Raw genomic sequence first — 56442 nt, 5'->3', positions numbered from 1 at the left:
CGGCGTCACCTCCGCCGTGGCCACCTGCGGCACCGCCTTCGCCGAGGACCACATCAAGATCATCCGTCGGCTGCTGATGGACACCTCGCAGTACCGGGGCGAGACCGTCTTCACCTTCGACGGCGACGCGGCCGGCCAGAAGGCCGCACTGCGGGCCTTCGAGGACGACCAGAAGTTCGCCGCCAAGACCTCCATCGCGGTCAGCCCCGGCGGCATGGACCCGTGCGAGCTGCGCCTCGCCAAGGGCGACGACGCGGTCCGCGAACTGATCGACAACCCCGTCCCGCTCTTCGAGTTCGCGCTGGGCTCGGCCGTCGCCAAGCACCGGGTGGACACGCCCGAGGGCCGGTCGGCGGCGCTGGAGGAGGCGGCGCCGATCGTCGCCAGGATCAAGGACCGCTCGATCCAGCACGAGTACGCCGTCCGGCTGGCCGGCATGCTGGGCATCCTGGACGAGCCGTTCGTGGTCCGCCGGGTGGCCCAGCTGGCCCGCTGGGACCGCGAGCGCCAGCAGAACCCCCGGGGCAACGGCCAGCGCCGCCCCGAGCCGCCGCAGCCGGCCCGCCCGGCCCGGCCCGCCTTCGTGCTCAACCCGCGCGACCCGGCCCAGTTCGTCGAGCGCGAACTGCTCAAACTGGCCCTCCAGCACCCGGACCTGGTCGCGCCGGCCTTCGACAACTACGCCGAGGACGAGTTCCCCACCCCGCCCTACACCGCCGTGCGGCGGGCCATCGGCCAGGTCGGCGGCGCCGCGTACGGGGCCACTCTGGCCGACTTCACCAGTGTGGTGCGCGAGGGCTGCCCGGACGACCGGGTGCGCTCGCTGGTCACCGAGCTGACCGTGGAACCGGTGCGCTCGCGCCGCAAGGTGGACGCCGTCTACGCGGGGGAGTTCCTGGTCAAGCTGCGGCTGCTGGCCGTGGACCGGCGGGTCGACGAGGTCCGCGCCCACCTCCAGCGCCTCGGCAACCGCGCCGCCCCGGAGGACCTGCACGCGGTGCAGACCGAGCTGTGGCAGCTCCAGCAGTACGGGCAGTCCCTGCGCAGCGGCGGTTCCGCCGCGCTCTAGCGCGTGTCCTCCCGGCAAGGACACGGCCAGGACCCGTTCGCGCCCCCGTTCAGAAAGTCCGCGCACGAGTCTCGGCCACGGAGCGTGGCGTGCCGCACACTGGAGGGCGTCCTGCCTCCGTACAGCGCGGGTCCGCCAGAGTCGCGCCCGCCCAGAGGGGATGCCCGTGGACCGAGGCCCCGCCGCGACCGCCCAGCCGACCACCGATCCGCTCGCCCCGCCTCCGCCGTCCGACGACACCGCCGACCCGCCGGAGGACCACGGCCGGGCGGGGCCGCCGCCCGCGGACGGCGCGCGCGGGGCCGCCCAGGGCCGCCCGTCGGGGCACCCCGAGGCCGAGGGGGCGGGCGGCCCCGAGGAGACAGAGGGCAGAGAGGACACCGAGGACACCGAGGACACCGAGGACGGGGACGCCGAGGACTCCGAGAACGCCGAGGGTGCCGAGGGTGCCGGTCGGGAGGAGCCGGAGGACCCCGAGGAGACGGTCGGCCCGCGGCGCCCGGCGGCCACCGATCCGAGCGGGCCCGCCGCCGACCTGCTCCGCCAGTACCTCCGCGAGATCGGCCGGATCCGGCTGCTCACCGCCGCCGAGGAGGTCGACCTCGCCCGCCGGATCGAGGCCGGCCTGTTCGCGGAGGAGCGACTGCACCGCGAACCGCCGCCCGCCGACCGGCTGGCCGCCGAACTCGGCACCCTGGTGCTGATCGGCCGGCTCGCCAAGCGCCGGCTGATCGAGGCCAACCTGCGGCTGGTGGTCTCCGTCGCCAAGCGCTACATCGGCCGCGGCCTCACCCTGCTCGACCTGGTCCAGGAGGGGAACCTCGGGCTGATCCGGGCGGTCGAGAAGTTCGACTACGCCCGGGGCTACAAGTTCTCCACCTACGCGACCTGGTGGATCCGCCAGGCGATGAGCCGCGCCCTGGCCGACCAGGCCCGGACGATCAGGGTCCCGGTGCACGTCGTCGAACTGATCAACCGGGTGGTGCGGGTGCAGCGTTCGCTGCTCCAGGAGCGCGGGACCGAGCCCGGCCCGGCCGACATCGCGGCCGCCCTGGAGCTCACCGAGGAACGGGTGCGGGAACTGCTCCGGCTCGCCCAGGAGCCCATCTCCCTGCACACCCCGGTCGGCGAGGAGGACGACGTCGCGCTCGGCGACCTCATCGAGGACGCCGACGCGGCCTCACCCGCCGAGTCCGCCGCCTTCCTGCTGCTGCGCCAGCACCTGGAGGCGGTGCTGGCCACCCTCGGCGAGCGCGAGCGCCAGGTGGTCCAGCTCCGGTACGGCCTGGACGACGGGCGGGCCCGCACGCTGGAAGAGATCGGCGTGCTGTTCGGGGTGACCCGGGAGCGGATCCGCCAGATCGAGTCGAAGACCCTGGTCAAGCTCCGCGACCACGCCTTCGCCGCCCAGCTCCGCGGGTACCTCGAGTAGCGGACGGCCGCACGGCGCGCCCGGTGGCGCGTCGTGCGGCCGGTCGGTCCGTCAGCCGGGCAGCCGGTCAGCCGGTCAGCCGGTCAGCCGGTCAGCTGGACGGCGCCGGAGCCGGGTCGCCGGCGGCCGCCGGCGGGGAGGCCGGGCCGACCGGGATCGGGGTGTTGGCGACCACCCGGGCCAGGTCGGAGATGCTGGAGGTGCAGGAGGCGCCCTCCGGCTGGGCCTGCTTGCCGCAGACCTGGAGGACGGCCGAAGGGTCGCCCGCGTTCACCATCTGCGAGTAGTTGTCGTACCCCCAGTGGATCAGCGCCGTCTCCGACTCGCCGCCGCTGGTGGTGATGGTCGCCTGGTCGCCGGGCTGGCCCTCGGTGATGGCGGCCCAGGCCGCCTGGCACTTCTGGCTGTACCGGAGGTAGATGACGACCTTGCCGATGTTGGTGGTCAGCAGGGTGCGGGCGTCGCCGCCGCAGCCGGCCGCCTTGGGGTCCTTGTGCGCGCAGCCGAGCGCCTGGCAGGCCGGGACCGCCGGGGCGGGGTTGGCCGGCACGGCGGGTGCGGAGGTGCTCGGCGAGGCGGAGTCGACGGGCGTCACCGACGTGGAGGGCAGCACCGTGGCGGCGGTCGGTCCGACGTTGTCCTCGTCGGCGCCGGAGAAGTACCGCACCCCGGCGAGGGCCAGCAGCAGGACCGCGACCACCGAGGCGGCGACCAGGGCCACGGACCGGCCGCGCACCGGGCCGGTCGGCCCCTTGGTGGACCTGGCGCGGTCGGGAGCGGGAACGGCGGTGAGGTCGGGGGTGCCCCCGGTACCGGTGCCGTCGGCGCCCGGGTCCCGGTCGGGCCCGTCCGACTGCTCCGCTGTCCCAGTGGCCTCCGCGGCCTCCGCGGCCTCCGCGGTCTCCGCGGTCTCGGCAGCCTCGGCGCCCGCCGCCGTGTCACCCGACGTGGCCCCCTCGGCCGCCGTCAGCTCCCACAGCGCCCGCAGCTTCGGCCCGTCGCAGTCGACTGCTCCGACCAGCGCGTCCAGCGCCTGCTCGGTGATGACCCGCTTGCCGTTCAGCCAGCGCTCCCAGGAAGCCCGGCTGTAGTGGGTCCGGGCGGCCAGTTCGGAGAGCGAGAGCCCGGTCGCGTCCTTGACGGCTCGCAGCTCCTCCGTGAGGCGCCTGGCAGGGTCGGACAGGTCGTCGGGCAGCTGCTTCCAGGCGGAACCCATGCGGTCTCTTCCAAACGTGCGAGGCGGGCGGGGCGGGCGGTGCTGGAACCGGTCCGGGCCCCGGTGACGTGTCCGCGTCTCAAACCTCGACGGCCCGGTGTCCCAATACCCAGGTCCTGGCGCTGAGACGGACGGAAGTGTCTCACAACACCGGGAGACGCTCGAACATTCATATGGCGGTCGGGCATTGTTCTTCCCGACGGGGCAGTCCGCCGCCCCGGTCCCACCGCCCGGGTGCCGTCCCCTACGGCCCCGGTGCCGCCGTTCCCTGGCCCTCCACCGGTCCGAGACAGTCTCACGGGGGGATACTGCCCCGGACCGCAGGGAAGCACGGTGGGAAGGGTGTCCCAAGCCGTCTCAGGCAGCCCTTCCCACCGTGGTCACGACCCCGCGCGCCTGCTCGTGGCGACGCCCGCCCGCCTGCTCGCCCGTACGCCTGCCCGCCTGCCCGCCCTGCCGGGGACTCGCCCACCGGTGTCTCAGTGGTGGAAGGCCGTCCGGACCGGCACGCCGAGGTCCTTGAGCGGGACCGGCTGGCTGCGCAGCTCCGGCAGCAGCCGTTCCAGGTCCGTGAGCAGCAGATCGGCGAGGTCGCGCGAGAACCCGTTGCGGCAGACCACCCGCAGGACCGCGAGGTCCTCCCGGTTCGCCGGGAAGGTGTACGCGGGCACCTGCCAGCCGCGCTCGCGCAGCCGTCGCGACACGTCGAACACGTCGAACGGCACTTCGTCCGCGGTGGTGAACGCGAACACCGGCAGCTCGTCGCCCCGGGTGATCAGCCGGAAGCCGCCGAGGCCCTCGATCTCCCCGGCCAGATAGCCGGCCACCTCCCGGCAGACGCCCTGGACGGCCCGGAAGCCGGCCCGGCCCAGCCGCAGGAAGGTGTAGTACTGCGCGACCACCTCGGCGCCGGGCCGCGAGAAGTTCAGTGCGAAGGTCGGCATCTCGCCGCCCAGGTAGTTGACCCGGAACACCAGCTCCTCGGGCAGCGCCTCGTGGTCCCGCCAGAGCGCCCAGCCGACGCCCGGGTAGACCAGTCCGTACTTGTGGCCGGAGGTGTTGATGGAGGCGACCCGGGGCAGCCGGAAGTCCCAGGCCAGGTCCTCGTCCAGGAACGGCGCGACCATGGCGCCGGAGGCGCCGTCCACGTGCACCGGCACGTCCAGGCCGGTGCGCTGCTGGAGGTCGTCGAGCGCGGCGCAGATCGCCTCCACCGGCTCGTAGGAGCCGTCGAAGGTCGAGCCGAGCACTCCGACCACGCCGATGGTGTTCTCGTCGCAGAGCTCCACCGCCTGTTCGGGGCCGAGGTGGAAGCGCTCGCCGTCCATCGGCGCGGTGCGGGCCTCGACCTCCCAGAAGGCGCAGAACTTCTCCCAGCAGACCTGCACATTGACGCCCATCACCAGGTTGGGCCGGGCACCGGCGGCGTAGCGCTCGGCGTTGCGGGTCGTCCAGCGGCGCTTGAGCGCGAGTCCGGCCAGCATGCAGGCCTCGCTGGAGCCGGTGGTGGAACAGCCGATGGCGGCGTCCGGGTCCGGGGCGTGCCACAGGTGGGCGAGGATCGACACGCAGCGCCGCTCCAGTTCGGCGGTCTGCGGGTACTCGTCCTTGTCGATCATGTTCTTGTCGAGGCACTCGGTCATCAGCCGGGCGGCCTGGACCTCCATCGAGGTGGTGACGAAGGTCGCCAGGTTGAGCCGCGCGTTGCCGTCCAGCAGCAGCTCGTCGTGGATCAGCTGGTACGCCGTGTCGGCCGGGACCGGGCCGTCGGCGAGCCGGTGCAGCGGGGGCGACAGCTCCATCCCGCCGAGCGGGTCGGCGGCGGTGCCGACGAACGGTCCGACGGTCAGCCGGCGGTCGTCACCGGTGCCCTTGTGCAGTGCCATGGCGAATCCGCCGCCCTTCCGTCCGGTGGCCCGGGTCGCCTTCCACGCTGCCACCGGACGCCGGGTGGCGCATCCGCTGCGGCGGAGCGCCCACGACCCGGGGCACCCCGCCCCGGCGGTCTCAGCCCGCCGTCTCCGGGTGGATCTGCTCGCGGGCGGCCCGGTACTGCTGGCGGACCGCCGAACCGACCGCCGGGTCGTGCTCGGCGTCCGGGGCGACGGTGACGGCCCCCGGCAGCTCCCAGCGCGGCGGCTCGGGCGTTCCGGCCAGCGCCCAGGCCGCCTGCCGGGCCGCGCCGCGCGCCGCGTGCGCACCGGGGGGCGGGACGACCACGGGGACGCCGAACAGCTGCGGCGCGACGTGCCGCACCGCCGCCAGCCGTCCGGCGGCGCCCAGCAGGAAGACCCGCTTCACTTCGACGCCGCGGGCGCGCAGCACGTCCAGGGCGTCGGCGCTGTTGCAGAGCATGCCCTCGACGGCGGCCCGGGCCAGGTGCTGAGGGGACATCGACTCGGCCCGCAGGCCGGTCAGGGTGCCGGCCGCGTGCGGCAGCGCGGGCGTCCGCTCGCCGTCCAGGTAGGGGAGCAGCACCAGCCCGTACGCGCCGGGGGAGGACTGCATCGCGAGGTCGCTGAGGCCCTCCAGGTCGCGGCCGAGCACGGCGGCGGTGGAGCGCAGCACCTGGGCGGCGTTCAGGGTGGCGACCATCGGCAGGTGGCGGCCGGTGGCGTCGGCGAAGGAGGAGACCAGCCCGGTGGCGTCCACCACGGCCTGCTCGTGCACCGCGAAGATCGTCCCGGAGCTGCCGAGCGAGACCACCGCGTCCCCCGGGCCGAGGCCGAGGCCGAGCGCGGCGGCCATGTTGTCCCCGGTGCCGGCCGAGATCAGCAGGCCCTCGGGGGTGTGGCCGGCGGGTTCGGCGGGGCCGAGCACGTCCGGCAGCTTCAGCTGGTGGCCCAGGGCCAGTTCGACCAGGTCCTGGCGGTACTCGGCGGTGATCGGGGACCAGTAGCCGGTCCCGGAGGCGTCGCCCCGGTCGGTGGTGCGGCGCCTGGGGTGGCCGAGCAGCTGCCAGACCAGCCAGTCGTGCGGGAGCAGCACCTCGGCGACCCGCCGGGCGTTGGCCGGCTCGAACTCGGCGAGCCAGCGCAGTTTGGCGACGGTGTACGTGGGGCCGGGGACGGCGCCGATCGCCGCCGTCCAGGCCGCGGGGCCGCCCAGCTCGTCCACCAGGGCGGCGGCGGCGCCGCCGGCGCGCGGATCGTGCCACAGGATCGCCGGCCGGACCAGCACGCCGCCGGCGTCGAGGCCGATCATGCCGTGCTGCTGCGCGCTGACGCCGATCGCCCGGACGCTCTCCAGCAGGCCGCCGGCCGCCGCGTCGCCGAGGGAGTGCAGCCAGAGCTGCGGATCGGCCTCGCCGGGGCGGGTGTCCGGGTCCTCCGGAGCGGGGTGGTCGGCCTTGCCGGAACGCAGGACGGCGCCGGTTGCGGAGTCGCACGCGACGATCCTGGTGCGACCGGTGGAGCTGTCTATCCCCGCGACGATGGCCATAGTCGAGATCATGCCTCAGCGGGCGTCCGGACGCGGCCCGGCCGGGCAAGTTTTGCCCGTTCGGTACCGCGCCCGGGAGCCCTCGTCCGGCCGGGCGCCACCGAGGTGCCGACCGGCCTTCGGACCCGCCCCGGGCGCGGTGGCCCGGGGCGGCGGCCAGGCACGACGGTCAGGGGCGGAAGGTGCCCCAGGCGTCGTCCTCGGCCTTCGGCCGGTTGAAGTACGGCACCCGGTCGGTGACGGCGTTGGGCAGCCGGTCGCCGACCTTGTCGGCGACGGCTCCGGCGGCCTTCCCGGCGACCGCGCCGGCCTGCTGGCGGGCCTTGTCCGTCGCGCCCTGGACCTTGGGGTTCTGGGCGACCTGCCGGGTGACCCTGGCGATCTGCTCGTAGCGCTGGCGCCCGGCCCGCGTGCCGAGTACGTAGCCCGCTGCGAGTCCGACGCCGAACGACAGCTTCCACATGGTCGGATTCCACCCTCTCCTGGCGGCCATTGCCGCGTTGCCCTACCCGTCTGTCGGGACGGTGAACCGTCGGTGACCCCAGCATCCACGGACGGGGCCCCGGGCGCGCGGGGAGCGCACCCGGCGGGGCCGGTCGGCGGCGGCCGGGGAAAGCGATTGGCGGACCACCCCCCCGAGTGCGCTAATGTATGTCCCGCAGCGAGCGCCGAGGAGCCCGGGAGACCGGGGGCCGAAGCGGAAGCTCGATCCCCCATAGCTCAATTGGCAGAGCAGCCGACTGTTAATCGGCAGGTTATTGGTTCGAGTCCAATTGGGGGAGCCGAGGTGGTGGCCTTCGGGCCCATCACCCGTACGTGGTACGGCTGTTGTGTACCGCGATCCCGCATAGCTCAATTGGCAGAGCAGCCGACTGTTAATCGGCAGGTTATTGGTTCGAGTCCAATTGCGGGAGCTGCGCCGGGTCCGCCCGGTGACTGCTCAGAGCGAAGGCCCCTCGGTAGACCGGGGGGCCTTCGTGTTGCCCGGGCCCGACTCCGGGCCCCGGCGGGCCGGCTCAGGCGAGCGCCTGCTGGTACAGCTCGGCGACCCATTCGTCGAAGGCGACGCTGTACGAGGTCTCGGGTGTCGCGCCGCCCTCCTGGTAGCCGCCGATCACCCCGATCACCCGCCCGTTGGTGGTCAGCCACGGGCTCCCGCTGGTGCCGTCGGTGTAGCCGCCGCAGTCGAACCGTTCCTGGGTCGGGCTCTGCGAGGCGGTCAGGCCCGAGCAGGTGATCGGCTCGTCCCGCTCGTTGGGGTAGCCGGTGACCGAGACCGCCAGGCCGAAGCCCTGGTCGGTGCCGAGCGGGTTGCCGCCGACGGCGTCCTCGACCTGCTGCCCGTTCACCGGCCGCACGGTGACGAACGCCACATCGTACTCGGGGTCGTCGTCGGACTCCCAGTGCGGATCGACGGTGACCGACTCCACCGGCCAACTCCCGTACGGCGAGTACCCGTTGCGGTAGCCGGGAGTGAACACCAGACCGTCCAGCAGGCCGATCCGGCGGCTCTGCACGCAGTGCGCGGCGGTGACCAGCAGATTGCGCCGCGGGCTCCTCACCACGCTCGCCGTGCACGCCCTGGGGCCCTCCGAGGTGTGCACGGACAGGGTGCCGATCCGGTCCCAGGCGGGGTTCTGCGGCGCGACCGAGGCCGTCCGGCCCTCCTCGCCCCCGCCGCAGGCGATGGCGGCGGCCAGCAGCAGGGCCGCCAGGGCGAGCGTCCGGGCCGCGCGCGCGGGTCGAACCGGGCGGGAGGGCATCGGTGCTCCGTCTGGTCCTCGGGGGCGGTCGCCGCCGGTCATGCGTCCGCCGTTCGAGAGCAAGATCTATCAGGCCGGGCCCGGCCGCGCCACTGCCGCCGCCGACTCCCGACCCCCCGTCACCCGGCCCTGCCGGAGCGCCCGCCGCAGACCCGCCGCCGCCCGCCCGCCTACCCGCCGACTGTCCGTCGGCGGCCCGCCGGGGTCGGCCGCCCCCGGTGCGCACCCGTGTGCGCCCCCGGCGCGCACCACGGGTGATCGACCGGCTATGCTGCCCGGGACGGCCTTTCGGGGCCGTCTGCTGCTGCCGCGACCGGCTTGCCGTCGCGCGCTGCGAACCGGGGCGGTAGCTCAGCCGGTTAGAGCAGGGGACTCATAATCCCTTGGTCGTGGGTTCGAGTCCCACCCGCCCCACCTCTCACGCCCGCGCGGGCGGCCCCCCGGCTGGGAAAACCCTAGGGGATCAAGCCCGCCGCCACGCCACGACGCGCCGGAATTCACCCGCTCGTGGGCACCGCCCGGCCACCCCGCCACCCCCTCCGTCCGAGGCCCGTGCTCCCGGACGCCCCTCCCCGGTCCACCGATCGGTTGACCCCCTCCACCGCGCCCGCCGGCCGCCGGGACCCTTCGGTCGATCCGTCGGCGGGGCCCCGCGCGGGAGGCTCGTAGGCGTCAGGGAGGCCGCCCGCGGCGCCTCGGTGCTCGGCCAGGTCCGGGAGCCGGACCGGGAGCCGGACCGGGAGCCGCTGAGCCCGCGCGAGCCGGAGGTGCTGGAGCCGGTCGCCGCCGGATCCACCGACCGGGAGGCGGCGGCCCGGCTGTTCATCGGCGAGGCCACCGTGAAGACCCACCTGATCCACGTCTACGCCGAGCTCGGCGTCAAGGACCGCGCCTCGGCCGTCGCCGCCGGCTTCGACCTGGGCCTGCTCACCCCCACCGGTCGCCCGTAAGCTGGCCGGATGCTCGAATCCGCGCTGCTGCCGACCCCGCTGGCGGACTGCACCGACGAGGCGCTCGCCCGGGCCGGGGTGGAGCTGCGGCTCAAGCGGGACGACCTGGCGCACCCGCTGGTGCCGGGGAACAAGTGGCGCAAGCTCGCGCCGAACCTGGCGGCCGCCGTCGAGGGGGGCCACACCCGGCTGCTGACCTTCGGCGGGGCGTACTCCACCCATCTGCGGGCGGTCGCGGTGGCGGCCGCGGCGCTCGGGCTGGAGAGCGTCGGGCTGGTCCGCGGCGAGGAACTGGCCGACCGGCCGCGCAACTGGTCGCTGCGGGCCGCGGAGGCGGCCGGGATGGAGCTGGTGTTCCTGACCCGGGCCGAGTACCGGGAGGCCGCCGGCCGGGCCGGGGAGGGGGCGGGGTGGCGCTGGGGCCCTGGCCTGGTGCTGCCGGAGGGCGGCTCCAACGGCCTCGCGGTCACCGGCGCGGCGGAGATCGTGGCGGAGCTGGCCGACCTGGGCGAGCGCGACGTGGTCTGCTGCCCGGTCGGCACCGGCGGCACGCTGGCCGGGATCGCGGCCGGGCTGCCGCCGGGGGCGCGGGCGCTGGGCGTGGCGGTGCTGCGCGGCGGCGAGGGGTACCTGGAGGACGAGGTGACCCGGTTGCACCGGGAGGCGTACGGGCGGGAGTTCGACGGCTGGCGGATCGACCACGGGCACCACGGCGGCGGCTACGGCCGGGTGCCGGCCGCGCTGGAGGAGTTCGCGGCCGGCTTCGAGCGGCGGCACGGGATCGCCCTGGAGCGCCGCTATGTCGCGAAGACGCTGGCCGCCCTGTACGACCTCACGGCGGCCGGCGCCTTCCCGCCCGGCACCAGGCTCACCGCCGTGGTCACCGGGCTGCCCGACCCAGCCTGAGCCGGGCGCCGGGCGCCGGGCGCCGGACGGGAAGGGGCGGGAAAGGGCCGGAAGGCCGCGCCGGGCCTCAGCCGAAGGTGAGGTTGGCGCAGGGGTCGGCGTCGGCGCCGCGGCTGTTCTCGGCGATGCCGCTGGGGACGCTGCTGGGCAGCGGTCCGGTGGCGGCCGGCGGTGCGGCGGGGGCACCGGTGGGGGCGCCGGCAGGGGCACCGACGGCGGCTCCCACGGCAGCGGGCGCGCCGCCGGGCACGGGCCGGGCGGTCGGACCGGTGGTGGCCGCGGGCGCCGGGCGGTAGTCGCGCCCGAGGGTGACCGTGACGCCCTCGGAGCCCGGCTCCTCGGTCGTCCTGGCGCCGGGGAAGAGCGTGGCGAGCTGGTCGGCGACGGCCTTGAACGGCGGGTCGTAGGCGATCTCGGTGCGCAGCCGGCCGCCGGTGGTGGCGCCCAGCGAGACATTGGTGAAGCCCTGGGCGCGGATCGCCGCGGCGCCCCGGCCGGCGAGGCCGTCGGTGCCGACGCCGTTGACCACGGTGACCGTGGCGGCGAGCTGCTCGGAGCTCAGCGGGGTCGCGGCCGGCGCGGGGGTCGCGGCGCCGTCGGTGGCGGCGGGCGAGGGGGCGGCGGTGTCGGCGTCCGCGACCAGGCCGGTGCTCTGGCCGTCCAGGGTGCGGTCCTCGCGGAGCAGCCGCCACAGGGTGTCCACGTCGGGGTGGACCAGGTCGACCCGGCCCTTCTGCACGACCGAGAACCGCCAGGGGGTGGTGACGAAGGTGATGTCGGACAGCTTGATCTGCTGCAGCGACTGCGCGAAGTCGACCAGCTTCATCGCGGTGCCGAGGCCCTCGTCGACGGTCAGCGAGCGGGTGGCGGCGTCGGCGAGCGGGAGCAGGGTCGGCAGTGAGAAGCCCTGGGACTGGATCTTGCGGATCATCGAGGAGAGGAAGGCCTGCTGGCGCTTCATCCGGCCGATGTCGGAGTTGTCGCCGATGCCGTAGCGGGCGCGGAGGTAGTCGACGGCCGGCTGGCCGGCGATCTTCTGCAGGCCCTTGCGGAGCTTGATGTTGTGCGAGTTGACGTCGTTGGGGACGCAGACCTCGACGCCGTTGATGGCGTCGGTCATCGCGGCGACGCCCTTGAAGTCGACCACGATGGTGTGGTCGATCCGCAGCCCGGTGAGCGCCTCGACGGTGTTCTGGGTGCAGGCCGGGTTCCCCTTGGGGGACTCGCCGACGGTGAAGGCCTCGTTGAACATCTGGTTGGTGCGGGGCTTCGTCCAGTCGCCGCTGGGCAGCCGGCAGGACGGGACGGTGACCAGGGTGTCGCGGGGTATGGAGACGCCGACGGCGTGCTTCCGGTCGGCGTAGACGTGCAGCAGGATCGCGGTGTCCGAGTGGCCCACCCCCTCGTCGCCGCCGCCGAGGTCGGAGTTCCCGTCGTTGCGGGTGTCCGAGCCGAGCAGCAGGACGTTGACCGGGACCGAGGCCCCGGGAGCGGTGGGTACCGGCGCGGGCGGGCGCTCGGTGGCGACACCACCGGCGTCGAAGGTGCTGATGTTGGTGTCCAGCCGGTGGTAGAACCAGGCTCCGGCTCCGGCCACGGTCAGCACCAGGACGGCCGCGAGTCCTATGACGGTCCGTATGACACGCCGACGGCGCGAGCTGCCGCTCATCCTTCCCGTCCCCCCGTTTTCCGTTCTGGGATCCCACCCGGCCGCCGGTCGGCGGGCGGGTGCCTCGTCTTCGAACGTTAGACGTCTCGGGGGAGTGTTCGGTTACCTCCGATCGGCGGACAATTCGGAGGCCGGAGCTGTGATGCTGCTCACGCGCCGGGGCCGGTGGCGCCGGTGAGCATCCGGCGGAGCAGGTCGCGCAGCTGGGTCCGCTCCTCGGAGTCGAGCGCGGCGAGCGGCTCGCGGGCGAAGTTCAGCGACTCGCGGAGCTCCTCGGAGGCGCCCGCCCCGGTCTCGGTGGCGGCGACCAGCTTGACCCGGCGGTCCTGGAGGTCGGGCTGGCGGGTGACGAAGCCGCGGGTCTCCAGCCGGTCCACGATGCCGGTGATGTTGGAGGGCTCGCAGCTGAGCGTCTGGGCGATCTGGCGCATGGGCATCGGGCCGCGCCGCAGCAGCGCGAGGACCTTGGCCTGCGCTCCGGTGAGCGAGCGGGCGGCGGCGGCCTCCTCGTACTCGCGGTGGAAGAGTGCGACCAGGTTCGCCATGAGATCGACGACCTCGCGGGTGATCTCGTCGGTCTGCGGTGCGGTGGCCCGGGTCGGCTGGGTGTCCATGCTTCCCATCATACCTGAACAGTTGACAACGTGAACCTTTCATGCCCATTGTTACTTCACCGACTCAACCTTTTATGTGGGGAGATCATCATGACCGCCGAGCCGACCGCCGCTCCGGAAGCACCCGCCACCGCCCGCGAGTGGCACCTCGCCGCCCGCCCCGAGGGCTGGCCCGTCCCGACCGACTTCGCCCTGGTCGAGGCGCCGGTCCGGACCCCGGGCCCGGGCGAGATCCTGGTCCGCAACACGGACCTGTCGGTCGACCCCTACATGCGCGGCCGGATGAACGACGCCAAGTCCTACATTCCGCCGTTCCAGCTCGGCGCGGCCATGGACGGCGGCGCCGTCGGCTACGTCGTGGCCTCGGCGGCCGAGGGCTTCGCCCCGGGCGACGCGGTGCTGCACGGGCTCGGCTGGCGCGAGTACGCCACCCTGCCCGCCAAGCACGCGGTCAAGGTGCCGGAGATCGAGGGCGTCCCGCTCTCCGCCTACCTCGGCGTGCTCGGCATGCCCGGCCTGACCGCCTACGCGGGCCTGCTCGCCGTCGGCGCGCTCAAGGAGGGCGACCGGGTCTTCGTCTCCGGCGCGGCCGGCGCGGTCGGTTCGATCGTCGGCCAGATCGCGAAGCTCAAGGGCGCCTCGCTGGTGGTCGGTTCGGCCGGCTCGGCGGAGAAGGTCGACCGGCTGACCGGGGAGTTCGGCTTCGACGCCGCCTTCAACTACAAGGACGGCCCGGTCGGCGAGCAGCTCGCCAAGGTCGCCCCGGAGGGCATCGACCTCTACTTCGACAACGTCGGCGGGGAGCACCTGGAGGCCGCGATCAACGCCCTGGGCGTGCACGGCCGGGCCGTGCTGTGCGGCGCGATCGCCCACTACAACGACACCGCCGCCGCCCCCGGCCCGCGCAACCTGATGCAGGTCATCGGCAAGCGGCTGCGCCTGGAGGGCATCCTGGTCGGCGACCACGACGCGCTCCGCCCGCAGTTCGTCGCCGAGGTGGGCGGCTGGCTCCAGGAGGGGAAGCTGCGCTCCGAGGAGACCGTGGTGGACGGCTTCGAGAACGCCGCCCAGGCCTTCCTGGACATGCTGCGCGGTGCCAACACCGGCAAGATGGTGGTCCGACTGAAGGGCTGACGCCCCGTCCCGACGGCCCCCGCTCCCGCCTCGTACCGGCCACCGCCGGTGCGAGGCGGTTTGCGTACCCGGCGGAGGGGATCCGGCCGCACTACCGCATTCCGGCCGGATCCGAAAGTGCGTCAGCACCGCTGCGGGGAGGCGCGGTACGGTGGTCCCGCCTGGCGATGGGGCCGTTCGGGGGAGAGATCCCACCGAGGGGTGGACCTCGTTGCGGATTCGACTAGCATTGAGCGAAAGCCTGTCCGTTTTGCTCAATTTAGTGACTTAATGTCGGCTAACGTGGGTAACTGTGGATCAACTACGGGCACGAACGCGAGGCAGCTGGGGAAGGCGACCCTCGTCCACAGCCTGGAGGTCCCGGTGACGACACGTGGAGTCCTGTACGTCCACTCCGCGCCCCGCGCGCTGTGCCCGCACGTCGAGTGGGCCGTCGCGGGGGTGCTCGGAGTGCGGGTGAGCCTGGACTGGATCCGCCAGCCGGCCGCGCCCGGACACTGGCGCGCCGAGCTCTCCTGGCAGGGCGAGCCCGGCACGGCCTCGAAGCTCGCCTCCGCGCTGCGCGGCTGGCAGCTGCTGCGGTACGAGGTCACCAGTGAGCCCTGTGCCACGGCCGAGGGCGAGCGCTACAGCAGCACGCCCTCGCTCGGCATCTTCCACGCCGTCACCGGCATCCACGGTGACATCCTCATCCCCGAGGACCGGCTGCGCGCCGTCCTGCTGCGCGCCCGCAGCGAGGGGGCGGACCTCGAGGGCGAGATCGCCATGCTGCTCGGCAAGCCCTGGGACGACGAGCTGGAGCCTTTCCGCTACGCGGGCGAGGGTGCCCCGGTGCGCTGGCTGCACCAGGTGGTCTGACCCGCCGCGGGACGAACGACGAGGAGGGGCCGGCGCTCAGTACGAGCGCCGGCCCCTCCTCGTCGGACGCGGTCCGGTTGCGGACCCTCGCCCCGGGGTCAGCGGGAGCGGAAGGCCAGCACCACGTTGTGGCCGCCGAAGCCGAACGAGTTGTTCAGCGCCGCGATCCGGCCCTCGGGCAGCGGGCGGGCCTCGCCGCGGACGATGTCCGCGTCCACGTCGTCGTCCAGCTCGTCGACGTTGATGGTCGGCGGGGCGAGGCGGTGGTACAGGGCCTGCACGGTGGCGACGGTCTCGATGCCGCCGGCGCCGCCCAGCAGGTGGCCGGTCATCGACTTGGTCGCCGAGATGGCGATGTGGTCGAGCTCCTCGCCCAGCTCCTTGCGGAGCGCCTTCAGCTCGGCGGTGTCACCCTGCGGGGTCGAGGTGGCGTGCGCGTTGACGTGCACGATCTCGGCCTTGTCGAGCTGGTTGCGCTCGAACAGGTCGGCCAGCGCGCGGGCCACGCCGGCCCCGGTCGGCTCGGGCTGGGCGATGTGGTGGGCGTCCGAGGACAGGCCCTGGCCCACCGCCTCGCAGTAGATGCGGGCCCCGCGGGCCTCGGCGTGCTCCACGGACTCCAGCACGACCACGCCGGCGCCCTCGCCGAGCACGAAGCCGTCCCGGCCCTTGTCGTACGGGCGGGAGGCGCGCTCGGGGTCGTCGTTGTTCTTGGACATCGCCATCATGTTGGCGAACGCGGCGATCGGCAGCGGGTGGATCGCCGCCTCGGTGCCGCCGGCCACCACGACGTCGGCGCGGCCGTTGCGGATCATCTCGATCGCGTAGCCGATCGCCTCGGCGCCGGAGGCACAGGCGGAGACGGGGGTGTGCACACCCGCGCGGGCGCCGACCTCCAGACCGACGTTGGCCGCCGGGGAGTTGGGCATCAGCATCGGGACGGTGTGCGGGGAGACCTTGCGGGCGCCCTTCTCCTTCAGTACGTCGTACTGGTCGAGCAGGGTGGTGACGCCACCGATGCCGGAGGCGATCACGGCGCCCAGGCGCTCCGGGGCCAGCTTGGAGGACTCGTCGGTGGCCGGGGTCTCGAAACCGGCGTCGGCCCAGGCCTCGCGGGCGGCGATCAGCGCGAACTGCGCCGAGCGGTCCAGCTTGCGGGCCAGCGGACGGGGGAGGATCTCGCCCGGCTCGACGGCGGTGCGCGCGGCGATCCGGACGGGCAGCTCGGCGGCCCACTCCTCGGTCAGGACAGCCACCCCGGAGCGCCCGGCGAGCAGGTTCTCCCAGGTGGTGGCGGCGTCGCCGCCCAGCGGCGTGAAGGCGCCGATACCCGTGACGACCACGGTACGGTTTTCAACGGTCACTGGATCTTCTTCTCTCACGTTCGTGCGGGGGGTCGGCGGCGGGCCGAATGTGGGCCCGGCCGGGCGCCCGGTGGGCGTCCCGGCCGGCGGGTCGGCCGACCCGGTGGAGTCGGCCGATCTCAGGCATCGACAGAGTCGACGGCTCAGGCGTTGGTGAGGATGTAGTTCACCGCGTCGCCGACGGTCTTCAGGTTCTTGACCTCGTCGTCCGGAATCTTGACGTCGAAGCGCTCCTCGGCGGCCACGACGACCTCGACCATGGACAGCGAGTCGACGTCCAGGTCGTCGGTGAAGGACTTGTCGAGCTCGACGTCCTCGGTCGGGATGCCGGCGATCTCGTTGACGATCTCGGCGAGACCTTCCAGAACCTCGTCCTTGGTAGCCATACTGGCTGCTCCTCTTCGGTGTTGAATGCGGCCGCCCGGCGGACGGACGCAGGTTTGTGGTGGATCGGGCAGAAAACGCCTAGGGGAGCGTAACGACCGCCGCGGCGTACACGAGACCCGCCCCGAACCCGATGATCAGTGCGAGGTCCCCGCTGCGGGCCTCGCCGCTCTCCAGCATGCGCTCCATCGCGAGCGGGATGGAGGCCGCCGAGGTGTTCCCGGTCTCCGCGATGTCGCGGGCGACCGGCACCGACTCGGGCAGCTTGAGGGCCTTGATCATGGCATCGGTGATCCGCATGTTGGCCTGGTGGGGGATGAACGCGCCGAGCTGGTCGGCGGTGATCCCGGCGGCGTCCAGCGCCTGCTGGGCCACCTTCGCCATCTCCCAGACCGCCCAGCGGAAGACCGTCTGACCCTCCATCCGCAGGGCCGGCCACCTGGTCTCCTCGCCGGCGCCGTTGATGGCGTCCTGCTTGGCGAAGGCGGTGTCCCAGGCCTCGGTCTGCGAGATGACGTCCTTCTGCGAACCGTCCGAGCCCCAGACGACCTTGCCGATGCCGGGGGTGTCGGACGGGCCGACGATCGCGGCGCCGGCGCCGTCGCCGAAGATGAACGCGGTCGAGCGGTCCGAGGTGTCGGTCAGGTCGCTGAGCCGCTCCACACCGATCACCAGGACGTACTCGGCGCTGCCGCCGCGCACCATGCCGTCGGCCAGGCTCAGGCCGTAGCCGAAGCCGGCGCAGGCGGCCGAGATGTCGAAGGCCGGGGCGGTGCCGCAGCCGAGCCGCTCGGCGATCTCGGTGGCGATGGCCGGGGTCTGCTTGAGGTGCGAGACGGTCGCGACGATCACGCCGCCGATCCGCGCCGGGTCGATCCCGGCCTGGGCGATCGCCTTGCCGGCGGCCTGCACCGACATCTCGGCGACGGACTCCTCCGGACCGGCCCAGCGGCGCTCGGCGATCCCGCTACGGGTGCGGATCCACTCGTCCGAGGACTCGATCCAGGTCAGCACCTCGGCGTTCGGGATCACCCGGACCGGCCGGTAGCCGCCCACGCCGTGGATGCGCGAGTACCGCGCACCGGTGACGGGGCGGATCTGGGGGGTGTTGCTCATGCCTGCTCCTGCTCCTGACCGCCGTGCTCCGCGACCAGGGCGAGTGCCTTGTCCAGGTCGGCGGGGGTCTTGAGGGCAAGCGTCGCCACACCCTTGAGGTTGCGCTTGACCAGTCCGGTGAGGGTGCCCGCCGGGGCGAGCTCGATGACGGCGGTCGCGCCCAGCTGCTGGAGGGTCTCCATGCAGAGGTCCCAGCGGACCGGGTTGGACACCTGCGACACCAGTCGGCTCAGCACCTCGGCACCGGAGGCGACCACCTGGCCGTCCTGGTTGGAGACGTAGGCGACCTCGGGGTCGGCGACCGTCAGGGTCGGGGCCAGCTTGGCCAGCCGCTCGACGCCGGGGGCCATGTGGGAGGTGTGGAAGGCACCGGCCACCTTCAGCGCGACCAGCCGGGAGCCGGCCGGCGGGTCCTCGCGCAGCGCGTCCAGCTGCGGCAGGGTGCCGGCCGCGACGATCTGGCCGCCGCCGTTGTTGTTGGCCGCGGTCAGGCCGTGCTCGGCCAGCTTGGCCGCGACGGCCTCGGCGTCGCCGCCGAGCAGGGCGACCATGCCGGTCTCGGTGGCCGCGGCGGCCTCGGCCATGGCCAGGCTGCGCTCGCGGACGAAGGTGAGGGCGTCGTGGGCGCTCAGCACCCCGGCGCCGGCGGCGGCGGTGATCTCGCCGACGCTGTGGCCGGCGACGGCGCCGACCAGCCCGCGGGCGGCGTTCTCGTCCGGGAACAGCGCGCGGGCGGTCACCAGGCCGGCGGCGACCAGCAGCGGCTGCGCGACGGCGGTGTCCTTGATCTCCTCGGCGTCCGCCTCGGTGCCCGCGCGCACAAGGTCGAGCCCGGCGACCTCCGACCAACCGCGGAGGCGGTCGGCGACGCCGTCGAGCTCCAGCCAGGGGCTGAGGAAACCGGGGGTCTGGGCACCCTGTCCAGGGGCGACGATTACGAGCACGGTTCAACCCTCTCTCGCCAGGCGCCCGGGGGCGGGTAGGCGACGGTAACGAAGAAAAGCATCCGGGATTGTAAGGTCCCTACAGCGTGGTCAGCTTGACTCTCCGGTGGCCGTGAGCCGCCCCAGCGCCAGTGCGATACGCAGGGTGAAGGCCGAACGCACGTCGGAGGGAGCGTAGCCCGTGACGTCGGTCACACGTCGGAGCCGGTAGCGCACCGTGTTGGGGTGGACGAAGAGCATCCGGGCGGCGCCCTCCAGCGAGGAGGCCTGCTCCAGGTAGACACTCAAGGTCTCCAGGAGTGCCGAACCGGCCTCGTCCAGCGGTGTGTAGATCTCCTCCACCAGCTGGCGCCGGGCCGCCTGGTCGCCCGCGAGTGCCCGTTCCGGCAGCAGATCGTCCGCCAGCACCGGCCGCGGGGCGTCCGGCCAGGCCGCGCAGGCCCGCAGACCGGCCGCGGCGGCGTGTGCCGAGCGGGTCGCCGAGAGCAGGTCGGGCACGGTCGGGCCGACCACCACCGGACCGGCCGCGAACTGGCCGATCAGCGCCCGGGCCGCGTGCACCGGCTCCTTGTCGCCGCCCACCACGACCACCAGGCGCTTGCCCAGCACCCCGGTCAGCACGTGCAGCTTGGCGTACCTGGCGGCCCGGCGGATCGCCTCCACCACCAGCTCGCTGTCACCGTCCGGCGCGGAGCCCATCACCACCCGGACCTGGCTGGGCTGGCCCCAGCCGAGCGCGGCCGCCCGGGACAGCACGCCCTCGTCGGCGTCGCCGGAGAGCAGCGAGTTGACCACCAGGGCCTCCAGCCGGGCGTCCCAGGCCCCCCGGGCCTCGGCGGCCTGGGCGTACACCTGGGCGGTGGCGAAGGCGATCTCCCGGGCGTAGACCAGCACCGACTCGCGCATGTCGGCCTCGTCGCCGGGGGCGGCCACCTCCTCGATCGCCTCCTCCATCACCTCGATGGTGGTGCGGATCAGCTCGACGGTCTGGCGCAGGGTGATCGCCCTGGTCAGCTCGCGCGGCGCGGTGCCGAAGACATCGGTGGAGATCGCCTGCGGGGCGTCCGGCTTGCGGTACCACTCGGTGAACGCGGCGATACCGGCCTGGGCGACCAGGCCGATCCAGGACCGGTGCTCCGGCGGCATCCGCCGGTACCAGCCGAGCTGGTCGTCCATCCTGGCGATCGCGGCGGAGGCGAGCTTGCCGGAGGACTTCTCCAGCCGCTTGAGGGTCGCGGCCCGGCGCTCGGCGCGGTCGGCGGCGAGCCGGCGCTCCTGCGCGGTCAGGCGCGGTGCCGCCCGCCCGGGCCGGTCTCTCCCGGCACCGGGCGTCGGGCTCTTCCCGTTCCTGTCGGGGGTGGTCGGATCGCTCTTGGAGTTCGCGGAGGCGGCTGGCACAGGGACAAGACTGCCTCACCGGAGTGACTGCTCGTGCACAGGCCCCGGCGGACGGGCGGGGTGGTGACCGTCACACCCGCCGGAGCCGGCACTACGGTGGGCCCGTGACCGATGCCCCAGCCCGTCCCAGGGCCGATCTCCGCCGCACCGCCGAGCGCTACCTCTCGACCCCCGCCGAGGGCGTCGAGACCCGGCACGCGTTCTCCTTCTCCGGGCACTACGACCCGAGGAACACGCACTTCGGGGCCCTGCTGGCGTGCAACGAGGAACAGCTCGCCCCCGGCGCCGGGTACGACGAGCACAAGCACCGGGACACCGAGATCCTCACCTGGGTGCTGGAGGGCGCGCTGGCCCACCGGGACTCGCACGGGCACAGCGGGGTGGTGCGGCCCGGCATGGTCCAGCACCTGGGCGCGGGCTCCGGCGTCAGCCACACCGAGCGCAATGTCGGCGGCGCCGACGGCCCGGTCCGCTTCGTCCAGATGTGGCTCCAGCCGGACGTCCTCGACGCGCCGCCGGTGTACGGGCTGCGCGGGGTGGAGCGGGCGGCCGACGGGTTGACGCTGCTCGCCTCCGGGCTGGCCCGGGACGCCGGCACGGAGGCGCTGCGGCTGCGGCGCGGGGACGCCGCGCTGTGGCTGGTGACCGCCGGGCCCTGGCAGCCGCTGCCGGCGCTGCCGGCCGCCGCCTACCGCTACGCGCACCTGACGGCGGGCTCGCTCGGCTACCGGACGGTGCCCGGGCCGCAGGGCGGCGGCCGTTCGATGGTGCCCGGCGACAGCGTGCGGATCACCGGGGACGCCTTCGCGGCGCCGACGGCCGGCGGGACCGGCGCGGAGCTGCTCCTGTGGGAGATGCACTCGCCGGTCTCGTACGGCTGACGGCGCCGCTGCTGCCGTACCGCCCCGCGTACTGCCGCCGTCAGCCCCGGAGTTCGGCGAGGACGGCGTCGGAGAGCACCGGCCAGACCTCGGCGGCCCACGGGCCGAAGTCGAGGTCGGTGAGCGCGACGCAGGCCACCCCGGCCTCCGGGTCCACCCACAGGAAGGTGCCGGACTGGCCGAAGTGGCCGAAGGTCGCCGGGGAGTTGGTGGTGCCGGTCCAGTGCGGGGCCTTGCCGTCGCGGATCTCGAAGCCGAGGCCCCAGTCGTTCGGCCGGCGGTGGCCGAAGCCGGGCAGCACGCCGCCGGTGCCCGGGAAGGCCACCTCGCGGGTCGCCGCGCGCAGGGTGCCCGGGTCGAGCAGCTTGGGCGACTGCAGCTCGGCGGCGAACCGGGCGAGGTCGGCGACGGTCGACAGGCCGCCGGCCCCGGCGGGGGTGCGGTGCGCGGTGTTGATCAGGGTGGCGTTCATGCCGAGCGGCTGGAACACGGCCTCGGCGGCGTACCGGCCGAACTCGATGCCCGCCGCCTCCTCCAGGGTCCGGGCCAGCACGTCGAACCCGGCGTTGGAGTAGAGCCGGCGGTTGCCGGGCTCGGCCATCACCCGGTGCTCGTCGAAGGCCAGGCCCGAGGTGTGGGCCAGCAGGTGCCGGACGGTCGAGCCCTCGGGCCCGGCCGGGTCGTCCAGCTCGAAGACGCCCTCCTCGACCGCGACCAGCACGGCGTACGAGGTGAGCAGCTTGGTCACCGACGCCAGCGGGAACAGGTGCTCCTGCGGACCGTGCGCACCCAGCAGCGCACCGTCCGCGCCCCGTACGACGGCCGCCGCCGCGTGCGGCACCGGCCAGGTCTCGATCTTCCGCAAGCTCTCCATGCGCCGACTCTAACGGGGGCGCCCGCCCCGCCGGGATGGCAGGCTTGGTCCGACCGCACTCCACGGCGCCGGTGGCGTCGGCACGTTCAGCACCGGGGGGACCGAGATGACCGTACTCGCAGCGATCGAGGCCGGACTGCGCACCTGCGACGAGGTGTTCCGGGACCCGCTCGGCGCGCCGGACCGGACGGCGCGGCACACCATCGGCGAGGTGTCGGTGGCCAGCGGGCTGACCGCGCACACCCTGCGCTGGTACGAGCGGATCGGCCTGCTGGACCCGGTCGACCGCTCGGCCTCCGGCCAGCGCCGGTACAGCGACGCCGACCTGCACCGGCTGGCCTTCCTGGGGCGGCTGCGGCTGACCGGGATGCCGGTGGCGGACATGCTGCGGTACGTGGAGCTGGCCCGCGAGGGCGACCGGACCTCCGCCGACCGGCGCGATCTGCTGCTCGCCCACCGGGAGGAGGTGCGGCAGCGGATCGCGGACCTGCACGCGACGCTGGCCGTGCTCGATCACAAGATCGACCTGTACGACGGCCGCGTCGCGCGGTGGGAGCCGTGAGCCGGGGGTCTCAGACCTCCCGGCCGAGGTACGCGGCGAGCCGGGTGTACGGACCGGCCTCGGCGGGGGCGGGCCGGACCGGGCCGAACGGCACGGCGCCGCCGCGCGGTTCGGCCGGCAGCACGGCCAGGGCGATCCCCAGCGCGGCCTCGGCCAGCCGCTCGTCCAGGCGCTCGTCCAGCGGGGGGTCGGTGTCGAGCGCGCGGGCGATGTCCCAGGCGTGGGTGACGGTCTCCAGGACGTAGCCGCCGACCGCGGCCCGGCCGGGCACCTCGCCCCAGGGCGCGAAGGTCGGGCGGTCGAGCTTGGCGTCCTCGGCCCAGGCGGCGGTCACCCGGGCCCGGGCCCGGGTGAGGGCGGCCGGCCAGCCGTCGTCGGGGAGTTCGCCGGTCGCGGCCGCGACGTCCTCGCAGTGGCCGCCCTCGCCCATGTAGGCGAGCCGGTGGATGCCGCCGACCACATGGCCGAGCAGGGTCCGCAGGTCGTACTCGGTGCACGGGGTGGGCCGGTCCAGGGTCTCCGGGGCGGCCTCGGCGACCAGCTTCTCCAACTGGTCGAGGGCGAGCAGGTACAGCGGGCGCGGGTCCTGGGTGGTGTCCATGGGAACTTTCAACTCCAGTGGTGCGGAAGGTTTTGCGGTACGGAGGCAATCTCCCGGTAAAACCTGACAAGCGCCGTCATGATTTCTGGGATCCTCGGAGCATGAAGGCCGACCGCCTGCTCTCGATCCTGCTGCTGCTCCAGACCCGCGGCCGGGTGCCCGCCACCGAACTGGCCGAACGGCTGGAGGTGTCGGTCCGCACCATCTACCGCGACGTCGAGGCCCTCTCGACGGCCGGCGTGCCGGTCTACACCGAACGCGGCCGGCACGGCGGCATCAGTCTGCTGCCCGGCTACCGCACCGATGTCAGCGGCCTGACCGCCGACGAGGCGCGCGCCCTGTTCGTGCTGTCCGCCCAGGGCGCGCACAGCGACCTCGGGCTGGACGGCGCGCTGGGTTCGGCGCTGCGCAAGGTGATGGCCGCGCTGCCAGCCCCGCACCGGCCCGGCGCCGAGCGGATCAGCGAGCGGATCCTGGTCGACCCGGCGCGCTGGCTCCAGGCCGGCGCCGCCCCCGGGCCCGACCTCGGCGAGCTGCAGTACGCCGTGTTCGCCGACCGGCGCCTGCGGCTGCGCTACCGGCACAGCGGCTCGCCCGCCCCGGCGGAGTACACCGTGGACCCGTACGGCCTGGTCAGCAAGGCCGCCGTCTGGTACCTGGTGGCCGATCTGCGCGGCGAGCCGCGGCTGTTCCGGGCCGACCGGGTGCTGTACGCGGAGACCGCCGAGGAGTCGGTGCGCCGACGGCCGGGGGTGGGGCTCGGCGACGTCTGGACGGTGCTGCGCGAGCAGGTGGAGCGGCTGCCCAGGGAGTTGACGGTGAAGGTGCGGGTGCGGCGCGGGCGGCTGGACATGTTCGTCCGGATCCACGGCACCCGGCTCACCGCGCCGCCGCCGGAGAGCGGGGGCGGCGCGTCCGAGGACTGGGTCGAACTCGCGCTCGGCTTCCAGTCGCTGCCGGCCGTGCGGGCCCTGCTGGCGTTCGGCGCGGACGCCGAGGTGCTCCACCCGCCGGCCGCCCGCCGGGAGATGGCCCGCACCGCTGCCGAGGCCGTCCGGCTCTACCAGGAGGCGCGCCGGCCCGACCCGGTCTGACCCGGGGGTGCGGGTCTGAAGGCGCGCCCTAGGCCTCGGCGGCCGGGCGGAGCACGTCCTGGTCCCGGCCGAGGGCGACGGCGGCGAAGTTGTACAGGCTGTCGGTGCCGGTCGCGAAGTAGCCGTTGTGGCCGGAGGAGTGGGCCGAGGAGAGCCGCTCGGAGCCGAAGTCCACCGAGGTCGGGTCGGCGCCGTGGCCGAGTCCGCCGACCTCCAGGTACGGCACGTTGCCGATCCAGTCGGTCTCGTTGCGGGTCGCCCAGACCCGCACCCCGCCGCCCAGCTCGGAGCGGCTCTCCACGCCCATGCCGGGGGAGCCGAAGACCACCAGGTCGGTGACCCCGGCGGTGTCCGTCGGGGAGGCGGCCGCCCGGGGGATGTCCGGTGCGGCCGTGCCGCAGACCACCGAGCCGTAGGAGTGGCAGAACAGCGCCGGCGGCGCCTGCGGGCGGGTGGTCTCCTTCAGCCCGGCGAGCAGGCGGCGCAGCCGGGGCGCGCCGACGTCGGCGAGCCGGGAGGTGACCGCGTCCGGGCCGAGGCCGGAGGGGGTGACGTAGCCGGTCCAGGCGACGACGGCGGTGCGGGAGCCCGGGGACTGCCGGTGCTCCTCCTCGTACAGCGCGCGGGCCATTCCGGCGGGGGAGCGGAGCGGTTCCACGGCCTGGTCGAAGTGGCCGAGGTCGGCGTCGGAGCCGGGGACGAGCACGGCGATCCGGTCGGCCGTCCCGAGGTCGCCCCAGACCTCGGTCAGCAGGCCCCGGCCGCGCGGGTCGAAGGCGAGGATCTGCCTGCCGGGGGCGAGCAGGCTCTGCACGTCGTTGGCGCGGGAGACGGCCAGCGCGCGCTGGTCCTGGTCGAGCTCCGGGTCGGCCGCGCGGGCCCGGGCGTGGTCGCGCTCGGCGGCCAGCGCCACCCGGTTGGCCCGGTAGCGCAGGGCGAGCGGCGCGCCGTCGTAGTTGCCGACGACCAGCGGGTAGGCCGCGACCAGCCGGTCGGTCTCGGCCGGGGGGAGCCGGTCGAAGAACTCGGCGGCGGCGGCCGGCGCGGTGGTGGCCGGGTCGGGCAGGTCCTGGCCGTAGGAGTGGTCCTCGACCCAGGCGGCACTGCCGGCCGGCGGGGTGGAGATGGCCAACTGCTCGGTGGCGGCGGCGGCCTGGGCGGCCGCCGCACCGGCGTCCGCGAGGACGGCGGCGCCCGCGAAGGCGCCGATCAGGACGTGCTTCCACCGTCGACGGCGCATCGCCTCAACTCCCAGAGAGTCCCGTCACCGTTCCCGGACGGGGCCCGAGGGTGGTACGACTGCCAACTTCCAGCGCAAGCCTAGGGGCCCGGAGGAGTGCTGGGCCCGCCTTAAACTGTGGGATGGGTCACATGAACGCGGGGTGTCCTCCGGGCGTTTCGTTCGTTCGCGGGGGAACGGGTCGCCGCCGAAGGCTCCGCCCCCGCGGCCGGAGGGCGACGGGGGCGGAGGTGTGCGAGCGGGCCGGGGCGGTTCCGGCCCGGCCCGGGCGGGTCAGCCCAGTGAGTTCCAGGCGGAGCACGAGCGCGAGCCGCTGACCAGGCGGTCCGGGTGGCCGCTGCCGTCGGCCACCGAGATCCGGCGGTAGCTGTCGCCGTGGAAGACCCAGTACTCGCTCCTGCCGCCGGTCCGCTGGCAGTCCGGGACGGGCAGGAAGCAGTTCACCGCGTCGACGCCGTTCAGCGAGCCCCACTGGGACAGCCCCCGGTCGGTGCGCTCCAGGACGTCGGTGTGGGCGGCGCCGTCGGCGATCGAGATCAGCCGGTACTGCTGGCGGCCGCCGGTGGTGTGGAAGCACCAGTACCAGCTCTTGCCGCCCACCCGCTGCTGGTCGGGGACGGGCAGGAAGCAGTCCACCCGGCCGACGCCGTTGAGCGAGTTCCAGGCGGTGAGGTCGCGGTCGGGGCGTTCCAGGGCGCCGGTGTGGCCGCTGCCGCAGGTGATCGAGACGGCCCGGTACTGCTGGCGGCCGCCGGTGCTGTGGAAGGCCCAGTACCAGCTCTTGCCGCCGGGGTTCTGCAGGTCGGGCATGGGCAGCAGGCAGTCGAGCCGGTCGATGCCCCGGAAGCAGGAGTGCTCGCCCAGCGCGGTGTCGCCCTTGACCACCTGGTCGGTGTGGGCGGTGCCGTCGGCGACCGAGATCTTCCGGTAGCGGTCGCCGTGGCCGACCCAGAACTGGGTCCGGCCGCCGCGCCGCCACTGGTCGGGGACGGCCAGGAAGTCGTCGCACGGGTACGCCGGGCCGCCCGGGGCGGTGGTCTGCCCGCTCTGCTGGGTCTGCGTCTGGGTCTGCCCGTCGTTCTGCCCGCTCTGGCCGTTCTGGCTGCTCTGCCCGTTCTGGCCGTTCTGGCCGTTCTGACCGGAGCCGGTGAGCCGCCCGTCGGCGAGGGCCCGCAGGGTGCTGAGGGAGGGCATGAAGGCGTACACCGAGCCGGTGGTCCGGACGAACTGGGCGAAGCTCAGCGCGGTGTGCTTGACCGTGCCGTCCGACTCCCGGCTCTCGAAGTCGACGTCGTCGGCCGCGAGGACGACCGGGTCCTTGCCGGGCTCCGGGTTGCGGCCGGGCGGGAAGTCCGACTGGTCCATCCAGTCGGCCTGGATGAACTCGAACTGCCGCTGGATGTCCGCCTGGTAGGAGATGAACAGCAGGCCGCGCGGGTCGTCGGGCCCGCCCGGGCCCTCCGAGGCCGGGTCGAACGGCGCCCCGTAGGGCGTGCCGCGGCGCATGATCCGGCGGCCGTCGAGGGCCTTGGCGTCGAACGGCGGGCGGCTGGGGTCCGGGGCCTGGAGGCCGGCCCGCGGGCTGGTCTTGCGCAGGTGCGACCAGAGCGGGGTGACCAGGCCCTCCAGGTCGTCCCGGAAGTCGAAGTCGTTGTCCGCCGCGGCCGCCGGGTTGTTGGGGACGTCCCGGTCCTGGAAGTGGCAGACCGGGGCGCCGGAGCGCCAGCGGCCGACCATCCGGGCGGCCAGCCACTCGGTGGTCGCCCCGTCCGGGACGGCCTTGGCGAGCCTGAGCTCCTTCAGCTTCACCGCGACCTGCGACCACCAGCCGGGGACGTCCTGGGCGAGGCGGCGGACCACCTGGAAGGAGCCGTTGCGGGCCCAGTCCGGGTACTGGTCCCTGGGGAAGCTGTTGGGGTCGTTGTCCAGGCCGCAGACGAACTCGCCGGCCGGGACGATCCGGGTGCCCGGGTGGCCCTCGACCTCCTCCGGCCGGTTCGGGTCGGGCCGGTCGAAGCCCCGGACGCCGGGCTCGCTGATGCCGTCCTTGAAGCCGAAGTGCTCCTTGCCCCGGCGACTGCCCAGCAGGGTCTGGGCGTTCTGCTGGTAGACGATCAGCACCCGGCACTCGGCGGCGGCGATGCGCTGGGCCTCGACGGCGGCCTGGAGGTCCTTCTCGGTGTCCGCCGAGAGCTTCAGCACGGCGTGCACCGGCTGGCCCTTCCCGTTGCCGAACAGCCAGCTCTCCGGCGAGTTGTCGCCGGTGTCGCCGAGCGCGCCGGCCCGCTTGGCCGAGCCCTCCTTGAACGCCTCCAGGCCGCTGCCGACCGGCGGGGCCTGCGGGAACGGGTCGGCGGTGGAGAGCATCCGCATGCCCTCGTAGGTGAAGCTGATGCCCAGCCAGGTCGCGGTGAGGGTCTTGGGGTCGTCGCCGCCGGAGGTCCTGCGGGCCCGGCTGAAGGCATCGTTGAACGCGGCGACCTCACGGGTGGTGGAGATCTGCGGGGTGAGCTGCCGGAGCCAGTCGCGGGCCCGGGCGGCGTCCTCGAACTTGAGGAACAGGACGCTGACGTTGTCCTTCTTGAAGCCGGCCAGGATGTCGCCCTGGATCTCGTCGCTCTCGCGAAGGTTCGGATCCGTTGCCATCGGGTGGGGGTCCTTTCGGGGTGGGGTCAGGCGGTGGGGCCGAGCTGGACCCACTTGGCGACGGAGGGCACGCCCTGGTCGTTGAGCAGGAAGAGCATGTACCAGCCGGGCGGCGCGGCCTTGGCGTCCGGCGGGGCCTGGAACTCCAGTCGGTTGCCGGCCCGGCTGGTGAGCCGCAGGTCGATGTGGCGCTGGCTGGTGTTCACCGAGTGGGTCGAGGTGGTCGGCGAGAGCAGGACGGCCTTGGCGGCCTGGCCCGGGGTGCCGGTGGTGACCTGGAAGTTCTTGTCGTAGCCGATGGGGCCGGTCGGGGCCCGGTCGAGCAGCGGCCGGTTGCCCTGGTGGAGGTAGGCCGGCTCGTAGATCTCGATGGTGCCGTCCATGGTGACCGGGCCGGTGGTGCCGGGGACGCCGCTCACCGTGCCGTTGACGTCCGGGTTGTTGGCGAGCTGCTGGAGTTCGTCGCCGGTGACCATGACGCGGCCGTCGGGCAGCACCACGGCGTTGGAGTGGTAGCCGCGCGGCAGCCGCTGGACCGGGCCGAGCTGCCAGTTCCCCTGGTCGTCGCGGAGTTCGACCTGGCGGTACTTGAGGTCGGCGTTCGGGTTGTACGGGCCGTTGCCGTAGTCGCGGATGTCGTACGCGCCGTTGACCGTCATCAGTCGGCCGTTGGGCAGCAGCAGGGTGTCGTCCTGGGTGCGGCCGAAGGCGCGGGGCTTCTCGGCGGTCCAGGCGCCGTTGGAGAAGCGCAGGGTGCTCGGGTTGTCCCGGTCGCCGCCGAGGACCAGGGCGGAGTCCGGGCCGTTGACGCCGCCGGGCAGCGGTACGGCCGAGCCGTAGTTGCGCTTGCGCCCGTCCGGGCGGGCGGTCAGGTCGGAGCGGGACTCGGTGACCGGGTCGAACTTCCACTGCTCGGAGGCCTGGCGGCCGAAGGCGTAGACGTTGCCGTCGTTGAGCGAGAACAGGTGCGGGTAGTCCAGGGTGAACGGGGCGTCGGCCTTGAACCGGTCGACCGGGGTGTTCTTCGGGGTGTCGGTCTTGAGCGAGGGCACCGGGTGGCCCTTGGCGGGGAAGCGCTCGACGACCGGGGTGGGGGTGCCCCAACCGAGTTCGGACTGGCCGGACATGATCAGCTGCCGGCCGTCCGCGCCGGTCACCACCGAGGGGTACCAGCGGCCGACGGACATGTCGGGGTTGCGGGTCCAGGTCTCGGTCCACGGGTCGAAGATCAGCGAGAGCTTGGCACCGGTGCCGCCGTTGCCGCCGAGGTTGCCGCCGAAGACGCCGAGCATGCCGTTGGGCAGGAAGGAGTGGCCGGCGCAGAAGAACGGCGCGGGACGCGGCTGGTTCAGGCCGTCCGGCATGTCGACCACCGGCGGGGTGACCTGCTTGAAGGCGTTCTTGCCGTACCCCTGGGCCGGGTCCCAGAGGAAGGCCCGGCCGGCGTTCTCCTTCCCGGTGGTCTGGGTGGGGGCGGGCTCCTTCTCCGGGTTGGTCTCGATCCGCTCGAAGGAGAACAGCAGCACCTTGCCGGTGGGCAGCAGGGCGATGTGGTCGCCGAAGTCCGGGGAGGGGAAGTACTGGTTGAACGACCCGAAGGTCTCCGGGGCGAAGCCCTTGTTGTGGGTGGTCTGGGACTCCGTCAGCGCGTGCAGCCGGTTGGTGCGGGTGGTCTGGGGGTAGTCGCCGATGCCGCGGACGGCGGCGCGCAGCCGGGCGTGCTCCTCGGCGTGTTCCTGGCCGAGTGCGGCGACCTCGTCGTCGCGCAGCTCGGCGAGCACCCGGGGGTCGGCGACCTTCGGGGCGGTGGCGGTCGGGTCGTCGGTGGTGCCGTGGCCGCCGGGGCCGTGGGCGGCGGCGGGGCCGGCGGTCAGCGCGCAGACCACGGCGGTGGCGAGGACGGCCGCGATGCGTCGGCCGGGCCGTGGCGGGGACAGGGACATGGAACTCCTCGGACGGGCAGGACCGCCCGGCGCGGGACGGCCGGGCGGGAACGGGGGATCGGGCCGGCGAGGGCGGTGCTCGATCGCCGACAGTCACAGGCCATCACGGTCCGTGGTGGTTCGCATGCGGAGTCACTGCGTTCGGCGGCGGCCGGACCAGCAAGCGGGTGAGCCGGTGGCGGGGGTTCCGGACGCGCCGGAACGTCGACGGGCGCGGACCGTCCGGTCCGCGCCCGCCGTACCGCTCCGCCGCGCCCCCGCCGGCCCGGCCGCTCAGACCACGCCGAGGGCGTACGCGGCGAAGAACGCCGCCGCCGCGCCGGCCGCCGCCTTGGCCGGCCGGGAGAGCGCCGTCCACGGGCCGTCGAACCGGCGGGTGAACCACCCGATCCCGATCAGCACCGCGCCGAACAGCGGCAGCAGCGCCAGTCGCAGCGCCACCCAGCCGAGCGAGTCCGGCGCCACCGTCAGCCCGGGCACCGCGCCGAAGGCGGCCGCGCCCGGCACCGCGACGGCGAGCATCGCGCTCTGGTGCCAGCAGAAGATCGTCATCGCGGAGAGGTTGACCGCCACCACCGGCAGCCACAGCAGCGGACGACCGGACAGCAGCCGGCCGAGCCGGTCGCGCAGCAGCACCGCCGCGCCGCACTGGACCGAGGCCAGCGCCAGGACCAGCAGCGACGGCGGGTGCGAGTTGGTCCGGGCGGCACCGGGCACCCCGACCATCGACGCCGGGTAGTGGAAGACCAGCAGCAGCGTCACGAACAGCGCCCCGCCGCCGGCCAGCAGCAGCCGCGCCGTCGGACGGCCCAGCCGGCCCTCGGCCCAGAGCACGCCCAGCTGGTAGCCGAACAGCCACCCCGGCAGGATGTTCAGCAGCCCGACCCAGGACGGCACCGACTCCGCCCACGGCCCGTACCGCAGCAGGTCGACGACGGCGACCGCGGCGATCAGCAGGGCCGCCGACCAGCCGCCCAGTCGGCGGGCGGCGGCCGCGCAGAGCGGGGTGAGCGCGGTCAGCCCGAGGTAGACCCCGATGTACCAGAGCGGCTGCACCACCAGCGTCGAACCGGTCCGGACGGTGTCGGCGGGCACGCCGAGGCGCGGCAGCAGCGGGATCAGCAGCGCCCAGACGGCGGTCACCCCGAGCACCGGACGGAGCAGCCGCACCGCCCGGCCGCGCAGCCAGCCGGCGTGACCGGTGCCGCGGGCCTCGGCCCGGGCCAGCGAGCGGACCGCGGAGTGGCCGCCGACCAGGAAGAACACCCCGAGCAGTTGCAGCCCCCAGCTGGCCGGGGCGAAGAAGCCGAGCGCGGGGGAGGACAGCGGGCTGGCGTTGTGCAGGGCGCCGTCGGCGGAGCGGGTGAAGCCGCCGAGCAGCCAGTGGCCGACCGGGACGGCGAGCAGGGCGAGGGCGCGCAGGCCGTCCAGCGCGCGGTCGCGGCTCGCGGGGGTGCGGGCGTCCACCTGGCGGGCGGCGCGGCGCAGGGGGGCGAGCAGGGGAGTGGGCAGGGGAGTGGGCAGGGAACCGGGCATGACGAGGTCTCCGTTCGCGGGGTGCGGCGCGGCGGTCGGGGAGAGCGGAAGGAAGGGGCTCAGCGGCCGAGGGCTCAGAGCTGAGGGCTCAGCGGCCGAGGGCGAGGTCGGCGAACGCGGCCAGCGAGGCTGTGCCCGGGGCGAAGTAGCCGCTGTGGCCGTGCGAGCCGGTGGACGGCAGCGGCCGGGCGCCGAAGGCCGGGTCGGTCGGGTCGGCGCCGTGGCCGAGGCCGAACAGCCGGACGAACGGCACCCTGCCGATCCAGTCGGAGTCGTTGCGTGCGGTGGCCCAGAGCGGGACGCGCGGGTCGAGTTCGGCGGTCGAGCCGACGCCGAGGCCGGGCGAGCCGAGCACCACCACACCGGAGGCCAGGTCCGGGCCCGGCTTGGCCAGCCCGCAGACCACCGAGCCGTAGCTGTGGCAGAACACCGTGGGCGGGGCGTCCGGGCGGGTGCTGACGGCGAGTCCGTCCAGCAGCCGGGTCAGCCTCCCGGCGCCGGCCCGGGCCAGTTGCTCGGTGGCGGCGTCCGGGCCCAGGCCGAGCGGGGTGGTGTAGCCGGCCCAGGCGATCACCGCGGTCCGTCCGCCGGTCGCCCCGTACAGGGCGCGGGCCATTCCGACCGGGGTGCCGTAGGGGTCGCCGGCCCGGTCGAAGGTGCGCAGGTCGATGTCGGAGCCGGGGACGACCACCGCGACCCGTCCGGCGGTGGCGAGCTCGCCGAACACCTCGGCGACCAGGCCCCGGCCGCGCGGGTCGAAGGCCAGGAACCGGCGCGGACCGCCGGGCACCGCCCCGTCGAGCAGGGCGCGGTAGCGCTCCGCGTGCTCCCGGGCGGTGGCGTGGTCCTGCGGGGTGAGTGCCGGGTCGACGGCCCGGGCCGCGGCGCGGTCGCGTTCGGCGGCGATCGCCCGGGCGTTGGCCCGCAGCCGCAGCTCGACGGGTGCGCCGTCCAGGTTGCCGACCACCAGCGGGTGGCGGACGGCCAGCGCCTCCCGGGTGGCGGGCGGCAGCCGGGCGAAGAAGGCGGCCACCTCGGCGGGCCGGGCGGTGGCTGGGTCGGGCAGCGGCAGGCCGAGGGTGGTGTCGGCGACCCACGCGGCGCTGCCGGGCGGCGGTCCGGTCACCGCCCGCTCGCCGCCGGCGGCCCAGCCGCCCACGCCCAGCGCCGCGACCAGTGCCAGCGCGGCGGCGACCGCCGTGCGTCGGATTCGCTGCTTCCCCATGTCCGTTCCCTCCCGGGCCGTTCGGCTTCGACAGGAGGGGACGGTAGGAACGAGGTGGCCCCGCGGACGTCACACCGCGGGGCCAACTCCCGGGTGCTACCCGGGTATCAGGAGGTTCTCCCCCGGGGGAGAACCCCACCGGGGGCCGGAGGCGGGCGTCATTGCCCGGGCGTCACCAGGCCGGACTCGTAGGCGAGCACCACCGCCTGGGCACGGTCGCGCAGGTCCAGTTTGGCCAGGATCCGGCCGATGTGGGTCTTCACGGTCTGCTCGGCGAGGACCAGCCCGGCGGCGATCTCCTGGTTGGACAGGCCGCGGGCGATCAGCTCCAGCACCTCGGTCTCACGCGGCGTCAGGCCGTTGAGCCGCAGCTTCGGGTCCCGGCGCCGGGCCGGCCGGGTGCGGGCGAAGTCCTCGATCAGCCGACGGGTCACCGAGGGCGCGAGCAGCGCCTCGCCGGCCGCCACCACCCGGACGGCGGCGATGAGGTCGGCCGGTGGCGCGTCCTTGAGCAGGAAGCCGCTGGCGCCGGCCCGCAGCGCCTCGTAGACGTAGTCGTCGACGTCGAAGGTGGTGAGCATCAGCACCTTGGGGCGGTGGGCGCCGGGCACGGCCGGGTCGAGCAGCCGCCGGGCGGCCTCCAGGCCGTCCATGACCGGCATCCGGACGTCCATCAGTACGACGTCCGGGTGGGTGCGGCCGGTCACCTCCAGGGCCTGCGCGCCGTCCGCCGCGTCCCCCACCACGTCGATGTCGCTCTGCGCGCCCAGCAGGGCGGCGAATCCGGCCCGTACCATCGCCTGGTCGTCGACGATGATCACGCGGATGGTCATACGGTGCTCTCCCCCGGGGCGTTCCACGGTTCGGCCGGCGTCCCGTCCGGATCGGGGGACGCGGTGCCGCTCGGCCGGCTGTCCTGCGACCGAGTATCCGTCAGGCCGGTGACGGGCAGGACGGCGGCCACCCGGAAGCCGCCGTCCGCCAGCGGGCCGGTGTCCAGCCGCCCGCCCAGCAGCCGGACGCGTTCCCGCATGCCGACCAGCCCGTGGCCGGTGCCCTCGGCCGAGCCCTCCAGCGATCCGGTGCGCTCGGGCGGGGCCGCGTTGACCACGGTGACCAGCAGGGACTCCCCGGTGGCGGTCAGCGAGACCCAGGCCCTGGCGCCCGGGGCGTGCCGGACCACATTGGCCAGCGCCTCCTGGACGATCCGGTGGACGGAGAGGCCGACGGCCGGGGGCAGCGCGTCGTCCGTCAGCTCCGGGTCGAGGGCGAGTTCGGCGGCCACCCCGGCCCGGCGCACCGTGTCGACGAGCTGGGCCAGCTGGCCGATCCCCGGCTGGGGCGCCGTCTCGGCGCCGGAGTCCTCGCTGCGCAGCACGCCGAGCAGCCGCCGCATCTCGGTCAGCGACTCCCGGGCCGTCCCGGCGATCGCGGTGAACTCCTCCGCCGCCTCGTCCGGGACCCCGGCGATCCGGTACGGCGCGCTGGCCGCCTGCACCGCGATCACCGACATGTGGTGGGCGACCACGTCGTGCAGCTCGCGGGCGATCCGGGCGCGCTCCTCCAGCAGGGTGCGCCGCTCGCGCTCGGCCTCGCTGATGTGCTCCTGCTCCGCGAGCCGCCGGGCGGCCTCGGCGCGCTCGCGCAGCGCCCCGCCGAGCACCAGGACGGCGCCGGTCAGGGCGGTGGCGAGCAGGTTGTCGTCCGCGCCGAACCGGTCGGTGAAGCCCAGCGGGGACATCGCCAGGCCGGCCGCCGCGGTCGTCAGCCAGACCGCGACCAGGGTCCGCCGGGGCTCGCGCAGGGCCAGCGGCAGCATCAGGAGGAGGTAGCCGACCAGCACCGGCGGCGGCCACGGCCAGGGGCCGGTGGGGCCGGTGCCGACGAAGAGGACCGCCAGCGCGGTCAGCAGGCCGGCGCCGGCGGTCATCCACCAGGCGGGCAGCGGCCGGGTCGGGGCGAGCAGCAGCGGCACCGTCTGGGCGACCGAGAGGGCGGCGGCCAGGCCGACGGAGATCCCGTAGTCGCTGCTGAGCACGTTGATCCCGGTGGGCAGCAGCGAGGCGATCGCGGCCACGGCGGCGAGATACGGGAGGCGGCGGACCCAGCGGCGCGGGGACTGGCCCAGCAGCGGGGCGTGGTCCGCGGAGGGGCGGGTCAGCGGGGCGAGCAGCGCGCGCACCGGACCGGCCGGGGCGGGCCCGGCGAACGGCTTGATCATCCGGTCAGCCTAGGGCGGGCGGGGTCGGCGGGCGTCCCCCCGGGGTGCCGGGTCCCCCGTAGTACCCCGGTAGGGGGTGGGCGGGCCGGTGGCTCAGGAGCGCCAGTCGCCGACCAGGGCCGGGCCGAGCTGGTCCAGATGGCGGTCGATCAGCGCGATCATGCCCTCCGGTCCGACGTCCTCCTGGTCGGAGGTCCAGGACAGGTGGGCGGCGCGCAGCACGGCGCCGAACGCGGCCGCGAGGACGGCGGGCCGCAGGTCCTCGGCCGGGTCGAGGCCCTCGCGCTCGGCGAGCACCCGGATCACCACGCGCTCCTGCTCGGCGACCCGGCGCAGGTGGGCGGCGAGCAGGGTGGGGGTGTCCTCGATCATCCGGATGAGCTCCAGTGCGGCGTTCACCGAGCACGGTCCGGTGGGGTGGGCGGAGCCGCGCTCGCGCCAGGAGCCGACGATCGCGGCCCGCAGCGCCCGCAGCGGGCCCTCCTCGGCGGGGCGGGCCCGCAGCAGCTCGATGAAGTGGTCCTCGGCCTCGGCGAGGACGGCGAGGGCGACCTCGTCCTTGTTGGCGAAGTAGCGGAAGAAGGTGCGCTGCGAGACGTCGACCGCGGAGGCGATCTCGTCGACGGTGGTGCTGGCGAACCCCTGCCCGAGGAAGAGCCGGTGCGCGGCCTCGATGAGGGCGTCCCGGGTGCGCTGCTTCTTCCGCGCGCGCAGCCCGGGCTCCGGGGCGGCGGCGGGAGGAGCGGACTGAGCGGCCATGGCGGGCGCCTTCCGGAGGGTGATCGGGCTGGTGTTCCGGAGGCTACTGTAGCCCTCTGACAAATGGCAGGCGGTGGCAGAAGGCAGTGTTTGCCGAATGTCAGCTGCTGACATAATCTGCCGGAGTGGCGCCCGTCGGGCCGGGTACTCGTGGGGACGGGTGGGCCGGGGCGCCACGACCATGTCCGTGCGCAGTCAGCCCCGGAGGGCCCCAGATGAGTCAGTCCCTCACCAAGAGCGCCACGGCGGACACACCGCCGTCCGGCACTTCGCCGGGTGGGAGGAGCCTCCAGGGACACCCCTGGCTGACCCTGCTCACCGTCGCCGTCGGCGTGATGATGGTCGCCCTGGACGGCACGATCGTCGCCATCGCCAACCCGGTGATCCAGGCCGACCTCAACGCCGCGCCCTCCGAGATCCAGTGGGTGACCAGCGGCTACCTGCTGGCCCTCGCGGTCTTCCTGATCACGGCCGGCAAGATCGGCGACCGGTTCGGCCACAAGAGCACCTTCCTGGTCGGCGCGGTCGGCTTCGCCGCCACCTCGGCCGCGATCGGCTTCGCCGGCAACATCCAGACCGTGATCGCCTGCCGCGTGCTCCAGGGCCTGTTCGGCGCGCTGCTCCAGCCGGCCGCGCTCGGCCTGCTGCGCGGGGCCTTCCCGGCCGAGAAGCTCAACATGGCGATCGGCATCTGGGGCGGGGTGATCGGCGCCTCCACCGCGGCCGGCCCGATCGTCGGCGGCCTGCTGGTCGAGCACGTCAGCTGGGAGTCGGTGTTCTTCATCAACATCCCGGTCGGCCTGCTGGCGCTGGGCCTCGGCCTGTGGATCCTCAAGGACGTGCGGGCCGAGAACGCCGCCAGGTCCTTCGACGTCCCGGGCATCGTGCTGCTCTCGGTGGCGATGTTCGCGCTGGTCTTCGGCATCATCAAGGCCCCCGAGTGGGGCTGGGGCGACACCAGGACGGTGCTGTTCCTGGGCGGCGCGGTGGTGCTGATGGTGCTCTTCGCGCTCTGGCAGGGCAAGGCCCGCGAGCCGCTGATCCCGCTCGGCCTGTTCCGCTCGGTGCCGCTGTCGGCGGGCGTCCTGCTGATGGTCCTGATGGCCTTCTCGTTCTTCGGCGCGATCTTCTTCGTGACCTTCTACCTGCAGAACGTGCACGGTATGACGCCGGTCCAGGCGGGCGTCCACCTGCTGCCGATGACCGGCATGATGATCATCGGCTCGCCGGTGGCCGGCATCGCGATCGGCAAGCTGGGCCCGCGCGTCCCGATCGTGGCCGGCATGCTGATCACCACCGTCGCGATGTTCGGCATGTCCACCCTGGACTCCGGCTCGGGCAACGGCGTGATGGCGCTCTGGTTCGTACTGATGGGCCTGGGCATCAGCCCGGTCATGGTCGGCGCCACCGAGGTCATCGTCGGCAACGCGCCGATGGAGCTGTCCGGTGTCGCCGGCGGCCTCCAGCAGTCGGCGATGCAGGTCGGCGGCAGTCTCGGCACCGCCGTGCTGGGCGCGCTGATGGCCGCCAAGGTCACCGACGTGCTGCCCGGCAACTGGGCCGGCGCGGGCCTGCCCCCGGTCGAGCCGGGCCAGGCCGAGGGCCTCAACCAGGCCGCCCAGCTCGGCATCGCCCCGCCCGCCCCGGCCGGTACCCCGCAGCAGGTGGTCGACGCGATGGCCGGCGCCGTCCACGACTCCTTCGTCAGCGGGATGTCGCTGGCCTTCGCGGTCGCCTCGGTGGTCGCCTTCGCCGCCGCCGTGCTCGGACTGCTGACCCGCCGCGGCACCACCGAGGCCGGTCCCGCCGTCCACATCTGAGCAGCCCCCTGCCCCCGCCGGGCCCCGGCCCCGGACCGTTCCCGCGGTCCGGGGCCGGTGTGCTTCCGCGGCCCCGAGGGGTCGCGGCGACGCGGCGTCAGGAGGTGGGGCAGTCCAGCGAGGGGTCGGTCTCGGCGGCGGTCCAGCAGGCCTCGGCCCGCTGCCAGTACTCCTCCTCGGAGAGGGTGGCGGACGGGCTCGGTGCGGGCAGCACCTGGCTGGGGCCGAAGTGGCCGCCGCCGCTCCCGCTCCCGCCACCGGCCGGCGGGGCGGTCGGGGTCCGGGTCGGGCCGGGGGCCGTGGTCGCGGCCCCGGCGTCGCCGGTCCCGCCGGTCCCGGCGGTCGGCGGGACGGCCGGTGCGGTCGGCCCGGTGGACGGCGCGGGCTGCGGCGCGGTGGGCGGAGGTGTCGACCCGGTCCGGTCCGGGGCCGGTGCCGACGGCGGGGCCGACGCGGGCGGGCCGGGGCTGCCCGCCGGGACCTCGGCGGCGACCAGCCCGAGGGCCGGCGGCCGGACCGGGGCGCCGGGAGCAACGGGGAGGCCGGGCGCGGTGGGGGCGGACGCGGCCGGCTCGGCGGGCCCGTCCGGGGCGTTCGGGGCGTTCGGCGGCGCGGACGGTCCGGGCGCCTCGGGACCCGCCGGTCCTTCCGGCCCGGCGGACTCGGCCGGTCCGGGCACGGTTCGCGGCGCCGTCGGCACCGGCACCGGCACCAGTTCGACCACGGCCCGGTCCGAGGGGGCCGGCAGGGCCACCGACGGCCCGCCGATCTCCTCCGGAGCGGGCAGCAGCTGGGACAGCAGGGCGCCGGTCGTCACCCCGACCAGCACCGCCAGGGGAAAGGCCCCCGTCCTCGGTGTGCGCACGGTACCCGGCCCCCTCCCCACGCCCCCTCGGGACACCTTAAGGGTGACTCTCGGGAAGGTTAAGAGGCAGCCGGAGCGCTCCGGGGAACGGCGAAGGGCCGGTCCCCCCGCACACGGCGGGGGGACCGGCCCTCAGGGGATCAGCGGGGCGCTCAGGCCTCGCCGCCCGCGGCGCCCGGGTCGGCCGCCGCCACGTCGAGCAGCTGGTAGCGGTCGATCGCGTCCTTCAGCGCGCTGCGGTCGATCTTGCCCTGCTTGGCGAGCTCGGTGAGCACGCTCAGCACGACCGACTGCGCGTCGATGTGGAAGAAGCGACGGGCCGCACCGCGGGTGTCGGCGAAGCCGAAGCCGTCGGCACCCAGCGACTGGTACTGGCCCGGCACCCAGCGCGAGATCTGGTCCGGCACCGCGCGCATCCAGTCGGACACGGCGACGAACGGGCCCTCGGCGCCCTGGAGCTTGCTGGTCACGTACGGGACGCGCTGCTGCTCCTCGGGGTGCAGCAGGTTGAACTCCTCGGCCTCCACCGCGTCGCGGCGCAGCTCGTTCCAGGAGGTCGCGGACCAGACGTCGGCCTTGACGTTCCACTCCTCGGCCAGGATCCGCTGGGCCTCCAGGGCCCACGGCACGGCCACGCCGGAGGCGAGGATCTGGGCCGGGATCTGGCCGGCGGTGCCGGGGGCGTACCGGTGCAGACCCTTGAGGATGCCCTCGACGTCCACGTTCTCCGGCTCGGCCGGCATCTTGATCGGCTCGTTGTAGACGGTCATGTAGTAGAACACGTCCTCGCCGTGCGGGTGCTCGGCGCTGGAGCCGTACATCCGGCGCAGGCCGTCCTGCACGATGTGCGCGATCTCGAAGCCGTACGCCGGGTCGTACGCGACGACGCCGGGGTTGGTCGAGGCCAGCAGGTGCGAGTGGCCGTCGGCGTGCTGCAGGCCCTCACCGGTCAGCGTGGTGCGGCCGGCGGTGGCGCCGATCACGAAGCCGCGGGCCAGCTGGTCGGCCATCTGCCAGAACTGGTCGCCGGTGCGCTGGAACCCGAACATCGAGTAGAAGACGTAGACCGGGATCAGCGGCTCGCCGTGGGTGGCGTAGGACGAGCCGGCGGCGATCAGCGAGGCGGTACAACCCGCCTCGGAGATGCCGTCGTGCAGCATCTGGCCGGTCGGCGACTCCTTGTAGGCCAGCAGCAGGTCGCGGTCGACCGACTCGTAGGTCTGGCCCAGCGGGTTGTAGATCTTCGCCGACGGGAACAGCGAGTCCATGCCGAAGGTGCGGTACTCGTCGGGCGCGATCGGCACGAAGCGGTTGCCGATGCCCTTGTCCCGCATGAGGTCCTTGAGCACCCGGACGAACGCCATGGTGGTGGCGATGGTCTGGTTGCCGGAGCCCTTCTTGACCGCCTTGTAGGCGTCGTCGCCCGGGAGCTCCAGCTGCCGCGGCCGCACCTTGCGGGTCGGCACGTAGCCGCCCAGCTCCTTGCGGCGGTCGTGCATGTACTGGATCTCCTCCGAGTCCTTGCCCGGGTGGTAGTAGGGCGGGTAGCCCTCGTCCAGCTGCTTGTCGGTGATCGGCAGGTGCAGCCGGTCACGGAAGCGCTTGAGGTCCTCGACCGTCAGCTTCTTCATCTGGTGGGTCGCGTTGCGGCCCTCGAAGTTGGGGCCGAGCGTCCAGCCCTTGACCGTCTGGGCCAGGATGACCGTCGGCTGGCCCTTGTGCTCGCGGGCCGCCTTGTACGCCGCGTAGACCTTGGCGTGGTCGTGGCCGCCGCGGCCCAGGTGCTGGATCTGCTGGTCGGTCATGTTCTCGACCATCTTGCGCAGCCGCAGGTCGCCGCCGAAGAAGTTGTCCCGGATGTACGCGCCGGACTCGGTGGCGTAGGTCTGGAACTGGCCGTCCACCGTGGTGTTCAGCTTGTTCACCAGGACGCCGTCGCGGTCCTGGGCGAGCAGCGGGTCCCAGCTGCGGTCCCAGACCAGCTTGATGACGTTCCAGCCGGCGCCGCGGAACTGCGACTCCAGCTCCTGGATGATCTTGCCGTTGCCACGGACCGGGCCGTCGAGGCGCTGCAGGTTGCAGTTGACCACGAAGGTGAGGTTGTCCAGGCCCTCGCGGGCGGCCAGCGACAGCTGGCCGAGCGACTCGGGCTCGTCCATCTCGCCGTCGCCCAGGAAGGCGTAGACGTGCGAGTCGGAGGTGTCCTTGATGCCGCGGTGCTCCAGGTAGCGGTTCATCCGGGCCTGGTAGATCGCGCCGAGCGGGCCGAGGCCCATCGAGACGGTCGGGAACTCCCAGAAGTCCGGCATCAGCCGCGGGTGCGGGTAGCTGGAGAGGCCGTAGGGGGCCTTCGACTTCTCCTGGCGGAAGGCGTCGAGCTGCTGCTCGGTGAGCCGGTCCAGCAGGAAGGCACGGGCGTAGATGCCGGGGGAGGCGTGACCCTGGAAGAAGATCTGGTCGCCGGACTCGCCCTCGGCGTCCTTGCCCCGGAAGAAGTAGTTGAAGCCGACGTCGTAGAGCGACGCGGAGGAGGCGAAGGTGGCGATGTGCCCACCAACCCCGATACCCGGGCGCTGCGCCCGGGAGACCATCACCGCGGCGTTCCAGCGGGTCGCGTTCAGGATCTTGCGCTCGATCTCCTCGTTGCCGGGGAAGAACGGCTCGTCCTTGGTGGCGATGGTGTTGACGTAGTCCGTGCTGCGCATCTCGGGCACGGCGACACGCTTCTCGCGGGCGCGCTCGATCAGCCGCAGCATCAGGTAACGGGCACGCTCACGCCCCCGCTCGTCGATTGCCGCATCGAGCGACTCCAGCCATTCCGCGGTCTCCTCGGGATCGAAGTCCGGGACCTGACTCGGAAGGCCGCCAATGATGATCGGGTTGCGATCGGATCCGGAAGCCACGCTGTTCCTTCACTGTCGGTCGAAACTGAGGTGTGTCGCGCCGCCTCCATCGTGCTACCGCGCTCGGAGATCCGTCATCTCTACCGATCGGTAACCGTTCCGCCCAACAGAAGGAACGGTCTGGCGATGTGCGGTTCGGACAGCGTCGTCCGTGCCGCACACCCCCGGGTGTTACGAACAGAGGTGGTCCGACCTGGTTTCCCGCCCGTCCGATGGCGGACGGCCGGGGTGAGGGCCAACAGGAGACTCTACGCCCGCGCACGCGCGGACCCGAATGCTGTTCGCATCTCGGGCGTGCGTACGGCCTGTGGACCGGGACCTCCCGAAGCATCCTTGTCTTGTGCAGAGAAGGGCAAATCGGTGTGATTCCCGACACGTCGCCCGGCGTGTTCCCGTGCGACACGTCAACCTTTGGAGGGGATCGGGGGTCGGGTACTTGCGCGAACCGCCGCGCCCGTGTGGACTACGGCCACAGCCTCGGCATGGACGCCGGGCCGAATACTGGAGGTTATTCCCGTGAGCGCGACCGCGGACCCCGCGGACAAGTCCAACCCGGCAGCCCGTCTCGGCTTCGACGAGGGCCAGATCATCCAGGAGCTGGGGTACGACGAAGACAGTGACCAGGACCTCCGCGAGGGCATCGAGGAGATCACCGGGACGGATCTTGTCGACGAGGACTACGACGACGTCGCAGACGCCGTCCTGCTGTGGCACCGCGACGACGACGGAGACCTCACCGACTCCCTCGTCGACGCCCTGGAATACCTGGCGGAGGGCGGCCTGATCTGGCTGCTGACGCCCAAGACCGGACGTGACGGCCACATCGAGGCCTCGGACATCGCCGATGCCGCGAAGACCGCGGGCCTCTCCCAGACCAGCTCGATCGCGATCGCCAAGGACTGGGCCGCGACCCGCCTGGCGACCAAGTCGACGGCCAAGCCGGCCAAGCGCTGAGTCCTGCCCGACGGCCGCACCGGGCCCCGCCGGAGTCCTTCCTCCGGCGGGGCCCGGTCCGTTTCCCCGGACGGCCGTCCGGGGGTGCTTCGGGGGGCGCCCGGACCCGGACGGCCGAACCGTTCGCCCAGGGCGAAAGCGGTGGCCCCGGACGGCGCAGCCCTCACCCGTTCGGCTCAACCGGTCTCGGTGAATGCGAGGATGGCGCTCGCCGCGTCACCCGCGCGGCCCAGTCGCGTCGAGTGGGAAAGGTCACCGCATGGCCATCGAGATCGGCACCGAGGCTCCGGACTTCGAGCTCAAGAACCAGCACGGCGAGCCGGTCCGGCTCTCCGACTTCCGGGGCGAGAAGAACGTCGTCGTGGTCTTCTACCCGTTCGCGTTCACCGGTGTCTGCACCGGCGAGGTCTGCGCGATCCAGAAGGAGCTGCCGCGCCTGCAGAACGACGAGGTCCAGGTGCTGGGCGTGTCCAACGACTCGCCGTTCAGCCAGCGGATCTTCGCCGAGCAGGAGGGCCTGGACTTCCCGCTGCTCTCCGACTTCTGGCCGCACGGCGAGGTCTCCCGCGCCTACGGCGTCTTCGACGAGACGAAGGGCTGCGCCGTCCGCGGCACCTTCGTGATCGACAAGGCCGGCGTGGTCCGCTGGAGCGTCGTGAACGGCCTGCCGGACGCCCGTGACGAGCAGGAGTACCTGGCGGCCCTCGGCGCGCTCTGAGCCCTCCCGGGCGCCCCGGTCCGCGCGGTTCCCCGGCGTGCTCCGGGGCGTCGCGGGCACCGGGTCCACGCGGTTCCCCGGCGCGGACGGGAACCCCGCACTACGATCGGTCCGTTGGCTGGTCAGAGGCTCGGGGCGGTTCGCCGCCGGAGTTTCGGACCGCACCACGGGGGCACCGAGGAGTGCCTCCCGAATCTTGGAGGACAAGTGGGTGTCAGCCTGAGCAAGGGCGGCAATGTCTCGCTCACCAAGGAGGCCCCGGGCCTGACCGCCGTACTGGTCGGCCTCGGCTGGGACGTCCGTACCACCACGGGCACGGACTTCGACCTGGACGCCAGCGCTCTGCTCTGCAACGACCAGGGCAAGGTCGGCGCGGACGGCAACTTCGTCTTCTTCAACAACCTGAAGAGCCCGGACGGCTCGGTCGAGCACACCGGTGACAACCTCACCGGTGAGGGCGAGGGCGACGACGAGGCGATCAAGGTCAACCTGGCGACCGTGCCGGCCGACGTGCAGAAGATCGTCTTCCCGGTGTCGATCTACGACGCCGAGAACCGCTCGCAGAACTTCGGCCAGGTCCGCAACGCGTTCATCCGCGTACGACCTCACCGAGGACGCCTCCACCGAGACGGCGATGGTCTTCGGCGAGCTGTACCGCAACGGCGCCGAGTGGAAGTTCCGCGCGATCGGCCAGGGCTACGCCTCCGGCCTGCGCGGCATCGCCCAGGACTTCGGCGTCAACGTCTGAGTCGGGGCAGGGCCGGTGACGGCCCGGTGGTGAACCACGGCCGGGGCGGCCGCGGACGCGAGAGCGTCGGCGGCCGCCCCGGCCGTTCGCCTTGGGTCGGTGCGGGGTTTGCCGTGCCCGGGCTACGACCTGCTCGGCCGCACTGGAAGGATGGGAGTTCAGGAAAGTTCAGCCGGCCGGAAGGGGCCGGCCGGGGTCGCGGGGGAATAGACCTGAGATGCGCCCCGGGAGGCAAGGGAGGAAGGACCGCCAATGAGTGTCACGCTCGCCAAGGGTGGCAATGTCTCGCTCACCAAGGCCGCGCCGAATCTGACGCAGGTGCAGATCGGTCTCGGCTGGGACGCCCGGTCGACGACCGGTGCGCCCTTCGACCTCGACGCGAGCGCGCTGCTGTGCGCCAGCGGCCGGGTGCTGGGTGACGAGTACTTCGTCTTCTACAACAACCTCAAGAGCCCCGAGGGCTCGGTCGAGCACACCGGCGACAACCTCACCGGTGACGGCGACGGCGACGACGAGGTCGTCCTGGTCAACCTGGACCTGGTGCCGCCGCAGGTCGACAAGGTGGTCTTCCCGGTGTCGATCTACGACGCCGAGAACCGGGGGCAGAACTTCGGCCAGGTCCGCAACGCCTACATCCGGGTGGTCAACTCGGTGGACGGTCAGGAGATCGCCCGCTACGACCTCAGCGAGGACGCGTCCAGCGAGACCGCGATGATCTTCGGCGAGCTGTACCGGTACGCCGGTGAGTGGAAGTTCCGCGCGGTGGGCCAGGGTTATGCCTCGGGCCTGCGGGGCATTGCCCTCGATTTCGGCGTAAACGTACAGTAAAGGCCCTCATCGCTGTGATCGTTCCGTTCGGCGCTCCGGCGCGTCCGGACGCAATCCCGGCGAACGTCGACCTCGTCGACGCCATGAACCCGAAAGGTAACCAAGTCCCGTGTTCCTCCGCACATTCGGCTGGTCATTCGCGATCACCATTCTCGGGCTGATCGCCGCCGGCCTGCTCTGGGGAGCCGAGGGATTCGGCATCGTGCTGATCCTCTCCATCCTGGAGATCTCCCTCTCGTTCGACAACGCGGTGGTCAACGCCACGGTGTTGAAGCGGATGAACCCGTACTGGCAGAAGATCTTCCTCACCGTCGGCGTGCTGATCGCCGTCTTCGGTATGCGGCTGATCTTCCCGCTGCTGGTCGTCGGCCTCACCGCGCACCTCAACCCGGCCACGGTCATCGACCTCGCGCTGCACAGCGACAAGACCTACGAGGGCCTCACCTACGGCCAGTACCTGGAAGCGGCCAACCCGGCCATCGCGGCCTTCGGCGGCGTCTTCCTGCTGATGATCTTCCTCGACTTCATCTTCGAGGAGAAGGACTACAACTGGCTGGCCTGGATCGAGCGTCCGCTGGAGAAGGTCGGCAAGCTGGAGGCCTTCTCCACCGTCGTCGCCCTGGTCACCCTGCTGCTGGCGGCCAACTTCTTCGCCGGTGACCACGCCGAGACGGTCCTGCTCGCCGGTGTGCTCGGCCTCGTCACCTACCTCTCGGTGAACGGCCTCTCCTCGGTCTTCGAGGCGGGCCTGGAGGAGGAGGCCGAGAAGGAGGAGGCGCAGGAGAAGACCGGCAAGTCCATCGTGCAGGTGGGCGGCAAGGCCGCGTTCTTCCTCTTCATGTACCTCGAGGTGCTGGACGCCTCGTTCTCCTTCGACGGCGTCGTCGGCGCGTTCGCCATCTCCAGCGACATCTTCCAGATCACCCTGGGCCTCGGCATCGGCGCGATGTACATCCGCTCGCTGACCGTCTTCCTGGTCCGCAAGGGCACCCTGGACGACTACGTCTACCTGGAGCACGGCGCGCACTACGCGATCGGCGCGCTCGCGGTGATCCTGATGGTCGGCATCGAGTACCACATCCCGGAGATCGTCACCGGCCTGATCGGCGTCGCCTTCATCGGGCTCGCGCTCGGCTCGTCGGTCCTGCGCAACCGCCGGGAGGGCGCCGACGGCGGGGGCGACGGGGACCGGGAACTGGTGGGCAGCGACAGCTAGGACTGTCCTGCCGGTCCCCCGGTAAACGCCGAACGGCCGTTCCTCCCGAGTGGGGAACGGCCGTTCGGCGTTCTGCGTGCGGTTCCCGCTGCTCAGCCGAGCTGCTGCTCGATGGCGCGCAGCTTGCGCTCCAGGGAGTCGAGCTTGGGCATCGACAGGGTGTCGTCGTCCGGCGTCAGGTCGACCGTCGAGCGGTAGGCGGAGGACGAGGCCGACGTCGACGAGGTCGAGGACGAGAGCGACGACGAGGACGAGAGCGACGAGGAGAACGAGGAGGAGGACGAGCCGGAGACCGACTCGGAGCCGCGCGAGCGGCGGGTCTCCAGGGCGCTCAGCGGCGCGGAGTCCAGCAGCGAGCCGGAGGTGCGGGAGGAGAAGGCGTCCACCTCAACGGCTAGGGCAGGCTCCGTAGCGCTCGGGCCGTCTCCGGCAGCGGCGAGGGCGGGCACCTGGCGGCCGCTGCGGTTGCGGGACAGCATGCCGCCCGACTGGCGGGAGATCGCCTTCAGCTCGGCACGCTCGCGGCGGTCGGCGCTGCGGGCCCGCACCTTGGCGTCCAGCTTCGCCTGACGCTCCTCGCGCACCTCGTCGACGGCCTCGTCCAGGCTGCGGACGTTCTCCAGCAGCATCAGCGACCAGGCGGCGTAGGTCTCGCGGGGCGCGCGCAGCCAGCGGACGATGCGGATCTGCGGCAGCGGGCGCGGGACGAGGCCCTGCTCGCGCAGCGCGGCCTTGCGGGTCTGCTTCAGCGCGCGGTCGAACAGGATCGCGGCCGAGATCGACATGCCGGAGAAGAACTCGGGGGCGCCGTCGTGGGACATGCCGCGCGGGGCGTGCACCCAGTTGAACCAGGCCGAGGCGACCGCGAACACCCAGACCAGCAGGCGGGAGCCGAGGGCCGCGTCACCGTGGCTGGCCTCGCGGACGGCGAGCACCGAGCAGAACATCGCGGCGCCGTCCAGGCCGAACGGGACCAGGTACTCCCAGCCGTTCGAGAGTCCCAGGTTCTCCTTGCCGAAACCGACCAGGCCGTGGAAGGAGAGCGCGGCCGCGACGCCGGCGCAGCAGAACAGCAGGACGTAGGAGGAGATCCCGTAGACCATCTCCTTGCGTCGGCGGCGTTCCTCGCTACGCTCCCAGGAGTCGCTGGAGTCGTCCTTCCGGTTGTTGTTCTTGAAGCGCAGCGTCGCCACCAGGATGGCGGTGAACAGCAGGGCTACACCGCCGATGACGGTCCAGACCAGCTGTATGGAGGTCAGGTTCATTGCGGGTCGGGCCTCGGGTTTCCGCAGGGGACAAAGGTCTCAAGTGCGACACGATGATCAGGATCCGTCCCCGGGACCGGGCCTGACGAAGCGTCGTCGTCGGACGGGTGCGCCGACGCGCCCGGGCGGGCGGGCGGGACACCTGTGCGGCTAGACGATATCGCGTCCGAAGTGGCCGCATGGTACGGGAGGTGAGCTTCACCCCGCCAATCGACCCGCCGGTGTCCGGCCGGTGTCCGGCGGGCGGCGGCGGGTAGGGGACTTCGGGTACCCGCGGGCGGGCTGATGCCCGATCATGGAGCGGCGGACCGTCAGAACGGCTGGCGCGGCTGGGGGAGGACGGCATGGCCTCGATTTGGGAGTACCTGCGCGGAGAGCGGAACGCCCTCGACACGGGTGGCCAGTTCAAGGTCACCCTGACCAAGTCCTCGCCGCACCACGCGATCACCGGTGCGGCGGCGACCACCGGCTACCTCTACGTCAACCTGCACTGGACCACCCGGATAGGAGCCCCGAGGGCGAGCGCCAGGGACTCCCTGCGGCGGGTGTTCAGCCCGCGCATCCTCAGCCCGATGGAGCCGGACTCCAGCCAGAACGCCCAGGTCAACGTGGACCTCGACCTGGCCTGCATGTACGAGCTGTCCGACGGCAAGCGGGGCGTGGTGCAGCCGCTGGGCGGCTTCTTCGGCGACCTCCAGCACCCGCCGTACATCAAGCTCAGCGGCGACGACCAGTACGGGGCGCCGTCCGGCGAGACGATGTACGTCAACCTGGAGAAGAAGGACCAGTTCAAGCGGCTGCTGATCTTCGTGTACATCTACGACGGCACGCCGGCCTTCGAGCAGACCAACGCGGTGGTGACGATCGTGCCGCAGTCCGGGCCGCGGATCGAGGTCCATCTGGAGGAGCGGGCGTCGGCGGCCCGCTCCTGTGCGGTGGTGCTGATCGAGAACACCGGTGACAACGCGCTCACGGTGCGGCGTGAGGTGCGGTACGTGAACGGGTTCCAGGCGGACATCGACCGGCTGTACGGCTTCGGGATGCAGTGGCAGCGCGGTTACAAGGCGGAGTGAGGCCGGGGGTTCCGACTCCTCGGGGCGTGCGGGCTCGGTGGTGTACGGGCTCGGTGGTGTGCGGGTGGGCGTGCGGCTCAGCGCGGCTGGAACTGCGGGCCCTGCGGGGGCAGCGCGAACTCCTCGGCGGGCGGGGCCGGCTGCTGCGGGACGGGCGGCTGGGCCTGTGCCTGGGCAGCCTGCTGGCCCTGCTGGCCCTGTTGCGGTGGCTGCGGCGCGGTGTTCGGCGGCGGGTAGCCGTAGCCCGGCTGCTGCTGGGGCGGGTAGCCGTAGCCGGGAGCGGGCGCCGGGGGCTGCTGCTGGGGGTAGCCGTACCCCGGGCGCGGGGCCGGCGGCGGGTAGCCGTAGCCGCCGCCCTGCTGCGGTGACTGCGGTGACTGCGGTGACTGCGGCGCGGTGTTCGGCGGCGGGTAGCCGTACCCGGGCCGTCCGGCCGGCGGCGCGGTCGGGGCGGGCGGGAGGTTCGGCGGCACCGTCGGCGGCTTGGGCGGCGGCGGGGGCGTGTTGGCCGGGACGCCGGTCGGCGCCTGTGCACCACCGGCCTGCGCGGCGGCGGCCGGGGCGGTGGCCGGAGGCTGCGCGGCGGCGGGCTGCGGGACGGCCGGGGCCAGGGTGAAGGTGCCCGGCTCGGGGCGGCCGGCCGGCCGGGGGTCGGGCAGGGCGGCCCGGGGGTCGCCGACGGGCGGGCCGGCGGCGGCCCTGGCCTGTGTGTCGCCCTCGTCCTCGACGGTGATGCCGAAATCGGTGGCCAGTCCGATCAGCCCGGACGCGTAGCCCTGGCCGACCGCGCGGAACTTCCAGGCGCCGGCCCGGCGGTAGAGCTCGCCCGCGACCAGCGCGGTCACCTCGTCCCCGTCGGCCATCGCGAACTCGGCCAGCGCGGGCACGCCGTCCCCGGCGGCGGCGTCGAACAGCAGCAGCCGCAGCCCGCTCACCGCCCGGAACGTGCCGCCCTCGGAGGAACCGGCCAGCACCACCCGGTCCACGTCGGCCGGCAGCTTGCCGAGCTCGGCCTCGACGGTGTCGGTGATCTCGCTGCCGTGGGCGGTCTGCTGCTTGGGCAGGTGGCGCACCAGGCCGGACGGGTGGCGCGGCTGGTTGTAGAAGACGAAGTCGGCGTCCGAGCGGACCTTGCCGCCCGGGCCGAGCAGCAGCGCGGAGGCGTCCACGTCCGGCGCACCGGGCGTGGCGCTCCAGCGCAGCACGGCGCGGACAGCCGCCACCGGCAGTGCGATGTTGGCGCCCTTGGCCATCACGTGCGTCATAGCCGACCATCCTGCCTGTTCGCCACCCCTTCGGACAACGTGACCGGAGGAGGCGTTGTGGGGGGACTTTGCCAACGCTTGCGCTTTGTGAAGTGGAAGGTAACCTTCCGAGAATTCGATGTTTCGGAACCCTCCACGACCCGGCACCGTCCGTACGATGGGCGGGCGGGGGGCTCCTGGACCGGACAACGGTGACCGGACGGGGCCGGACCGGGAACCACCACGGCCGCCGAGCCGGTTGAACCGGGTGCTGGACCGAGTGTCGCCACCGTCCATCCCCGTCCTTCCCCGCCTCCGCCGGACCGGCGGCCGAACCTCCTGAGGAGAGCACCTTGCGCCACTTCGGCCACCTCGCGGACGACGTCCGCGACCGGCTCTTTCTCAGCGCTCCCGGGGAGTTCACCGCCGACAGCGCGGCGGCCGTGCTCGCCACCGCGCTGGGCGCCACCCTCTACAGCCCGGCCACCCGCACCACCCTGCGCACGGACATCCGCAAGCAGGCCGCACAGGGCGTCGTCTCGATGGTGCTCTGCCTGGAGGACGCCATCGCCGACCACGAGGTCCCGGACGCCGAGGCCAACCTGGTGGCCCGGCTCGGCGAGCTCTGGGCGGAGGTCACGGAGAGTGCCGGGTCCGGCGTCACGGAGGGTGTCGGGTCCGCTGTGACGGAGGGTGTCGACCCGGGTGGAATCTCCACCGGTTGCACACAGGATCTTCCCCTCCTCTTCGTCAGGGTGCGGACCCCCGCGCAGCTGACCGACCTCGCCGGCCGGCTCGGACCCGCGATCGGGCTGCTCACCGGCTTCGTCCTGCCGAAGTTCACCGAGGACACCGGCGGCGACTTCCTGGAGGCGCTCGCCGCCGCCGAGGCCGCCACCGGGCGCCGGCTGTTCGCGATGCCCGTCCTGGAATCGCCCGAACTCGCCCACCTGGAGACCCGCCGCGACCAGCTCTTCGGCATAGCCAGGCTGCTCGACAAGCACCGCGAGCGCGTCCTCGCCGTCCGCCTCGGCGTCACCGACCTCTGCTCCGCGTACGGCCTGCGCCGCTCGCCCGACCTGACCGCGTACGACGTGGCACTGGTCGCCTCGGTGATCGGCGACGTGGTGAACGTGCTCGGCCGCGCCGACGGCACCGGGTTCACCGTCACCGGCCCGGTCTGGGAGTACTTCCCGGTCCAGGAGCGGATGTTCAAGCCGCAGCTGCGCCGCACCCCGTTCGCGGAGGCCGAGCCCTCGCGCGAGGCCGTCCGCCGGCGGATCATCGAGCACGACCTGGACGGGCTCATCCGCGAGATAGAACTCGACCGCGCCAACGGCCTGTTGGGCAAGACCTGCATCCACCCCAGCCATGTGCCCGCCGTCCACGCGCTCTCCGTCGTCACGCACGAGGAGTACAGCGACGCCCACGACATCCTCCAGCAGGAGCGCGGCGGGGGCGGGGTGCTGCGCTCGGCGTACACCAACAAGATGAACGAGGCGAAGCCCCACCGGGCCTGGGCGGAGCGGGTGTTGCTGCGCGCCGAGGTGTTCGGGGTGGCCCGGGAGGACGTCAGCTTCGCGGAGCTGCTCTCGGCCTGCCTCTGCCGTTGAACCGCTGAGCCTTTGAGCCGCTCGCTCGGCCCGTCAACCTTGCCCACCGCACCACCGCAAAGACCGAAGACAGGACCCGTAGTGACAGCAGCGCAGCAGGACCGGACCACTGGGGCCGACGGGACGGACGGGACCCTCGGCCCCGTCGGGGGCGTCGGGGGCGTCGGCTCCTTCGGGGCGAGCGCCGAGGGGCCCGCGGGAGCGGGGGAGTGGACCGGGCGCTGGGTGGCCGAGCGGGCGGGCGTCACACTGACCGGCTCCGAGCGCCTCCCCGAGCTGGTCGGCCTCGCCCTGCGGGAGAACCGCAAGCGGGCCCACCTGCTGGTGTCCACCGTGCTCGGCAAGCACGTCCCGCAGCAGCCCGCGGTGGTGCACGGCGCCGGACTGGAGCTCGGCCGCCGGGTCCGCGACCTGCTCGACCCGCTCGGCGGCGAGGCCGTCGCCCGCGCCGTCGTCCTCGGCTACGCGGAGACCGCCACCGGCCTCGGCCACAGCGTCGCCGACGGCCTGGACGCCCCCTACCTGCACTCCACCCGCCGCCCGGTGCCCGGCCTCACCCCGGTCGGCGGCTTCGAGGAGGAGCACTCGCACGCCACCTCCCACCTGCTGCTGCCCGCGGACCCCCGGCTGCTCGCCGGTGACGGCCCGCTGGTCCTGGTGGACGACGAGTTCTCCACCGGCACCACCGTGCTCAACACCATCCGCGAACTGCACGCCAACCACCCGCGCGAGCACTACGTGGTGGTCGCGCTGGTCGACCTGCGCGGCCCGGCCGACCGGCGCCGGCTCGCCGACACCGCGGCCGAACTCGGCGTCCGGCTGGACCTGGTGGCGCTGGCCGACGGCGGCGTCGAACTGCCCGCCGACGTCCTGGACCGGGCCGAGCGGCTGATCGCCGAGGCCGGCCCCGCGCCCGAGCCGCCGGCCGCCCCGGTCGCCCCGCTGGTGCGGGTCGACCTGGACTGGCCGGCCGGGCTGCCCGACGGCGGGCGGCACGGGTTCACCCGGGAGCACCGGGCGCGACTGGAGGCGGCGCTGCCCGGTCTGGCCGAGCGGCTGGCGGCGGCGGTCGACCCCGACGGCGCTGCCGGTGCCGACCGTGCGCGGGTGCTGGTGCTCGGCTTCGAGGAGCTGATGTACGCGCCGCTGCGGCTGGCCGACGCCCTCGCCGAGCGGCTGCCCGGCGGCACCGACCGCGTCCGCTACTCCACCACCACCCGCTCGCCCGTCCTCGCCGTCGACGACCCCGGCTACGCCATCCGCACCCGGCTGGCCTTCCCCGCCCACGACGACCCGGCCGACGACTCCTCGCGCGAGCGCTACGCCTACAACGTCGCCCCCGGCACCGACCCGGCCCGCCGCTTCGGCACCGTGGTGCTGGTGGTCGACGACACCGCCGACACCCCCGCCCTGCACGAGGGCGAGCGCGCCCTGCTCGGCCAGCTGCGCCGGGTCACCGACCGGGTGGTGCTCGCCGTCCTGCCGTCCCACCGGCCGACCGCCCCCGCCACCCCGGCGGCTCCGGCGCGTCCGCTGTACGGCCCCGAGTTCTCCTCCTACCGCGCCGACGAAGTGGCCTGGCTGCTCAAGGACCTCACCGGCGTCGACCTGGAGGCGCCCACCGAGGAGCGCGAGGAGGCCGTGCAGAGCGGCGGCGCCCACTACGCCGAGTCGCTGCCGGTCGAGTACCAGCCGAGCCCCGAGTACCAGGAGCTGTTCCACCAGGCGCTGCGGGTCTCCGCCCGACGGATCGCGCTCGCCGTCGGCACCGTCGCCGAGACCCTGCTGCGCGAGCGCGGCCCCGGCCTGGTGCTCGCCTCGCTGGCCCGCGCCGGGACGCCGGTCGGCATCCTGATCCGCCGCTGGCTCGCCGCCGGACACGGCCTCGACGCCCCGCACTACGCCGTCTCGATCGTCCGCGGCCGCGGCATCGACCCGGCCGCGCTGCGCTACCTCGACGCCCACCACCGGGCCGCCGACGTGGTGTTCGTCGACGGCTGGACCGGCAAGGGCGCGATCACCCGCGAACTCGCCGAGGCCCTCGCCGGGACCGGCTTCGACCCCGACCTCGCCGTCCTCGCCGACCCCGGCCGCTGCGTGCGCACCTTCGGCACCCGGGACGACTTCCTGATCCCCTCCGCCTGCCTCAACTCGACCGTCTCCGGCCTGGTCTCGCGCACCGTGCTGCGCTCCGACCTGATCGGCCCCGACGACTTCCACGGCGCCAAGCACTACACCGAGCTGGCCGGCGCCGACGTCTCCGGCGCCTTCCTGGACACCGTCGCCGACCACTTCGCCGACGTCCGGGCCGAGGCCCTCGCGGCGGCCGAGCGGTTCCTCGCCCCCGAGCACGCCGAGGAGCGCGCCCCCGACTGGGCCGGCTGGGCCGCCGTCGAGCGGATCAGCGCCGAGTACGGCATCGACAGCGTCAACCTGGTCAAGCCCGGCGTCGGCGAGACCACCCGGGTCATGCTGCGCCGCGTCCCCTGGCGGGTGCTCGCCCGCCGCGGCGCCGGCGCCGACCTCGACCATGTCCGGCTGCTCGCCGCCCAGCGGGGAGTGCCGGTCGAGGAGGTGGACGACCTGCCGTACTCCTGCGTCGGCCTCATCCACCCCCGCTACACCCGGGGGGCGACCGGCGCCTCCGGCACGGCCGTCCTCACCAAGGAGTCCTGAGCCCGATGAGTGGTCACGCACGCCCGGACGGCGGATCCGCCGCCGCACCGCGCTTCGTCGTCGCGAGCGACCTCGACCGCACCCTGATCTACTCCAACCGGGCCCTCGCCCTGGACGTGCCGGACCGGCTCGCGCCGCGCCTGCTCTCCGTCGAGGTGCACGACGGCAAGGCGCTGTCCTTCATGACCGAGCAGGCCGCCGCGCTGCTCGTCGAACTCGCCCGCGAGGCCGTGCTCGTCCCCGCCACCACCCGCACCCGGGCCCAGTACGAGCGGGTCAACCTGCCCGGCCCGACGCCCGGTTGGGTCCCGCCCTACGCGATCTGCGCCAACGGCGGCCGGCTGCTCGTCGACGGCGTGCCGGACGAGGACTGGCAGACCGAGATGGCCGGCCGGCTGGCCGAGGGGGCGGCTCCGCTGGCGGAGGTGGTCGAGCACCTGGCCCTCTGCGCCGACCCCGAGTGGACCCACAAGCGGCGGGTGGCCGACGAGCTGTTCGCCTACCTGGTCGTCGAGCGCGCCGAACTGCCGGCGGGCTGGATCGCCGAACTCACCGGCTGGTGCGCCGAACGCGGCTGGACCGTCTCGCTCCAGGGCCGCAAGGTGTACGCGGTGCCGGCGCCGCTCAGCAAGAGCGCGGCGCTGGCGGAGGTCGTCCGCCGGGTCGGCCCGTCCACGGTGCTGTCCGCCGGCGACTCGCTGCTCGACGCCGACCTGCTGCTCGCCGCCGACGCCGCCTGGCGCCCCGGCCACGGCGAACTGGCCGACACCGGCTGGACGGCCCCCGGGGTCACCGCCCTCGACGAGATCGGCGTCGCGGCGGGCGAGGAGATCGCCCGCCGCTTCCTGTCCCGGGTCCGGGGCGAGGTCGGGACTCCGGTCCCCACTCCGGCCTTCGGCGCCTAGCGCCTAGATTCCGGCCAGGGAGTCCGGCTAGCCGCAGCAGCCGCCGCCGCAGCACCCCCCGCCGCCACCGGCCGACGGGGCCTGCTGCGGCGCGGCGCCGCCGGAGGCCGCGCCGGTCACGGCGACGGTCGACAGCAGCTTCACGGTGTCCGGGTGGCCCTGCGGGCAGACGGCGGGGTCGTTGGCCTGCGCCATCGCGCGGCGGAGCTCGAACGTGGCGCCGCAGGAGCGGCAGCGGAAGTCATAACGAGGCATACCCGCCAGCGTATCCGGGCCACCGGCACCCGCTCCCGCTTCCGCTCCTACTTCTGCTTCTGCTTCTTCTTGTGCCCCGGCTCCTACTTCTGTCCCCCGAGCTCGCCGCGGATCAGCTCCACCACGTTCGCCGCCGACTCCCGCACCGCCGCCAACTCGGTCAGGAACCGCCAGTAGTCCGGGTGCCGCCCGGCCGCCTCCAGCTCGGCCACCGCGCGGTCCAGCCGGGCCACCGCAGCGTCCAACGGCGCGGCGTGCCGCGGATCCGGCGCGTGCCGCCCGGCCATCGCCAGCCGCTGGGCGTCCCGCAGCGCGAACCGGGCCCGCTCGACCTCCTTGTTCGGGTCGATCTGCACCTCGTTCAGCTGCCGCAGCCGCTCGTTCACCGCGACCACCGACCCGTCCGCCGTGTCCAGCAGCGCGCGCACCGTCCCCAGTGCCCCCGTGGCATCCGCCCACCGCTGCTCGTCCCGGGCCAGCGCCGCCTCGGCCAACTTGACCTCGGCGGCCCGCCCGGCCTCCGCCACCTGGTCCGGCACCCGCTGGAGGTCCTGCCAGCACGAGGCGGAGAACCGCCGGCGCAACTCGCTCAGCGCCGGCGGCACCGTGCCGGCCTTGGTCTCCAGCGCCTGGATCCTGGTCCGCAGACTGGCCACCCGCCGGTCGATCTCCCGGGCCCGCTCCGGCAGGTGCCCGACCTCCGCCGCGATCGCCTCCGCGCGCTCCTTCACCCGCTCCGCGCGCTCCAGCGTGTCCGGTACCCCGTGCCGGGCCACCCCCTCGTTCAGCCGCCCCAGCTCCGGCGCCAACTCGGCCAGCCGCGCCGCCGGCCCGTCCGCCCGCAGCCCGGCGCCGCGCGCCACGTCCAGCGCGTTACTGGCGTCCAGCAGCGCCCGCTTGGCCTGCTCCACCGCCGGGGCCACCCGCATCAGCTGCGACTCGGCCCGCTCCAGCGTCGGCTGCAGCCTGCGCAGGAAGTCGTTCAGCTCCGACAGCGCCGAACCGAGCTGGCCCTTCACATCGTCCAGCTGGTGCTTGGCCCGCGCGGCCGCACCGGACTCCAGCTCCTCCGCGTCCAGGTCGTGCGCGTCCAGGGCGGACAGGTAGTTCACAGTCACCTGGTCGACCCGGCCCGAGATCGCCTCGAAGTCCGCGGCTGCCCGCCGGGCCGTCGCACTGTCCCCGACGGAACGCACCGTCTCCACCGCCAGCCGCACCTCGCGCTGGGTCGAGTCCACGTCGTAGAACGCTTGCTGCGCCGCGTCCCTGGCCGCCCGGGCGTCCGCCCGCATGCCGTCACCGCCGCGCCGCCCCCACCAGCCCCCGCCGGCCCCGAACGACGCCGCCGCGGCGGCCCCCAACGCCCCCGCGACCACCCCCGGCAGCACCAGCGCCTCGGCCATCCCGCTCCCCGGCCCCCGCCGCCGCCCCCGCCCGCCTCCGCCGGCCACCCTCACTGCGCGCTCCCTGGTTCCCGACCGCTGGTCCACCACCATTCTTCCCGATCACCCCCCGGACC

The 56442-nt window shown here is 73.7% G+C and carries 46 protein-coding genes, 3 tRNA genes and 1 pseudogene (1 of these 50 only partly in view); 22 read left to right on the top strand and 28 right to left on the bottom strand.

Going from position 1 to position 56442, the window contains the following annotated elements; translation table 11 throughout:
• Together dnaG and ADK60_RS28790 are read left to right on the top strand one after the other, a co-directional pair.
• On the top strand, positions 1 to 1069 hold the 3' portion of the coding sequence (dnaG, locus tag ADK60_RS28795; protein ID WP_045938497.1) for a DNA primase. Its footprint begins 836 nt before the window's first position; only the last 1069 of its 1905 coding nucleotides appear in the window; the start codon falls outside the window, past its left edge; it ends in the stop codon at positions 1067 to 1069.
• Positions 1070 to 1229: 160 nt separating this feature from the next.
• Complete coding sequence (locus ADK60_RS28790) at positions 1230 to 2501, top strand: RNA polymerase sigma factor (RefSeq protein ID WP_079008753.1); 1272 nt, start codon at positions 1230 to 1232, stop codon at positions 2499 to 2501.
• A 91-nt stretch (positions 2502 to 2592) separates the two neighbouring features.
• On the opposite strand, the gene ADK60_RS28785 is transcribed toward ADK60_RS28790, so the two are convergent.
• The 4 genes from ADK60_RS28785 to ADK60_RS28770 form a co-directional block, all read right to left on the bottom strand.
• On the bottom strand, positions 2593 to 3717 hold the full coding sequence (locus ADK60_RS28785; protein WP_053649789.1) for a helix-turn-helix domain-containing protein: 1125 nt from the start codon (positions 3715 to 3717) through the stop codon (positions 2593 to 2595).
• A 479-nt stretch (positions 3718 to 4196) separates the two neighbouring features.
• Positions 4197 to 5603 (bottom strand): glutamate decarboxylase, encoded by a 1407-nt coding sequence (gene gad / locus ADK60_RS28780; protein ID WP_053649788.1) that lies wholly within the window; start codon positions 5601 to 5603, stop codon positions 4197 to 4199.
• Positions 5604 to 5724: 121 nt separating this feature from the next.
• Positions 5725 to 7158 (bottom strand): FGGY family carbohydrate kinase, encoded by a 1434-nt coding sequence (locus tag ADK60_RS28775; protein WP_053649786.1) that lies wholly within the window; start codon positions 7156 to 7158, stop codon positions 5725 to 5727.
• A 169-nt stretch (positions 7159 to 7327) separates the two neighbouring features.
• Positions 7328 to 7621, bottom strand: a complete 294-nt coding sequence (locus ADK60_RS28770; RefSeq protein ID WP_037781098.1) for a hypothetical protein — start codon at positions 7619 to 7621, stop codon at positions 7328 to 7330.
• Between the two features lie 246 nt (positions 7622 to 7867).
• Here ADK60_RS28770 and ADK60_RS28765 point away from each other — a divergent pair.
• Together ADK60_RS28765 and ADK60_RS28760 are read left to right on the top strand one after the other, a co-directional pair.
• A tRNA-Asn gene (locus ADK60_RS28765) sits at positions 7868 to 7940 on the top strand.
• Between the two features lie 59 nt (positions 7941 to 7999).
• Positions 8000 to 8072: transfer RNA gene (locus ADK60_RS28760), tRNA-Asn, on the top strand.
• Positions 8073 to 8174: 102 nt separating this feature from the next.
• Here ADK60_RS28760 and ADK60_RS28755 read toward each other — a convergent pair.
• Positions 8175 to 8921, bottom strand: a complete 747-nt coding sequence (locus tag ADK60_RS28755; protein WP_053649784.1) for a trypsin-like serine peptidase — start codon at positions 8919 to 8921, stop codon at positions 8175 to 8177.
• Between the two features lie 340 nt (positions 8922 to 9261).
• On the opposite strand from ADK60_RS28755, the gene ADK60_RS28750 reads away from it, so the two are divergent.
• The 3 genes from ADK60_RS28750 to ADK60_RS28740 all read left to right on the top strand — a co-directional run bounded on the left by ADK60_RS28750 (position 9262) and on the right by ADK60_RS28740 (position 10777).
• Positions 9262 to 9335 (top strand) — tRNA-Ile (locus ADK60_RS28750).
• Between the two features lie 284 nt (positions 9336 to 9619).
• Complete coding sequence (locus tag ADK60_RS47050) at positions 9620 to 9871, top strand: helix-turn-helix domain-containing protein (RefSeq protein WP_053649782.1); 252 nt, start codon at positions 9620 to 9622, stop codon at positions 9869 to 9871.
• 9 nt (positions 9872 to 9880) lie between these two features.
• Positions 9881 to 10777 (top strand): 1-aminocyclopropane-1-carboxylate deaminase/D-cysteine desulfhydrase, encoded by an 897-nt coding sequence (locus tag ADK60_RS28740; protein ID WP_053649781.1) that lies wholly within the window; start codon positions 9881 to 9883, stop codon positions 10775 to 10777.
• Positions 10778 to 10844: 67 nt separating this feature from the next.
• On the opposite strand, the gene ADK60_RS28735 is transcribed toward ADK60_RS28740, so the two are convergent.
• Entirely contained in the window at positions 10845 to 12446 is a 1602-nt protein-coding gene (locus ADK60_RS28735) for an LCP family protein (protein WP_079008750.1), read from the bottom strand.
• Between the two features lie 149 nt (positions 12447 to 12595).
• Entirely contained in the window at positions 12596 to 13060 is a 465-nt protein-coding gene (locus tag ADK60_RS28730; protein WP_030395831.1) for a MarR family winged helix-turn-helix transcriptional regulator, read from the bottom strand.
• A gap of 90 nt (positions 13061 to 13150) precedes the next feature.
• On the opposite strand from ADK60_RS28730, the gene ADK60_RS28725 reads away from it, so the two are divergent.
• Together ADK60_RS28725 and ADK60_RS28720 are read left to right on the top strand one after the other, a co-directional pair.
• Positions 13151 to 14194 carry an NADP-dependent oxidoreductase gene (locus tag ADK60_RS28725; RefSeq protein ID WP_053649776.1) on the top strand — a complete coding sequence of 348 codons (1044 nt, stop codon included), beginning with the start codon at positions 13151 to 13153 and terminating at the stop codon, positions 14192 to 14194.
• Positions 14195 to 14557: 363 nt separating this feature from the next.
• Positions 14558 to 15052: a DUF3145 domain-containing protein gene (locus ADK60_RS28720; RefSeq protein ID WP_045938511.1), complete on the top strand. Its 495-nt coding sequence runs from the start codon at positions 14558 to 14560 to the stop codon at positions 15050 to 15052.
• A 98-nt stretch (positions 15053 to 15150) separates the two neighbouring features.
• On the opposite strand, the gene fabF is transcribed toward ADK60_RS28720, so the two are convergent.
• From fabF to ADK60_RS28695, 5 genes are all read right to left on the bottom strand, one after another.
• Positions 15151 to 16416 carry a beta-ketoacyl-ACP synthase II gene (fabF, locus tag ADK60_RS28715; protein WP_045938512.1) on the bottom strand — a complete coding sequence of 422 codons (1266 nt, stop codon included), beginning with the start codon at positions 16414 to 16416 and terminating at the stop codon, positions 15151 to 15153.
• Between the two features lie 143 nt (positions 16417 to 16559).
• Positions 16560 to 16802 carry an acyl carrier protein gene (locus ADK60_RS28710; RefSeq protein WP_030310143.1) on the bottom strand — a complete coding sequence of 81 codons (243 nt, stop codon included), beginning with the start codon at positions 16800 to 16802 and terminating at the stop codon, positions 16560 to 16562.
• A 79-nt stretch (positions 16803 to 16881) separates the two neighbouring features.
• Positions 16882 to 17916 carry a beta-ketoacyl-ACP synthase III gene (locus tag ADK60_RS28705; RefSeq protein WP_053649775.1) on the bottom strand — a complete coding sequence of 345 codons (1035 nt, stop codon included), beginning with the start codon at positions 17914 to 17916 and terminating at the stop codon, positions 16882 to 16884.
• On the bottom strand, positions 17913 to 18860 hold the full coding sequence (locus ADK60_RS28700; RefSeq protein ID WP_045938513.1) for an ACP S-malonyltransferase: 948 nt from the start codon (positions 18858 to 18860) through the stop codon (positions 17913 to 17915). The genes ADK60_RS28705 and ADK60_RS28700 overlap by 4 nt, the downstream gene beginning before the upstream one ends.
• Positions 18861 to 18950: 90 nt before the next feature.
• Complete coding sequence (locus tag ADK60_RS28695; RefSeq protein ID WP_030395837.1) at positions 18951 to 20147, bottom strand: PucR family transcriptional regulator; 1197 nt, start codon at positions 20145 to 20147, stop codon at positions 18951 to 18953.
• 215 nt (positions 20148 to 20362) lie between these two features.
• Between ADK60_RS28695 and ADK60_RS28690 the strand changes: the two genes are divergently transcribed.
• Positions 20363 to 21139 (top strand): pirin family protein, encoded by a 777-nt coding sequence (locus tag ADK60_RS28690; RefSeq protein ID WP_053649773.1) that lies wholly within the window; start codon positions 20363 to 20365, stop codon positions 21137 to 21139.
• Positions 21140 to 21179: 40 nt separating this feature from the next.
• Here the strand turns inward: ADK60_RS28690 and ADK60_RS28685 are convergent, their stop codons facing one another.
• Positions 21180 to 22013: a serine hydrolase domain-containing protein gene (locus tag ADK60_RS28685; RefSeq protein ID WP_053649772.1), complete on the bottom strand. Its 834-nt coding sequence runs from the start codon at positions 22011 to 22013 to the stop codon at positions 21180 to 21182.
• Between the two features lie 106 nt (positions 22014 to 22119).
• On the opposite strand from ADK60_RS28685, the gene ADK60_RS28680 reads away from it, so the two are divergent.
• Positions 22120 to 22575: a MerR family transcriptional regulator gene (locus ADK60_RS28680; RefSeq protein ID WP_053649770.1), complete on the top strand. Its 456-nt coding sequence runs from the start codon at positions 22120 to 22122 to the stop codon at positions 22573 to 22575.
• 10 nt (positions 22576 to 22585) lie between these two features.
• On the opposite strand, the gene ADK60_RS28675 is transcribed toward ADK60_RS28680, so the two are convergent.
• Positions 22586 to 23176 (bottom strand): TIGR03086 family metal-binding protein, encoded by a 591-nt coding sequence (locus ADK60_RS28675; protein WP_045938516.1) that lies wholly within the window; start codon positions 23174 to 23176, stop codon positions 22586 to 22588.
• Positions 23177 to 23277: 101 nt separating this feature from the next.
• On the opposite strand from ADK60_RS28675, the gene ADK60_RS28670 reads away from it, so the two are divergent.
• On the top strand, positions 23278 to 24270 hold the full coding sequence (locus ADK60_RS28670; RefSeq protein ID WP_053649768.1) for a helix-turn-helix transcriptional regulator: 993 nt from the start codon (positions 23278 to 23280) through the stop codon (positions 24268 to 24270).
• A 28-nt stretch (positions 24271 to 24298) separates the two neighbouring features.
• On the opposite strand, the gene ADK60_RS28665 is transcribed toward ADK60_RS28670, so the two are convergent.
• The 8 genes from ADK60_RS28665 to ADK60_RS28630 all read right to left on the bottom strand — a co-directional run bounded on the left by ADK60_RS28665 (position 24299) and on the right by ADK60_RS28630 (position 35840).
• Positions 24299 to 25510 (bottom strand): alpha/beta hydrolase, encoded by a 1212-nt coding sequence (locus ADK60_RS28665; protein WP_053649766.1) that lies wholly within the window; start codon positions 25508 to 25510, stop codon positions 24299 to 24301.
• 273 nt (positions 25511 to 25783) lie between these two features.
• On the bottom strand, positions 25784 to 28156 hold the full coding sequence (locus ADK60_RS47045; protein WP_053649764.1) for a Dyp-type peroxidase: 2373 nt from the start codon (positions 28154 to 28156) through the stop codon (positions 25784 to 25786).
• Between the two features lie 26 nt (positions 28157 to 28182).
• Entirely contained in the window at positions 28183 to 30099 is a 1917-nt protein-coding gene (locus ADK60_RS28655; RefSeq protein WP_234371307.1) for a galactose oxidase early set domain-containing protein, read from the bottom strand.
• Positions 30100 to 30372: 273 nt separating this feature from the next.
• Positions 30373 to 31635, bottom strand: a complete 1263-nt coding sequence (locus ADK60_RS28650) for an acyltransferase family protein (protein WP_053649762.1) — start codon at positions 31633 to 31635, stop codon at positions 30373 to 30375.
• Positions 31636 to 31723: 88 nt separating this feature from the next.
• Complete coding sequence (locus ADK60_RS28645; protein ID WP_079008749.1) at positions 31724 to 32860, bottom strand: alpha/beta hydrolase; 1137 nt, start codon at positions 32858 to 32860, stop codon at positions 31724 to 31726.
• Between the two features lie 158 nt (positions 32861 to 33018).
• Positions 33019 to 33693 (bottom strand): response regulator, encoded by a 675-nt coding sequence (locus ADK60_RS28640; protein ID WP_030395846.1) that lies wholly within the window; start codon positions 33691 to 33693, stop codon positions 33019 to 33021.
• Entirely contained in the window at positions 33690 to 35081 is a 1392-nt protein-coding gene (locus ADK60_RS28635) for a sensor histidine kinase (protein ID WP_063783284.1), read from the bottom strand. Before ADK60_RS28635 ends, ADK60_RS28640 begins: the two co-directional genes overlap by 4 nt.
• Before the next feature lie 93 nt (positions 35082 to 35174).
• Positions 35175 to 35840, bottom strand: coding sequence for a TetR family transcriptional regulator (locus ADK60_RS28630; RefSeq protein WP_045938522.1), 666 nt, complete (start codon positions 35838 to 35840; stop codon positions 35175 to 35177).
• Between the two features lie 215 nt (positions 35841 to 36055).
• On the opposite strand from ADK60_RS28630, the gene ADK60_RS28625 reads away from it, so the two are divergent.
• Positions 36056 to 37660 (top strand): MFS transporter, encoded by a 1605-nt coding sequence (locus ADK60_RS28625; protein ID WP_053649760.1) that lies wholly within the window; start codon positions 36056 to 36058, stop codon positions 37658 to 37660.
• 97 nt (positions 37661 to 37757) lie between these two features.
• On the opposite strand, the gene ADK60_RS28620 is transcribed toward ADK60_RS28625, so the two are convergent.
• Both ADK60_RS28620 and aceE read right to left on the bottom strand, forming a co-directional pair.
• Positions 37758 to 38525 carry a hypothetical protein gene (locus tag ADK60_RS28620; RefSeq protein WP_159400628.1) on the bottom strand — a complete coding sequence of 256 codons (768 nt, stop codon included), beginning with the start codon at positions 38523 to 38525 and terminating at the stop codon, positions 37758 to 37760.
• A 152-nt stretch (positions 38526 to 38677) separates the two neighbouring features.
• Positions 38678 to 41428: a pyruvate dehydrogenase (acetyl-transferring), homodimeric type gene (aceE, locus tag ADK60_RS28615; protein ID WP_045938524.1), complete on the bottom strand. Its 2751-nt coding sequence runs from the start codon at positions 41426 to 41428 to the stop codon at positions 38678 to 38680.
• Between the two features lie 516 nt (positions 41429 to 41944).
• Between aceE and ADK60_RS28610 the strand changes: the two genes are divergently transcribed.
• The 5 genes and pseudogenes from ADK60_RS28610 to ADK60_RS28590 all read left to right on the top strand — a co-directional run bounded on the left by ADK60_RS28610 (position 41945) and on the right by ADK60_RS28590 (position 45892).
• Positions 41945 to 42382: a DUF3052 domain-containing protein gene (locus ADK60_RS28610; protein WP_030395852.1), complete on the top strand. Its 438-nt coding sequence runs from the start codon at positions 41945 to 41947 to the stop codon at positions 42380 to 42382.
• A gap of 259 nt (positions 42383 to 42641) precedes the next feature.
• The gene (locus ADK60_RS28605; RefSeq protein ID WP_045938525.1) at positions 42642 to 43100 is read left to right on the top strand and encodes a peroxiredoxin; all 459 of its coding nucleotides are present in this window, start codon (positions 42642 to 42644) and stop codon (positions 43098 to 43100) included.
• 207 nt (positions 43101 to 43307) lie between these two features.
• Positions 43308 to 43848: pseudogene (locus ADK60_RS28600) on the top strand (TerD family protein).
• 252 nt (positions 43849 to 44100) lie between these two features.
• On the top strand, positions 44101 to 44676 hold the full coding sequence (locus ADK60_RS28595) for a TerD family protein (protein ID WP_053649756.1): 576 nt from the start codon (positions 44101 to 44103) through the stop codon (positions 44674 to 44676).
• A 109-nt stretch (positions 44677 to 44785) separates the two neighbouring features.
• Complete coding sequence (locus ADK60_RS28590) at positions 44786 to 45892, top strand: DUF475 domain-containing protein (RefSeq protein WP_053649754.1); 1107 nt, start codon at positions 44786 to 44788, stop codon at positions 45890 to 45892.
• Between the two features lie 92 nt (positions 45893 to 45984).
• On the opposite strand, the gene ADK60_RS28585 is transcribed toward ADK60_RS28590, so the two are convergent.
• Positions 45985 to 47157 (bottom strand): DUF2637 domain-containing protein, encoded by a 1173-nt coding sequence (locus tag ADK60_RS28585; RefSeq protein WP_053649752.1) that lies wholly within the window; start codon positions 47155 to 47157, stop codon positions 45985 to 45987.
• 344 nt (positions 47158 to 47501) lie between these two features.
• Here ADK60_RS28585 and ADK60_RS28580 point away from each other — a divergent pair, with 344 nt between their 5' ends.
• Positions 47502 to 48230 carry a Tellurium resistance gene (locus ADK60_RS28580; RefSeq protein ID WP_053649750.1) on the top strand — a complete coding sequence of 243 codons (729 nt, stop codon included), beginning with the start codon at positions 47502 to 47504 and terminating at the stop codon, positions 48228 to 48230.
• A 77-nt stretch (positions 48231 to 48307) separates the two neighbouring features.
• Here the strand turns inward: ADK60_RS28580 and ADK60_RS28575 are convergent, their stop codons facing one another.
• Positions 48308 to 49495 carry a TerD family protein gene (locus ADK60_RS28575; protein WP_053649748.1) on the bottom strand — a complete coding sequence of 396 codons (1188 nt, stop codon included), beginning with the start codon at positions 49493 to 49495 and terminating at the stop codon, positions 48308 to 48310.
• Between the two features lie 332 nt (positions 49496 to 49827).
• Here ADK60_RS28575 and ADK60_RS28570 point away from each other — a divergent pair, with 332 nt between their 5' ends.
• The 3 genes from ADK60_RS28570 to ADK60_RS28560 all read left to right on the top strand — a co-directional run bounded on the left by ADK60_RS28570 (position 49828) and on the right by ADK60_RS28560 (position 54668).
• Positions 49828 to 51087, top strand: a complete 1260-nt coding sequence (locus ADK60_RS28570; RefSeq protein WP_053649746.1) for an HpcH/HpaI aldolase/citrate lyase family protein — start codon at positions 49828 to 49830, stop codon at positions 51085 to 51087.
• 225 nt (positions 51088 to 51312) lie between these two features.
• Positions 51313 to 53763: a phosphoribosyltransferase gene (locus ADK60_RS28565; RefSeq protein WP_053649859.1), complete on the top strand. Its 2451-nt coding sequence runs from the start codon at positions 51313 to 51315 to the stop codon at positions 53761 to 53763.
• A gap of 5 nt (positions 53764 to 53768) precedes the next feature.
• On the top strand, positions 53769 to 54668 hold the full coding sequence (locus ADK60_RS28560) for an HAD family hydrolase (RefSeq protein ID WP_053649744.1): 900 nt from the start codon (positions 53769 to 53771) through the stop codon (positions 54666 to 54668).
• A gap of 27 nt (positions 54669 to 54695) precedes the next feature.
• Here ADK60_RS28560 and ADK60_RS28555 read toward each other — a convergent pair whose 3' ends face one another.
• Both ADK60_RS28555 and ADK60_RS28550 read right to left on the bottom strand, forming a co-directional pair.
• Positions 54696 to 54923 carry an FmdB family zinc ribbon protein gene (locus ADK60_RS28555; protein ID WP_045938537.1) on the bottom strand — a complete coding sequence of 76 codons (228 nt, stop codon included), beginning with the start codon at positions 54921 to 54923 and terminating at the stop codon, positions 54696 to 54698.
• 83 nt (positions 54924 to 55006) lie between these two features.
• A complete protein-coding gene (locus ADK60_RS28550; RefSeq protein WP_234371305.1) occupies positions 55007 to 56326 on the bottom strand; it encodes a coiled-coil domain-containing protein in 1320 nt (439 codons plus the stop codon).
• Positions 56327 to 56442: the final 116 nt, after the last annotated feature.

Source organism: Streptomyces sp. XY431, from assembly GCF_001279805.1.
Lineage (GTDB): Bacteria > Actinomycetota > Actinomycetes > Streptomycetales > Streptomycetaceae > Kitasatospora > Kitasatospora purpeofusca.
This window is presented reverse-complemented; position numbering and strand designations above follow the sequence as displayed.

What these genes read in the sequence shown, in the direction of transcription:
- ADK60_RS28730 (WP_030395831.1), bottom strand. Translation starts at nt 13,060, where the DNA reads ATGGACACCCAGCCGACCCGGGCCACCGCACCGCAGACCGACGAGATC.
- ADK60_RS28770 (WP_037781098.1), bottom strand. Translation starts at nt 7,621, where the DNA reads ATGTGGAAGCTGTCGTTCGGCGTCGGACTCGCAGCGGGCTACGTACTC.
- ADK60_RS28635 (WP_063783284.1), bottom strand. Translation starts at nt 35,081, where the DNA reads ATGATCAAGCCGTTCGCCGGGCCCGCCCCGGCCGGTCCGGTGCGCGCG.
- ADK60_RS28650 (WP_053649762.1), bottom strand. Translation starts at nt 31,635, where the DNA reads ATGCCCGGTTCCCTGCCCACTCCCCTGCCCACTCCCCTGCTCGCCCCC.
- ADK60_RS28775 (WP_053649786.1), bottom strand. Translation starts at nt 7,158, where the DNA reads ATGGCCATCGTCGCGGGGATAGACAGCTCCACCGGTCGCACCAGGATC.
- ADK60_RS28665 (WP_053649766.1), bottom strand. Translation starts at nt 25,510, where the DNA reads ATGCGCCGTCGACGGTGGAAGCACGTCCTGATCGGCGCCTTCGCGGGC.
- ADK60_RS28670 (WP_053649768.1), top strand. Translation starts at nt 23,278, where the DNA reads ATGAAGGCCGACCGCCTGCTCTCGATCCTGCTGCTGCTCCAGACCCGC.
- ADK60_RS28680 (WP_053649770.1), top strand. Translation starts at nt 22,120, where the DNA reads ATGACCGTACTCGCAGCGATCGAGGCCGGACTGCGCACCTGCGACGAG.
- ADK60_RS28585 (WP_053649752.1), bottom strand. Translation starts at nt 47,157, where the DNA reads ATGAACCTGACCTCCATACAGCTGGTCTGGACCGTCATCGGCGGTGTA.
- ADK60_RS28560 (WP_053649744.1), top strand. Translation starts at nt 53,769, where the DNA reads ATGAGTGGTCACGCACGCCCGGACGGCGGATCCGCCGCCGCACCGCGC.
- ADK60_RS28645 (WP_079008749.1), bottom strand. Translation starts at nt 32,860, where the DNA reads ATGGGGAAGCAGCGAATCCGACGCACGGCGGTCGCCGCCGCGCTGGCA.
- ADK60_RS28625 (WP_053649760.1), top strand. Translation starts at nt 36,056, where the DNA reads ATGAGTCAGTCCCTCACCAAGAGCGCCACGGCGGACACACCGCCGTCC.
- ADK60_RS28595 (WP_053649756.1), top strand. Translation starts at nt 44,101, where the DNA reads ATGAGTGTCACGCTCGCCAAGGGTGGCAATGTCTCGCTCACCAAGGCC.
- ADK60_RS28710 (WP_030310143.1), bottom strand. Translation starts at nt 16,802, where the DNA reads ATGGCTACCAAGGACGAGGTTCTGGAAGGTCTCGCCGAGATCGTCAAC.
- ADK60_RS28790 (WP_079008753.1), top strand. Translation starts at nt 1,230, where the DNA reads ATGCCCGTGGACCGAGGCCCCGCCGCGACCGCCCAGCCGACCACCGAT.
- ADK60_RS28630 (WP_045938522.1), bottom strand. Translation starts at nt 35,840, where the DNA reads ATGGCCGCTCAGTCCGCTCCTCCCGCCGCCGCCCCGGAGCCCGGGCTG.
- ADK60_RS28655 (WP_234371307.1), bottom strand. Translation starts at nt 30,099, where the DNA reads ATGTCCCTGTCCCCGCCACGGCCCGGCCGACGCATCGCGGCCGTCCTC.
- ADK60_RS28555 (WP_045938537.1), bottom strand. Translation starts at nt 54,923, where the DNA reads ATGCCTCGTTATGACTTCCGCTGCCGCTCCTGCGGCGCCACGTTCGAG.
- ADK60_RS28735 (WP_079008750.1), bottom strand. Translation starts at nt 12,446, where the DNA reads ATGAGCGGCAGCTCGCGCCGTCGGCGTGTCATACGGACCGTCATAGGA.
- ADK60_RS28575 (WP_053649748.1), bottom strand. Translation starts at nt 49,495, where the DNA reads ATGACGCACGTGATGGCCAAGGGCGCCAACATCGCACTGCCGGTGGCG.
- ADK60_RS28740 (WP_053649781.1), top strand. Translation starts at nt 9,881, where the DNA reads ATGCTCGAATCCGCGCTGCTGCCGACCCCGCTGGCGGACTGCACCGAC.
- ADK60_RS28705 (WP_053649775.1), bottom strand. Translation starts at nt 17,916, where the DNA reads ATGAGCAACACCCCCCAGATCCGCCCCGTCACCGGTGCGCGGTACTCG.
- ADK60_RS28685 (WP_053649772.1), bottom strand. Translation starts at nt 22,013, where the DNA reads ATGGAGAGCTTGCGGAAGATCGAGACCTGGCCGGTGCCGCACGCGGCG.
- ADK60_RS28755 (WP_053649784.1), bottom strand. Translation starts at nt 8,921, where the DNA reads ATGCCCTCCCGCCCGGTTCGACCCGCGCGCGCGGCCCGGACGCTCGCC.
- ADK60_RS28725 (WP_053649776.1), top strand. Translation starts at nt 13,151, where the DNA reads ATGACCGCCGAGCCGACCGCCGCTCCGGAAGCACCCGCCACCGCCCGC.
- ADK60_RS28640 (WP_030395846.1), bottom strand. Translation starts at nt 33,693, where the DNA reads ATGACCATCCGCGTGATCATCGTCGACGACCAGGCGATGGTACGGGCC.
- gad (WP_053649788.1), bottom strand. Translation starts at nt 5,603, where the DNA reads ATGGCACTGCACAAGGGCACCGGTGACGACCGCCGGCTGACCGTCGGA.
- ADK60_RS28550 (WP_234371305.1), bottom strand. Translation starts at nt 56,326, where the DNA reads ATGGCCGAGGCGCTGGTGCTGCCGGGGGTGGTCGCGGGGGCGTTGGGG.
- ADK60_RS28675 (WP_045938516.1), bottom strand. Translation starts at nt 23,176, where the DNA reads ATGGACACCACCCAGGACCCGCGCCCGCTGTACCTGCTCGCCCTCGAC.
- ADK60_RS47045 (WP_053649764.1), bottom strand. Translation starts at nt 28,156, where the DNA reads ATGGCAACGGATCCGAACCTTCGCGAGAGCGACGAGATCCAGGGCGAC.
- ADK60_RS28785 (WP_053649789.1), bottom strand. Translation starts at nt 3,717, where the DNA reads ATGGGTTCCGCCTGGAAGCAGCTGCCCGACGACCTGTCCGACCCTGCC.
- ADK60_RS28580 (WP_053649750.1), top strand. Translation starts at nt 47,502, where the DNA reads ATGGCCTCGATTTGGGAGTACCTGCGCGGAGAGCGGAACGCCCTCGAC.
- ADK60_RS28605 (WP_045938525.1), top strand. Translation starts at nt 42,642, where the DNA reads ATGGCCATCGAGATCGGCACCGAGGCTCCGGACTTCGAGCTCAAGAAC.